At 37.2% G+C, this 57,671-nt stretch carries 61 protein-coding genes and 1 pseudogene (2 of these 62 running past the window's edge); 60 read left to right on the top strand and 2 right to left on the bottom strand.

The genetic code is table 11. The features are described 5' to 3' along the window. The 19 genes from QUE18_RS09770 to QUE18_RS09680 all read left to right on the top strand — a co-directional run. On the top strand, positions 1 to 2,654 hold the 3' portion of the coding sequence (locus tag QUE18_RS09770; protein WP_009203000.1) for a penicillin-binding transpeptidase domain-containing protein. It extends 259 nt beyond the left edge of the window; the window shows 2,654 of its 2,913 coding nt (coding positions 260-2,913); its start codon lies beyond the left edge, outside the window; it ends in the stop codon at positions 2,652 to 2,654. 20 nt (positions 2,655 to 2,674) lie between these two features. After that, positions 2,675 to 3,415, top strand: coding sequence for a septum site-determining protein MinC (gene minC / locus QUE18_RS09765; RefSeq protein ID WP_009202999.1), 741 nt, complete (start codon positions 2,675 to 2,677; stop codon positions 3,413 to 3,415). An 18-nt stretch (positions 3,416 to 3,433) separates the two neighbouring features. Beyond that, a complete protein-coding gene (minD, locus tag QUE18_RS09760) occupies positions 3,434 to 4,219 on the top strand; it encodes a septum site-determining protein MinD (RefSeq protein WP_015530321.1) in 786 nt (261 codons plus the stop codon). 14 nt (positions 4,220 to 4,233) lie between these two features. Next, entirely contained in the window at positions 4,234 to 4,494 is a 261-nt protein-coding gene (gene minE, locus QUE18_RS09755; protein ID WP_008391555.1) for a cell division topological specificity factor MinE, read from the top strand. Between the two features lie 15 nt (positions 4,495 to 4,509). Continuing rightward, positions 4,510 to 5,625: an FtsW/RodA/SpoVE family cell cycle protein gene (locus QUE18_RS09750; protein ID WP_008391554.1), complete on the top strand. Its 1,116-nt coding sequence runs from the start codon at positions 4,510 to 4,512 to the stop codon at positions 5,623 to 5,625. 12 nt (positions 5,626 to 5,637) lie between these two features. Then, positions 5,638 to 6,030, top strand: a complete 393-nt coding sequence (locus QUE18_RS09745; RefSeq protein ID WP_008391552.1) for a methylglyoxal synthase — start codon at positions 5,638 to 5,640, stop codon at positions 6,028 to 6,030. A gap of 38 nt (positions 6,031 to 6,068) precedes the next feature. Next, a complete protein-coding gene (locus QUE18_RS09740; protein WP_227054054.1) occupies positions 6,069 to 7,037 on the top strand; it encodes a D-alanyl-D-alanine carboxypeptidase family protein in 969 nt (322 codons plus the stop codon). A gap of 1 nt (position 7,038) precedes the next feature. Further along, complete coding sequence (mnmL, locus tag QUE18_RS09735; protein ID WP_009202997.1) at positions 7,039 to 7,980, top strand: tRNA modification radical SAM protein MnmL/YtqA; 942 nt, start codon at positions 7,039 to 7,041, stop codon at positions 7,978 to 7,980. Between the two features lie 3 nt (positions 7,981 to 7,983). Continuing rightward, the gene (locus tag QUE18_RS09730) at positions 7,984 to 9,363 is read left to right on the top strand and encodes a biotin/lipoyl attachment domain-containing protein (protein ID WP_009202996.1); all 1,380 of its coding nucleotides are present in this window, start codon (positions 7,984 to 7,986) and stop codon (positions 9,361 to 9,363) included. Between the two features lie 42 nt (positions 9,364 to 9,405). Next, positions 9,406 to 10,101, top strand: a complete 696-nt coding sequence (locus QUE18_RS09725) for a YggS family pyridoxal phosphate-dependent enzyme (RefSeq protein ID WP_008391546.1) — start codon at positions 9,406 to 9,408, stop codon at positions 10,099 to 10,101. 13 nt (positions 10,102 to 10,114) lie between these two features. After that, positions 10,115 to 10,675, top strand: coding sequence for a cell division protein SepF (locus tag QUE18_RS09720; RefSeq protein WP_022091648.1), 561 nt, complete (start codon positions 10,115 to 10,117; stop codon positions 10,673 to 10,675). A 6-nt stretch (positions 10,676 to 10,681) separates the two neighbouring features. Then, complete coding sequence (locus QUE18_RS09715; protein ID WP_009202994.1) at positions 10,682 to 11,437, top strand: YlmH/Sll1252 family protein; 756 nt, start codon at positions 10,682 to 10,684, stop codon at positions 11,435 to 11,437. Between the two features lie 8 nt (positions 11,438 to 11,445). Beyond that, positions 11,446 to 12,036, top strand: coding sequence for a DivIVA domain-containing protein (locus QUE18_RS09710; RefSeq protein WP_009202993.1), 591 nt, complete (start codon positions 11,446 to 11,448; stop codon positions 12,034 to 12,036). Then, complete coding sequence (gene aroB / locus QUE18_RS09705; protein ID WP_172622408.1) at positions 12,026 to 13,105, top strand: 3-dehydroquinate synthase; 1,080 nt, start codon at positions 12,026 to 12,028, stop codon at positions 13,103 to 13,105. Before QUE18_RS09710 ends, aroB begins: the two co-directional genes overlap by 11 nt. Positions 13,106 to 13,122: 17 nt before the next feature. Beyond that, a complete protein-coding gene (gene lspA, locus QUE18_RS09700) occupies positions 13,123 to 13,638 on the top strand; it encodes a signal peptidase II (protein ID WP_009202992.1) in 516 nt (171 codons plus the stop codon). Next, the gene (locus tag QUE18_RS09695) at positions 13,616 to 14,533 is read left to right on the top strand and encodes an RluA family pseudouridine synthase (RefSeq protein WP_008391540.1); all 918 of its coding nucleotides are present in this window, start codon (positions 13,616 to 13,618) and stop codon (positions 14,531 to 14,533) included. The genes lspA and QUE18_RS09695 overlap by 23 nt, the downstream gene beginning before the upstream one ends. 24 nt (positions 14,534 to 14,557) lie before the next feature. Next, the gene (proC, locus tag QUE18_RS09690; protein WP_008391538.1) at positions 14,558 to 15,370 is read left to right on the top strand and encodes a pyrroline-5-carboxylate reductase; all 813 of its coding nucleotides are present in this window, start codon (positions 14,558 to 14,560) and stop codon (positions 15,368 to 15,370) included. Between the two features lie 128 nt (positions 15,371 to 15,498). After that, a complete protein-coding gene (gene rpsO / locus QUE18_RS09685) occupies positions 15,499 to 15,765 on the top strand; it encodes a 30S ribosomal protein S15 (RefSeq protein WP_008391536.1) in 267 nt (88 codons plus the stop codon). A 254-nt stretch (positions 15,766 to 16,019) separates the two neighbouring features. Continuing rightward, the gene (locus tag QUE18_RS09680; protein ID WP_008392159.1) at positions 16,020 to 18,110 is read left to right on the top strand and encodes a polyribonucleotide nucleotidyltransferase; all 2,091 of its coding nucleotides are present in this window, start codon (positions 16,020 to 16,022) and stop codon (positions 18,108 to 18,110) included. 131 nt (positions 18,111 to 18,241) lie between these two features. Here QUE18_RS09680 and tnpA read toward each other — a convergent pair whose 3' ends face one another. Continuing rightward, the gene (gene tnpA / locus QUE18_RS09675) at positions 18,242 to 18,664 is read right to left on the bottom strand and encodes an IS200/IS605 family transposase (RefSeq protein WP_009203101.1); all 423 of its coding nucleotides are present in this window, start codon (positions 18,662 to 18,664) and stop codon (positions 18,242 to 18,244) included. 90 nt (positions 18,665 to 18,754) lie between these two features. Here tnpA and QUE18_RS09670 point away from each other — a divergent pair, with 90 nt between their 5' ends. From QUE18_RS09670 to QUE18_RS09500, 35 genes are all read left to right on the top strand, one after another. Then, entirely contained in the window at positions 18,755 to 20,128 is a 1,374-nt protein-coding gene (locus tag QUE18_RS09670) for an RNA-guided endonuclease InsQ/TnpB family protein (RefSeq protein ID WP_286257190.1), read from the top strand. A 161-nt stretch (positions 20,129 to 20,289) separates the two neighbouring features. After that, on the top strand, positions 20,290 to 20,841 hold the full coding sequence (locus tag QUE18_RS09665; RefSeq protein WP_009204337.1) for a Maf family protein: 552 nt from the start codon (positions 20,290 to 20,292) through the stop codon (positions 20,839 to 20,841). A gap of 124 nt (positions 20,842 to 20,965) precedes the next feature. Beyond that, the gene (locus tag QUE18_RS09660; RefSeq protein ID WP_008392565.1) at positions 20,966 to 21,835 is read left to right on the top strand and encodes a DegV family protein; all 870 of its coding nucleotides are present in this window, start codon (positions 20,966 to 20,968) and stop codon (positions 21,833 to 21,835) included. A gap of 144 nt (positions 21,836 to 21,979) precedes the next feature. Beyond that, positions 21,980 to 22,738 (top strand): threonine/serine exporter family protein, encoded by a 759-nt coding sequence (locus QUE18_RS09655; protein ID WP_008392564.1) that lies wholly within the window; start codon positions 21,980 to 21,982, stop codon positions 22,736 to 22,738. Further along, on the top strand, positions 22,739 to 23,191 hold the full coding sequence (locus tag QUE18_RS09650; RefSeq protein ID WP_009204338.1) for a threonine/serine exporter family protein: 453 nt from the start codon (positions 22,739 to 22,741) through the stop codon (positions 23,189 to 23,191). Between the two features lie 66 nt (positions 23,192 to 23,257). Next, positions 23,258 to 24,958 carry a S8 family peptidase gene (locus QUE18_RS09645; RefSeq protein ID WP_009204339.1) on the top strand — a complete coding sequence of 567 codons (1,701 nt, stop codon included), beginning with the start codon at positions 23,258 to 23,260 and terminating at the stop codon, positions 24,956 to 24,958. A gap of 111 nt (positions 24,959 to 25,069) precedes the next feature. Continuing rightward, positions 25,070 to 27,526 carry a glycogen/starch/alpha-glucan phosphorylase gene (locus QUE18_RS09640; RefSeq protein ID WP_009204340.1) on the top strand — a complete coding sequence of 819 codons (2,457 nt, stop codon included), beginning with the start codon at positions 25,070 to 25,072 and terminating at the stop codon, positions 27,524 to 27,526. 204 nt (positions 27,527 to 27,730) lie between these two features. Continuing rightward, on the top strand, positions 27,731 to 29,506 hold the full coding sequence (locus QUE18_RS09635; RefSeq protein ID WP_009204341.1) for a ComEC/Rec2 family competence protein: 1,776 nt from the start codon (positions 27,731 to 27,733) through the stop codon (positions 29,504 to 29,506). A 24-nt stretch (positions 29,507 to 29,530) separates the two neighbouring features. Beyond that, a complete protein-coding gene (locus QUE18_RS09630) occupies positions 29,531 to 31,294 on the top strand; it encodes a ComEC/Rec2 family competence protein (RefSeq protein ID WP_009204342.1) in 1,764 nt (587 codons plus the stop codon). A gap of 97 nt (positions 31,295 to 31,391) precedes the next feature. After that, the gene (locus QUE18_RS09625; protein WP_009265865.1) at positions 31,392 to 32,045 is read left to right on the top strand and encodes a tetratricopeptide repeat protein; all 654 of its coding nucleotides are present in this window, start codon (positions 31,392 to 31,394) and stop codon (positions 32,043 to 32,045) included. 252 nt (positions 32,046 to 32,297) lie between these two features. Further along, positions 32,298 to 33,554 (top strand): zinc-binding dehydrogenase, encoded by a 1,257-nt coding sequence (locus tag QUE18_RS09620; RefSeq protein ID WP_009204343.1) that lies wholly within the window; start codon positions 32,298 to 32,300, stop codon positions 33,552 to 33,554. A gap of 11 nt (positions 33,555 to 33,565) precedes the next feature. Next, positions 33,566 to 34,414, top strand: a complete 849-nt coding sequence (locus QUE18_RS09615; protein WP_008392548.1) for a MurR/RpiR family transcriptional regulator — start codon at positions 33,566 to 33,568, stop codon at positions 34,412 to 34,414. Positions 34,415 to 34,429: 15 nt separating this feature from the next. Beyond that, the gene (locus QUE18_RS09610) at positions 34,430 to 35,245 is read left to right on the top strand and encodes an SDR family oxidoreductase (RefSeq protein WP_008392547.1); all 816 of its coding nucleotides are present in this window, start codon (positions 34,430 to 34,432) and stop codon (positions 35,243 to 35,245) included. A 251-nt stretch (positions 35,246 to 35,496) separates the two neighbouring features. Beyond that, entirely contained in the window at positions 35,497 to 35,934 is a 438-nt protein-coding gene (locus QUE18_RS09605) for a hypothetical protein (RefSeq protein WP_009204344.1), read from the top strand. Between the two features lie 17 nt (positions 35,935 to 35,951). After that, positions 35,952 to 37,190 (top strand): GTPase HflX, encoded by a 1,239-nt coding sequence (gene hflX / locus QUE18_RS09600; protein WP_009204345.1) that lies wholly within the window; start codon positions 35,952 to 35,954, stop codon positions 37,188 to 37,190. 11 nt (positions 37,191 to 37,201) lie between these two features. Continuing rightward, a complete protein-coding gene (locus tag QUE18_RS09595) occupies positions 37,202 to 37,699 on the top strand; it encodes a CAT RNA binding domain-containing protein (RefSeq protein ID WP_008392541.1) in 498 nt (165 codons plus the stop codon). A gap of 223 nt (positions 37,700 to 37,922) precedes the next feature. Next, complete coding sequence (locus QUE18_RS09590; RefSeq protein ID WP_006568975.1) at positions 37,923 to 38,186, top strand: HPr family phosphocarrier protein; 264 nt, start codon at positions 37,923 to 37,925, stop codon at positions 38,184 to 38,186. Between the two features lie 52 nt (positions 38,187 to 38,238). Next, positions 38,239 to 39,951, top strand: a complete 1,713-nt coding sequence (gene ptsP, locus QUE18_RS09585) for a phosphoenolpyruvate--protein phosphotransferase (protein ID WP_009204346.1) — start codon at positions 38,239 to 38,241, stop codon at positions 39,949 to 39,951. 257 nt (positions 39,952 to 40,208) lie between these two features. Next, a complete protein-coding gene (locus QUE18_RS09580; protein WP_009204347.1) occupies positions 40,209 to 40,346 on the top strand; it encodes a hypothetical protein in 138 nt (45 codons plus the stop codon). Between the two features lie 9 nt (positions 40,347 to 40,355). After that, on the top strand, positions 40,356 to 40,910 hold the full coding sequence (locus tag QUE18_RS09575; RefSeq protein WP_008392537.1) for a hypothetical protein: 555 nt from the start codon (positions 40,356 to 40,358) through the stop codon (positions 40,908 to 40,910). 209 nt (positions 40,911 to 41,119) lie between these two features. Next, on the top strand, positions 41,120 to 41,593 hold the full coding sequence (locus QUE18_RS09570; protein WP_009204349.1) for a hypothetical protein: 474 nt from the start codon (positions 41,120 to 41,122) through the stop codon (positions 41,591 to 41,593). A 438-nt stretch (positions 41,594 to 42,031) separates the two neighbouring features. Beyond that, entirely contained in the window at positions 42,032 to 42,799 is a 768-nt protein-coding gene (locus QUE18_RS09565; RefSeq protein ID WP_009204351.1) for an ankyrin repeat domain-containing protein, read from the top strand. A 77-nt stretch (positions 42,800 to 42,876) separates the two neighbouring features. Continuing rightward, on the top strand, positions 42,877 to 43,074 hold the full coding sequence (locus QUE18_RS09560) for a hypothetical protein (RefSeq protein ID WP_009204352.1): 198 nt from the start codon (positions 42,877 to 42,879) through the stop codon (positions 43,072 to 43,074). A gap of 31 nt (positions 43,075 to 43,105) precedes the next feature. Continuing rightward, entirely contained in the window at positions 43,106 to 43,372 is a 267-nt protein-coding gene (locus QUE18_RS09555; RefSeq protein ID WP_009204353.1) for a hypothetical protein, read from the top strand. Positions 43,373 to 43,464: 92 nt separating this feature from the next. Further along, positions 43,465 to 43,833 carry a hypothetical protein gene (locus QUE18_RS09550; protein ID WP_465220249.1) on the top strand — a complete coding sequence of 123 codons (369 nt, stop codon included), beginning with the start codon at positions 43,465 to 43,467 and terminating at the stop codon, positions 43,831 to 43,833. Positions 43,834 to 43,916: 83 nt separating this feature from the next. Next, the gene (locus QUE18_RS09545) at positions 43,917 to 44,339 is read left to right on the top strand and encodes a hypothetical protein (protein WP_008392530.1); all 423 of its coding nucleotides are present in this window, start codon (positions 43,917 to 43,919) and stop codon (positions 44,337 to 44,339) included. A gap of 3 nt (positions 44,340 to 44,342) precedes the next feature. Further along, positions 44,343 to 44,735 carry an RHS repeat-associated core domain-containing protein gene (locus QUE18_RS09540; RefSeq protein WP_008392529.1) on the top strand — a complete coding sequence of 131 codons (393 nt, stop codon included), beginning with the start codon at positions 44,343 to 44,345 and terminating at the stop codon, positions 44,733 to 44,735. Between the two features lie 224 nt (positions 44,736 to 44,959). Beyond that, entirely contained in the window at positions 44,960 to 45,484 is a 525-nt protein-coding gene (locus QUE18_RS09535) for a hypothetical protein (protein ID WP_008392528.1), read from the top strand. 569 nt (positions 45,485 to 46,053) lie between these two features. Beyond that, on the top strand, positions 46,054 to 46,275 hold the full coding sequence (locus tag QUE18_RS09530; RefSeq protein WP_008392526.1) for a hypothetical protein: 222 nt from the start codon (positions 46,054 to 46,056) through the stop codon (positions 46,273 to 46,275). A 16-nt stretch (positions 46,276 to 46,291) separates the two neighbouring features. Next, positions 46,292 to 46,753 (top strand): hypothetical protein, encoded by a 462-nt coding sequence (locus QUE18_RS09525; protein ID WP_008392525.1) that lies wholly within the window; start codon positions 46,292 to 46,294, stop codon positions 46,751 to 46,753. Positions 46,754 to 47,037: 284 nt separating this feature from the next. After that, positions 47,038 to 47,529: an RHS repeat-associated core domain-containing protein gene (locus QUE18_RS09520; protein ID WP_009204354.1), complete on the top strand. Its 492-nt coding sequence runs from the start codon at positions 47,038 to 47,040 to the stop codon at positions 47,527 to 47,529. A gap of 187 nt (positions 47,530 to 47,716) precedes the next feature. Continuing rightward, positions 47,717 to 47,956, top strand: coding sequence for a polymorphic toxin type 35 domain-containing protein (locus QUE18_RS09515; protein ID WP_009204355.1), 240 nt, complete (start codon positions 47,717 to 47,719; stop codon positions 47,954 to 47,956). Continuing rightward, positions 47,928 to 48,479, top strand: coding sequence for a hypothetical protein (locus QUE18_RS09510; RefSeq protein ID WP_009204356.1), 552 nt, complete (start codon positions 47,928 to 47,930; stop codon positions 48,477 to 48,479). Before QUE18_RS09515 ends, QUE18_RS09510 begins: the two co-directional genes overlap by 29 nt. Before the next feature lie 23 nt (positions 48,480 to 48,502). Beyond that, complete coding sequence (locus tag QUE18_RS09505) at positions 48,503 to 49,057, top strand: hypothetical protein (RefSeq protein ID WP_008392520.1); 555 nt, start codon at positions 48,503 to 48,505, stop codon at positions 49,055 to 49,057. Then, complete coding sequence (locus QUE18_RS09500; RefSeq protein ID WP_009204357.1) at positions 49,047 to 49,898, top strand: hypothetical protein; 852 nt, start codon at positions 49,047 to 49,049, stop codon at positions 49,896 to 49,898. Before QUE18_RS09505 ends, QUE18_RS09500 begins: the two co-directional genes overlap by 11 nt. A gap of 11 nt (positions 49,899 to 49,909) precedes the next feature. On the opposite strand, the gene QUE18_RS09495 is transcribed toward QUE18_RS09500, so the two are convergent. Further along, complete coding sequence (locus QUE18_RS09495) at positions 49,910 to 50,170, bottom strand: Lrp/AsnC family transcriptional regulator (RefSeq protein WP_009204358.1); 261 nt, start codon at positions 50,168 to 50,170, stop codon at positions 49,910 to 49,912. A gap of 184 nt (positions 50,171 to 50,354) precedes the next feature. Between QUE18_RS09495 and QUE18_RS13855 the strand changes: the two are divergent. From QUE18_RS13855 to QUE18_RS09465, 6 genes and pseudogenes are all read left to right on the top strand, one after another. After that, a pseudogene (locus tag QUE18_RS13855) lies at positions 50,355 to 51,629 on the top strand (aspartate ammonia-lyase). Between the two features lie 136 nt (positions 51,630 to 51,765). Further along, on the top strand, positions 51,766 to 52,170 hold the full coding sequence (locus QUE18_RS09485; protein ID WP_015530351.1) for a hypothetical protein: 405 nt from the start codon (positions 51,766 to 51,768) through the stop codon (positions 52,168 to 52,170). A gap of 40 nt (positions 52,171 to 52,210) precedes the next feature. Then, on the top strand, positions 52,211 to 53,239 hold the full coding sequence (locus QUE18_RS09480; protein WP_009204362.1) for a DNA/RNA non-specific endonuclease: 1,029 nt from the start codon (positions 52,211 to 52,213) through the stop codon (positions 53,237 to 53,239). A gap of 44 nt (positions 53,240 to 53,283) precedes the next feature. Beyond that, entirely contained in the window at positions 53,284 to 54,492 is a 1,209-nt protein-coding gene (hydF, locus tag QUE18_RS09475; RefSeq protein ID WP_009204363.1) for a [FeFe] hydrogenase H-cluster maturation GTPase HydF, read from the top strand. A 119-nt stretch (positions 54,493 to 54,611) separates the two neighbouring features. Then, positions 54,612 to 56,072 carry a glutamate--tRNA ligase gene (gene gltX / locus QUE18_RS09470; protein WP_008392510.1) on the top strand — a complete coding sequence of 487 codons (1,461 nt, stop codon included), beginning with the start codon at positions 54,612 to 54,614 and terminating at the stop codon, positions 56,070 to 56,072. Beyond that, positions 56,065 to 57,671: the 5' portion of an ATP-dependent helicase gene (locus tag QUE18_RS09465; RefSeq protein WP_009204364.1), read on the top strand. It continues 256 nt past the right edge of the window; only the first 1,607 of its 1,863 coding nucleotides appear in the window; the start codon lies at positions 56,065 to 56,067; the stop codon falls past the right edge of the window. The genes gltX and QUE18_RS09465 overlap by 8 nt, the downstream gene beginning before the upstream one ends.

Below are 57,671 nucleotides of genomic sequence, written 5' to 3'. Positions count from 1 at the left end.
AGAATGACAATGCATTTCAGACGTTGGCATCAAAGAATGGTACATCAGAAAGTTATGAGAAGAATAAAGTCATTTATAAAGTGATCAAGATCCTGGAGCGAAATGGAGACTCTTTTATCAATGAGATTCCGATTGAATATACAGGAAGCGGAAAGTTTCGTTTTACAGAGACTGGGTCAAAATTAAAGAAGTTTAAGAGAGATGTTTTTGGAATTGGAAACAGCACAGACCTTTCAAAGTCCGAGAAAGAATTAAGAGATAAACAGCTGAATGCAACTGCAGAACAGGTTTTTGAATATTTGAGAAATGGAACTCTTGGCTCCGCAGGAACAGGAAAGATGTTTGATATTGATAAATCTTATTCCAAGAAAGATGCATTAAAGATCATGTCTGTCAGATACAGTGCATTTTTAAGTCGTTATTCTCAGTATATGAAGGTGACGATCGCAAATGAGATCAATAACAGAAGTATTGCTGAGATCAAAGAAAGAAGTTCAGAACTTCCGGGAATAGATATTGATACAAAGTCTATTCGTGTATATAATAAAAGTGAGGCGATGTCTCATGTGATCGGATATACAGGAACGGTCAATACGGATGAACTTGAAACATATAACAAAGGAAAGAAAGAAGAAGATAAAGATTACTATTCCAGTGATGAGACGGTTGGAAAGGCCGGTGTTGAGAAGCAGTTTGAGAATTATCTTCACGGAGACAGTGGAAGCAAGACTCTGGTTGTCAACAATGTTGGAAAGATCATCGACACGACCAAGACAGTCAAATCGGGAACAGGAAATAATATCACATTATCGATTGACAGCGAATTACAGGAATATGTATATAATCTGCTCGAGAAGAAGATCGCGGGAATTGTTCTGTCTAAGCTTACAAGTTCTGACAGCGCAGGAAATGACCGTGAGAATATTATGATCCCGATCAAGAAAGTATATTATTCATTTATTGGCAATAGTGTGATCGACCTTGAGAATCTCAATGGAGATAAGGCGACATCCTATGAGAAGAAGATGTATCGAAAGATTCAGAATTTAGAAGATCAGGCGATCAAGGTATCAAAGGATCTTGTTTTGAAAGATACCAAAGCGTACAAAGATCAGAGTGAAGAAAAACAAGCCTATGCATCTTATGTATACAGTCTGTTGTCTAGCAAGAAAGTATTGATCTCAAGTTCTATCGATACGACGGATAAGACATATCAGAAGTGGAAGAATGAGAAGATCAGTTTAAGTGAATTCTTAAGGTATGCCGTGAACAAGGAATGGATTGATATTTCCTCACTAAATATCAGCAGCAAATACAATGACACTGAAGAGATCATGAAAGCACTGGCTGCTTATGTAGAAGATGCTTTGGTTGATGCAGATGATTTTGATATGACAGTCTGCGAACAAAGCATCATGAAAGGAAAATTAAGCGGAAGAGAAGTATGTCTCCTTCTTTATGAACAGGGAGTTTTAAAGAAGAAAGGTGACAGTGATTATACGGCATTGAAATCTGGTTCCCTAAACAGCTATGATTTCATTCGAAGAAAGTTAAAGAGTTTACAGATCACACCAGGACAGATTGGTATGGATCCATGTTCCGGATCTGTTGTGATCACAGATTCCAAGACAGGAAAGGTAAAAGCATTGGTAAGTTATCCTGGATATGACAGCAACCGTTTATCAAACGGAACAGATTCCGGATACTACAGGCAGCTGGCAAACTCAGCATCTACACCATTATATAATCAGGCACTGAAACATAAGACAGCACCGGGATCTACATTTAAGCCATTGTCTGCTTTGGCAGGTCTTAATGAGAAAGCGATCACGACAAGTACAGTCATCAACTGTACAGGGTTATACGATAAGATCACACCACCGGCGAAGTGTTGGAAATATCCAGATCGCCATGGAGCAAGAACTGTGTCAACAGCGATCGAAGCATCTTGTAATTATTTCTTTTATGAAGTAGGATATAGATTAGGAGACAAATCAGGTTCCTACAGCAGTAAAGAAGGTCTTAAGTACTTGGAGAAATACGCAACACAGCTAGGGCTTAATAAGCAGTCAGGAATTGAACTGGATGAGTCATCTCCACAGGTTTCTGATGAAACATCCGTACGTTCTGCCATTGGACAGGGACGTAATAGTTTCACGCCAAGTCAGATTGCGAATTATGTGACAACATTATCCAACAGTGGAACCGTATATGATCTAAGTGTCATGGACAAGATCACTGACGATAATGGAAAGACAGTCAAGAAATATGGAGTTAAGAAAGTAAGACAACTTCATTATGACACAACATACTGGAATGCAGTGCATACTGGTATGAGAGGTGTAGTCAGCGGAAAGGACAGCTCCGTAAGCAGTATCTTCCAAGGCATGAAAGTAAAATTAGCAGGTAAGACGGGTACAGCACAGGAGAATAAGAAACGTCCGAATCATGCGTTGTTTATCTCTTATGGACCATATGAGAAGCCAGAGATCACAACAACGGTTGTTATTCCGTTTGGATATACCTCATCTAATGCAGCAGCGACTGCAAAGGATATTTATGAGTATTATTTTGCAAATGATAAGACAAAGAAGACATTAGAGAAGAATAATAAATCAGTCACAGAAACCAGTGTTGGTACTGCAGGAGATTAGAGAAAGAAGAGAGGAATTGTATGAATCAGCCGGTATTGCTCAAGGGAAACAGTCTGGGACTTACCATGGTGTTAGATCCAGGAATGAAGTTTGATCAACTGATCAAAGCGATCGAAGATAAATTTGTGCAGGCAAAAGATTTCTTTAATGGACAGACACAGATCGCACTAAAGATCGAAGGCAGAAAACTAGATGCCAAAGAACTTCAGAATGTATTGCAGATCATTGCAGAAAAAACAACTTTGACGATCGCATATGTGATAGAAGATGATAAGATCATGGAAACTTCTTTTAAGGATGTATTGAAAAAGATTCAGGAAAGAGAACAAAAAAGAAATCAGTCCATGGTTGATGAGAGAAGAAAGGGAGATGGACAGTTCTACCGTGGAACACTTCGCTCCGGACAGAGTCTGGAATCTGATGCAAGTGTTGTAGTGGTCGGGGATGTGAATCCTGGAGCTTCCGTATGTGCCAAAGGTAATGTAGTTGTTCTTGGATGTGCCAAAGGATATTTGAGTGCAGGATGTGATGGAGATGATCATGCTTTTGTCGCAGCACTTGATATGCAGCCGATGCAGATCCGTATCGGAAAACACATCGCAAGAAGTGCCGATGGAGAACCAGAGAAGAAGAAAAAGCTTTTCGGAAGATCAAAGAATAATGACAATCAGCCGATGGAAGCACAGATTGCATTTGTAGAAGATGAAAATATTTATATCGAGCCCATATCTAAAGCGCTCTTAAATGAAATCATAGTATAGTGAATGGAGGAAACAAAAATGAGTGAAGTTATCGTAATCACATCTGGAAAGGGTGGCGTTGGAAAGACAACAACCACTGCCAATGTGGGAACAGGATTAGCGAAGGAAGGAAAGAAAGTCGTATTGATCGATACGGATATCGGACTTCGTAATCTGGACGTTGTCATGGGGCTTGAGAATAGAATCGTTTATAATCTGGTTGACGTTGTGGAAGGAAACTGCAGAATCAAACAGGCAATGATCAAAGACAAGAAATATCCAAATCTTTTTTTACTGCCATCTGCACAGACAAGAGATAAGACATCCGTAACACCAGAACAGATGTCAAAACTGGTAGAAGAACTAAAAAGTGAATTTGACTATATCATTCTTGACTGCCCAGCAGGAATCGAACAAGGATTTAAGAATGCGATTGCAGCAGCAGACCGTGCACTGATCGTTACAACACCAGAGGTATCAGCAATCCGTGATGCAGACCGTATCATTGGACTATTAGAGGCAAATGATATACATAAGATCGATCTGGTGATCAACAGGATACGTATGGATATGGTAGAACGTGGAGATATGTTATCCAAAGATGATGTTCTTGATATTCTTGCGGTTGACCTGATCGGAATCGTACCAGATGATGAGAATATTGTCATTTCCACAAACCAGGGAGAACCATTGGTTGGAAGCAATACACCAGCAGGAAAAGCATACCAGAATATCTGTAATCGTGTGATGGGCAAAGACGTTCCATTCATGGAAATCACAGGACCAACTTTCTTCCAGAGACTTGCAAACGTATTTAAGAAGTAGAGGGGAGAGAAACGATGGGTTTTTTTGATAATTTTTTTAAGAAAAAAAGTTCAGGAGAAGTGGCAAAAGACCGATTAAAACTATTATTGGTATCTGACCGCTCAAATTGTTCTCCTGAGACAATGGAACTGATCAAAAACGACATCATTCAAGTAATCTCCAAATATATGGAGATCGATCCAGAGGGACTTGATATTCAGATCACACAAAGTAGCGAAGAATCCGAAGGACCTGCATTATATGCAAATATTCCGATCCGTGAGCTTAGAAAATAACATTGGAGAGATACTATGTTGCGAAATTATCGACTGCAGAATTACAATTTCAAACTTGTTTTTAACGTACTTGTACTGATGGCGATGAGCCTTTTGTTTATTCACAGTGCCAAAGCATCCTATGTGCCAAAGCAGGCATTGGGGATCATTATGGGACTTGGAATCATTGTGGTCGTATCACTGATCGATTATCAGGTCTTTACAAGAAATGCAGAAATATTGTATATTTTGAATGTGATCATGTTGATCGGCGTTAAATTATTTGGAAAAGATGTCAATGGTGCCAAACGATGGTTTTCATTAGGTCCATTGGGAACTTTCCAGCCATCAGAACTTAGTAAAGTGATCATGATCATTGTTGTTGCAGCATTTCTTGCGAAGCATCAGGATGATCTGAATGAACCGAAGGTATTAGGAAAACTTGCTGTAATCTGTGGGATTCCGCTGCTTTTGATCTTGAAACAGCCAAGTCTTTCTTCTACACTCGATATTTGTTTTATTATTCTTGGAATGATCTTTATGGCAGGATTATCCTCCAGATTGATCGTTCAGGTATTGATTGTAGGCGTACCACTTTTAGCAATCTTTTTGTGGTATGTCCAGACACCAGGACAGGTGTTGTTAGAGCCACATCAGGTAGCAAGGATCATGTCCTTTTTACATCCAGAGAATTACGCAGATTCCACTGCTTTACAGACAAGCAATTCGATCATGGCGATCGGTTCTGGCGGATTATTTGGCAAGGGATTTGGAAGTAATACGATCTCAAATGTATCTGCAAGTGATGTAAATTTGGTATCAGAAAATCAGACAGACTTTATTTTCTCTGTGATCGGAGAAGAATTTGGGTTTGTTGGATGTGTGGTATTGATCATTGTTTTTGCATGCCTTGTATATCAGTGCATGAATGTGGCGAAGAAATCAGGGAATCTGATCGGAACTTATGTGGCTGTAGGAGTTGCGTGTTATATGGGATTTCAGTCTTTTATCAACATTGCAGTTGCTACAGGAACCATGCCGAACACCGGACAGCCCCTGCCATTTATCAGTTATGGATTAAGTTCCTTAATGTCGGCGTCAATCGCGATAGGAATGGTACTTAATATATATTTACAAAGAAAAAGACACTAGGAGGTTCTATCTATGAATGTAGGATTAGTTGCCCATGATGGCAAAAAGAACCTGATGCAGAATTTATGTATCGCGTATCAGGATATTTTAAAAAAACATAAATTATATGCTACAAGTACGACTGGACAGATGATTGAAGATGTTGCAAACTTAAAGATCCACAAACTTCTTGCCGGCCATTTTGGCGGTATGCAGCAAATGGGATCTAAGATCTCCAATAATGAAATAGACCTCTTGATCTTTTTACAGGACCCGGCAAATAAGAAGAGAACACCAGATTTTTATAATGTTTTAAATCTCTGTGATCAGTATAATATTCCGTGTGCTACGAATCTGCCAACGGCAGAAGTATTGATCCTGGCACTGGACCGAGGAGATTTAGATTGGAGGAATATGTATAAATAGACTGTCACACGACGGTCTTTTTTTACAGAAAGCATAAAATGAAAAAATTAATTTGTATTTGTATGTCCGTCATGATGATCACATTATCTGGCTGCCAGACATCGGCGAAGACAGGTGGATTTATATCATATGATGAACATTATCAGAAGAATGAAACGGCATTAAAAGAAGATGCATTGAGTGACCGTTGGGAATCCAGAGGTTCTAAGGTAGCGGTTGTATCCAAAGAAAAGGCGGATAATAACGACTATCCAGAAGCCAAGGAAGTTCTGTTGGTTAATAATACAAAGAATAAAGTGATCGTTAGTCAGAAGGTTTTTGACCAGGCTTACCCGGCAAGTACAACAAAGATTATGACAGCATTGCTGACTTTGGAGAATTTAAATTTAAGTCAGGTTGTAACGATCAAACATGACATTACATTCCCTGATGGAGCAGCTGTGGCAATCCACCTAAAGAAAGGGGATAAGATCACAGTGGAAGCATTGTTAAATGCATTGATCATTATGTCAGCCAATGATGCAGCCGTTGCACTTGGAGAGGCAGTGGCTGGAAGTGAAGCAAATTTTGTAAAAATGATGAATAAGAGAGCCAAAGAACTTGGAGCAACCAATACACATTTTGCAAATCCGAATGGACTTCATTTAAGTGATCATTATTCTACAGCGTATGATCTTTATCTGATCTTTAAAGAAGTAGCTAAACATAATGAATTCTTTAATATTGCAGGAAGATCAAGCAGTAGGATTGAATATCTTGGTTCCAAGGGAGAACAAAAGATTTATGATATGGCTTCCACAAACCAGTATATTGCCGGAACATACACACTTCCAAGCCAGGTATATATGATTGGAGGCAAGACTGGTACAACAACACAGGCGGGTTCTTGTCTGATTCTTCTTACAAAGAATAAAGACGGTGAGGAATTCATTTCCGTGGTGTTAAAAGGCGTTACAAAATCAGCTCTTTACCATACAATGACAGATATATTATCAAAGGAAAACTAAGATGGAACGATACAAAGCTTACAGCACACATTTAAAGGAATTATATGGAGAAAAAGTATATAAATTACCAGTTAATCTTCCGGTGACTTGTCCAAACCGTATGGATGGAGATGGGTGCACTTTCTGTGGAGGTGTGGGAACCGGCTTTGAAGCTATGAACAGTGAGGTATCTGTAAGTGAACAGCTGAATGCGACAAAAGGAAAGATCACAAAACGCTATAAAGCAAAGAAATTTATCGCATATTTTCAGAATTATACGAACACATTCCTGCCGGTTGACAAGTTTGAAAAGTATCTGGTAGAAGCAGCACAGACGGAAGATATTGTAGGAATTTCGGTATCCACAAGACCTGACTGTATTACGAAGGAATATTTAGACTGTTTAAAGAAGATTTCTGAAGAATATCAGGTGAAGATCTCTATGGAATATGGACTTCAGACAGTCAATTATAAGACTTTAAACAAGATCGATCGAGGACATACACTAGCAGAATATCTAGATGCTGTGTTAATGACAGCACCATATGGATTTGAAATCTGCACTCATATTATTTTGAATCTGCCAGGAGATGACATGACGGATGTGATCGAGACAGCAAAGATTCTTTCTGCACTTCCAGTGCAGATCGTAAAATTACATTCTCTTTATATTCCTAAAGGATCAAAAATGTATGAGGAGTATAAAGAAGGAAAAATAACTCTTTGTGATCCAGAAGAATATCTGGACAGACTGGTAAACTTTATCTGTTATGTACGAAAAGATATGGTGATCGAGCGTCTATTCAGCAGAGTGCCCAAGGAAGATGCATCATTTTCTAACTGGGGCATCAGTTGGTGGAAATTAAAAGATCGATTTGACGAGATCATGGAAACAAATGACTATATGCAAGGATGTAAATTTGACTATTTAAATGGAGCAGCGCTCAGGCGATGGGAGATTTAAGAGATGGCAGCAAAACGAAGACGAACAACAAAAATACATTGGAATATTGGAATGATCATTTTTGTAGTCATATTGGTCTACATCCTGATTAATGTCATCCTGTTTCTAGGCAAGAAAAAGCTGACTGTCTACAAGGTGACGGAAGATAAGATCACCAATACCTTATCGTTTACAGGAATTGCGATCCGTGATGAAGAACTTCTAAAGGCTTCACAAAGCGGTTATATTACCTATTATGTAGAAGAAGGAAAACGGATCAAGAAATCAGGAACGGTCTTTACGGTTGACAAAGATCAGAAGGTTCAGGATGCATTTGTAAGTCAGGTGCAGCAGCTTGAGAAAAATAAAAAAGTGATCGATGATGAAGAGATTCAGCATAAGATCACAGATTATCAGTCTGTATATAGTGATAATAAGTTCAGCACGGTTTATGATCTGAAATATGATCTCAAGAATGCAATCCTCAACTTAAGTGAAGATTCTATGAAAACAGTTATAGAAGCAGTCAAACAAAAGCTTGGGGATACAAGTTTTGAGACACAGAAAAGTACAAGCAGTGGGGTAACACAATTTTATTCTGATGACTTTGACGGTAAGAGCGCAAAAGATATCACAAGCAAGGATTTTGACCAAAGTCAGTATCGTGTTCAGAGGTATAATACGTCCGATAAAGTAAAGAAAGGCAAAGTTGTAGCTAGGATCAACAAAAGCGAAAAATGGCAGATCGTAATTCCACTAGAAGCAGATCAGTATCGGATGTTGAAGGATAAAAGTGAAGTGTCGGTTCGTTTCCTGCAAGATCAGACAACAGCCACAGCAACGGTGGAAGTCGCCAAAAAGGGAAGTTCGTATTTTGGATATCTTAAGTTTAATGATTACGCGGTACGTTATATCAATGAGCGCTACTTAGAAATCGATGTGACGCTTGATTCCTACAAGGGATTAAAGATTCCAAACACATCCATTGTAAAGAAGAAATTCTACCAGGTTCCAGTAAAATACCTTACAAAAGGAGATAACAGTGCGAAAGAACAGTTTACCGTACGTGATACAAGCAACAAAGGCGATGTGACGGTGGAACAAAAGAGCTTTACGATCTATGGAAGAACGAAGGATTACTGTTATCTTGATCCAGAAGAAGTTGGAGAGAACGTAGTGCTTCAGGCAATGGATTCCAAAGATACATTTTTGATTGAGAAAATGAAGACATTAAAAGGAGTTTATTGTACAAATCAGGGATATGCGGATTTCCGTCCAATCGATATTCTGATCGAGAAAGATGATTATTCGATCATTGCAAATGATACCAATCAGGGAGTTAGTCGGTATGATTTCATTGTTCTTGATGGAACAACGATCAAGGAAAACCAGATCATATATTAAGGCATATAAATTTATAAGAATTACAGAAAGAAGGAATTGGATATGTTGATCGAACGCTATAATGAAGTAAAGAAACATGTAGAAGAAGCTTGTAAACGTGTAGGACGTGATCCACGAGAAGTGACAGTGATCGCAGTCAGCAAGACCAAACCATTAGAAATGGTAGAAGAATTAAGAAAAGAAAAAGTACTTGATTTTGGAGAGAATAAGGTACAGGAGATCAGAGATAAGTATGCAAATATCAGTTGGCCGGTAAGATGGCATCTGATCGGACATCTTCAGACCAATAAAATTAAATATATCGTGGATAAAGTAGCATTGATCCATTCTGTAGATTCCATAAAACTTGCACAGGCGATCGACAAAGAAGCTGCAAAGCATGATGTCAAAGAAGTTCCAATTCTGATCCAGGTGAATTTTGCACACGAAGATACCAAATTTGGATTGAATCCAGAAGATGTTTTTGATGTGGTGAAAGAGATTTCTGCCTTAGAACATGTAAAGATCAAAGGGTTAATGCAGATTGCACCATTTGTTGACGATCCAGAAGACAATCGTAAGTATTTCCGTGCGATGAAGCAATTATCTGTTGACATCAACAACAAAAACTTCGATAATGTAGATATGAGTATACTTTCCATGGGAATGACCAATGATTATGAGATCGCAGTAGAAGAAGGTGCGACAATGGTAAGAGTTGGAACGGCAATCTTTGGAGAGAGAAACTATAATATTTAGTGGAGGAAGATCTATGAAAGGTACAGTTGACAAACTGCTGAACTTTATGAAACTATCAGACGATGAAGAGTACGATGAAGAATATGAAGAGTACGAAGACGATGAGGAAGAAGAGGAAGAACCAAGAAGTACTTTCTCCTTCTTTAAGAAGAAAGAGCCTGAAGTAGAAGAAGAAAGCAGTAACAGCAAGATAAGTCAGCCGTTTGATAATACAATTACAGCAAGCAGAGAAGCAAAGAAACGAAGATTTACAAGTACAGGAAGCAAGGTCGTATCTATGAATGGAAGAGGCGTGGAAGTTTATGTAATAAAGCCACAGGATTTTGCAGAAGCACAGACGGCAGCTGATCTTTTAAAAGAAGGAAGAACAGTTGTGATCAATCTGGAAGGTGTGGAACTTACAGTTGCACAGAGAAGTATTGATTTTGTGGGCGGAGCAACTTATGCGATCAATGGATCCTTACAGGCAGTATCAAACAATATTTTTATTGCAGCACCAGACAGTATTGAAGTCAGTGGAGATTTAAAAAGCGAGATCATGAATGAGAATACGATCTCACCACAGTTAAAATAAAAGGTCATGAAGGAAGAAGAGTTATTAAAGAAACGTCTGATGGAATTATGTGAGAAAGCATATAATCAGAATATCTATACATATACACACTTTCTGAATGAATATGAACAGAGTATCTATCAGGATATGAAGCAAGAACTTGCTTATGCACATCCAATACTTGTTGGAGGGCATAAGTATTTTACAAGGGCAGTGGTGATGTTTGGCTCAGAAGAATTATTTGGTTATCAGGGTGAGGTTCCAGTGGTTTGTGCCAGGATCTCACCTGTTTTTGATAAATTCGCAGAAGAATTAAGCCACAGAGATTATCTTGGAGCATTGATGAACCTTGGGATCGAGAGACATTTGATCGGTGATATCCTGATCGATGGGAGATATGCCTATATTTTCTGTATGGAACATATCATAGGTGTGATCAAAGAACAGCTTGATCAGGTAAGACATACACGAGTTTTTGTGGAAGAAGTTTCATGGGAAGAGACCGGATATGTCCAAAAATACAAGAAAAAAGAAGGATTTGTTGCGTCCATGAGGCTGGATGTTCTGGTTTCACAGGCTTTTTCTTTATCCAGGAATATCAGTGAGAAGCTGCTAAAGAGCCAGAAAGTATTTCATAATGGAAAGATGTGTTTATCAGGTGGACAAAAGATCAAACAGGGCGATATCATATCCGTGCGCGGATATGGGAAGTTTCTGGTGGAAGATTTAGGAAAAACATCAAAAAAAGGCCGTCAGTTTATTACGTTGGCGATCTTTCAATAGGAGGATATATGATTACACCAGTTGAAGTATTAGGAAAAGAACTAAAAAGAGGCTTTGGATATAAAGCAGTCGAAGTTGATGAATTCTTAGAAGAATTAGCGAAAGACTATGAGAAAGTCTATAAAGAAAACAACGAACTGCGAGAGAAAGTATCTGCATTGACAGAGAACTTAAGCCATTACCGCACGATCGAAGAATCCTTAAAGAGAGCATTGGTTCTTGCGGAAGAGACATCCAAAGAGACAATTGAGAATGCAAACAATAAAGCACAGGCATTAGAAGCAGAAGCATCCCGTAATGCAAAACAGTTGGTATCAGAGGCAGAGGATCAGGCAGAGAAGATCTTAACAAGTGCGAAAGAAGACTTTAAAGAAGAGAAAGAACAGCATGAAAAGACGATTGAGAATTATCAGAAGCTAATCCGTAAACTGGAAAGTGATTATCAGAGCTACAAAGCCAGAATGAAGCAGTTTATCAATGGGCAGATGGATATTTTAGATAATCCCGTTTATGAGATGGAATTCGAAATTGCAGGATGTGAGCAGACAGATGGAGATGAAGAAGATGAACAGCAAAAACAATTTGGAAATGAACAATAAGATTGAAATCTGCAATGAAGGAAAGAAAGCATATGATATCGTATTAAGAGATTCCTTTGCAGACCTCCTGGACCAGATGGAATTCCTTGAAATTGAGAAGAAAAAAGTCTGCATTGTGACAGAAAGCAATGTTGCACCAATCTATTTAAAAGAAGTTTGTGAACTGATCTCATCCAAGGCTTCCAAAACGATTACATTCAGTTTTGAAGCCGGGGAAAAACATAAGCAGTTAAAGACAATCGAAGCATTATATGAAGAACTGATCATCAATCATTTTGACCGACAGGATCTGTTGATCGCTCTAGGTGGAGGAGTTGTCGGGGATATGACAGGATATGCTGCTGCAACATATCTTCGAGGCATTGATTTTGTACAGGTTCCAACAACACTTCTATCTCAGGTTGACAGCAGTATCGGTGGAAAGACTGGTGTTGATTTCTTACAGTATAAGAACATGGTTGGGGCTTTCCATCAGCCAAAGCTTGTATACATCAATACAACAACCTTAAAATCGCTGCCAGAGAGAGAATATTTCTCTGGAATGGGAGAAGTGATCAAACACGGATTGATCAAAGATGCCGATTATTATGAATGGATCAAAGAAAATATAGATGCGATCAAGGCAAGAGAGCATGAAGCAGTGAAAGAAATGATCTATCAAAGCTGTCTGATCAAAGGTGGTGTGGTAGAACGTGATCCAAAGGAAAAGGGTGAGAGAGCGCTATTAAACTTTGGACATACTTTAGGGCATGCGATCGAGAAATTAAAGGATTTTACATGGCTTCATGGAGAGTGTGTGGCAGCTGGGTGCTGTCTGGCAGCAGAGATTTCTTGTATAAAAGGGAATATCAGTAAAGAAGAAGTTGATGATATCAAAGGTGTTTTTGAAGCATTTGATATGAATGGAGATATCAGTGAACTTTCAGCGGATGATATTGTAAAAACAACCAAATCCGATAAGAAGATGGTCGGAGATAAGATCAAGTTTGTATTGTTAAGATCTGTCGGAGATGCATATATTGATATGAGCGTGACGGATGATGAAATGAAACAAGTATTACAGGGATAAGTTTTTAAGGACGAGACATGAAGAAACAGATTCGTATTTATATATATATCATAGGGCTGATCTTGATCGATCAGTTAAGTAAAGTCTGGGCATTATCTGCACTTCGAGGTACAGAAGGGATCGCTGTGATCCCCAATGTATTTGAACTTTCTTATCTGGAGAATCGAGGGGCGGCTTTTGGAATCCTTCAGGATCATCAGATTTTCTTTGTATTGATCACAGTAGCTGCTGCAGTGATCTTAACATGGATCTATCGGAGAATACCACAGACGAAGAAATATATACCACTTCGTATCAGTTATGCATTGATCATGGCAGGAGCGTTTGGAAATCTGATTGACAGAGTATTCAGGGGATATGTGGTTGATTTCTTTTATTTTAAATGGATTGATTTTCCAGTCTTTAATGTTGCAGATATTTATGTGACCGTAACAATGATATTACTTTTGATCTTGATCTTATTTTTCTATAAGGAAGAAGATCTTGATTTTCTTAATAGGAAAGGAAAACATGGACGAGACAATAGAAATTAAAGTGACAAGTGAAATGGCAGGCAAGCGTCTGGATGTGGTGCTTTCGGAGCAGTGCAGCGATCTTACGAGAAGTTATATCAATAAATTGTGTAAGGAAGAACGTGCAGCATTAAATGGCAAGACTTCCAAAGGCAATAAAAAATGTAAAGAAGGAGATGTGATCACCTTACAGGTTCCAGAACCGACAGAACTTGAGATTTTGCCAGAGGAGATGAATCTTGATATTGTCTATGAAGATCAGGATGTTATTTTGATCAATAAGCCCAAAGGCATGGTAGTGCATCCGGCAGCAGGACATTACAGTGGTACGTTGGTCAATGGATTGATGGCACATTGTAAGGATGATCTGTCAGGAATTAACGGAGTGTTAAGGCCTGGAATCGTGCATCGTATTGATAAAGACACAACAGGGATCCTGATCGTCTGTAAGAACGATATGGCACACCAAAGTATTGCCAAGCAGTTGTATGATCATTCGATCACAAGAAAATATCATGCGATCGTTTATGGAAATATCAAGGAAGAAGAAGGAACAGTCAATGCACCGATCGGAAGAAGCTTAAAAGACCGCAAGAAGATGGGAATCGTCATGGATGGAAAACATGCAGTGACGCATTATAAGGTATTAAAACGTCTAAAGAAAGGTTTTACTTATATCGAATGTCAATTAGAGACAGGAAGGACCCATCAGATCCGTGTGCATATGGCATCGATCAAGCATCCATTGCTAGGAGATGATGTCTATGGACCAAAGAAGTCAAAGTATACACTGGAAGGGCAGTGCCTTCATGCGAAGGTCCTTGGATTCGTACATCCAAGAACTGGAGAATATATGGAGTTTGAAGTGCCTTTGCCAGAGTATTTTGAAAAATTACTGAACAAGCTGGATAATTAGAACAATCATAGGAGGAAAAACGGAATGAAACTTGGATTTATCGGATGTGGAAATATGGCACAAGCAATGATCACTGGAATTTTGACACAGAAAGTCGTAAGTCCACAGGAATTGATCGTATCCAATCCACGAGAAGAAAAAACAGCGAAACTAAAAGATGAATTTGGAATCATTACAACAACAGACAACAAAGAAGTGGCAAAACAATCAGATATTTTGGTGTTATCTGTAAAGCCACAGGTATACCCAGCTGTGATCAAAGAGATCAGAGATGAAGTAAGCTCAGAACAGATCATTGTAACGATTGCAGCAGGTGTTTCTATGGAAGCAGCAGAGCGTCAATTTGGAAAAGAAGTTAAGATCGTACGTGTGATGCCAAATACGCCAGCTCTGGTAGGAGAAGGAATGTCAGGACTATGCTGTAATGAATATGTAACGGAAGAAGAGTTTGACCTGGTACATAAGATTTTTGAAAGTTTTGGAAAAGCGGAAAAGATCACAGAGAATCTAATGGATGCCGTTGTTGGAGTCAGTGGAAGTGGTCCAGCTTATGTTTATATGTTTATTGAGGCAATGGCGGATGCAGCAGTTGCACAGGGACTGCCAAGAAAGCAGGCATATACATTCGCTGCACAGACATTGCTAGGAAGTGCAAAGATGGTTCTTGAGACAGGACAGCATCCAGGAGAATTAAAAGATGCTGTATGTTCTCCAGCAGGAACAACAATCGAAGCGGTTAACGTTCTTGAGAAAAAAGGAATGAGAAGTGCAGTGATCGAAGCTGTGACTGCAGCAGCAAAGAAAAACCATCAATTAGGAAAAAAGAAAGAAAAATAAAAAAGTTCTTTACAAATCATAGAAACCTATGATATTCTATAAAAGTTAGTGAAACCGATACTCAGATTTGGGCACTCCAACCCTTTCCTGGTATCAGGCGATATAAGAATTTTAAGGAGGAAAACACAATGATTTCATCAGAAAAGAAAGCAGAAATCGTAGCTAAATACGGTAAAGACGCAAAAGATACAGGTTCACCAGAGGTTCAGGTAGCAATCTTAACAGCTAGAATCAACGAACTTCAGGATCACTTCAATCAGCATCCAAAAGATCATCATTCAAGAAGAGGACTTCTTAAGATGGTTGGTAAGAGACGTAACTTATTAGCTTACTTAAAGAGCAAAGATGTTGAAAGATATCGTTCATTAATCGAAAAATTAGGATTAAGAAAATAATCTTATCAATGAAGATATTGAAACTGCCGCATGGAATGTCATGCGGCAGTTTTTTATTGCATAGGAAATTTCGATGAAATCGCCAATAAAATAAAAATCATCTGGTTTTTTTAAACAAACCATGCTATACTAACTAAGTTACTGAGGCGTTTTCCGAGACTGCTGAAAAGCTTATTACAACATGAAGGAAGACAAGTAGTCGGTTTTTCAGTTGTTTCGGCGCCTTAAGACAAAAAATATAAAGGAGACGAACTATGACAAAACAGTTTAGTATGGAACTTGCAGGACGTACACTGATGGTAGAAGTTGGACGTGTTGCAGCACAGGCAAACGGTGCAGCATTTATGCACTACGGTGATACTGTTGTATTATCTACAGCAACAGCATCTGAAAAGCCAAGAGATGGAATTGATTTCTTCCCATTAAGTGTAGAATATGAAGAGAAATTATATGCAGTAGGTAAGATCCCAGGTGGATATTTAAAGAGAGAAGGAAAACCTTCTGAGAATGCAATTCTTACAGACCGTGTGATTGATCGCCCAATGAGACCACTGTTTCCAAAAGACTACAGAAATGACGTTGCATTAAACAACTTAGTTATGTCTGTAGATCCAGATTGCAGCCCAGAACTTACAGCAATGCTTGGTTCTGCAATCGCAACAGCAATTTCAGATATCCCATTTGACGGGCCTACAGCATCTACAATGGTAGGACTGATCGATGGAGAATTCGTGATCAACCCAACTTCTGCACAGAAAGAAGTTTCTGATCTTGCATTAACTGTTGCATCTACAAGAGAAAAAGTTATCATGATCGAAGCTGGTGCGAATGAAGTACCAGAAGATGTGATGTTAGAAGCAATCTTCAAAGCTCACGAAGTGAATCAGGAGATCATCAAATTTATTGATACAATTGTAGCTGAATGTGGAAAAGAAAAACATGACTACGAGCATCATATCGTAGATCCAGAGATGTATGATGATATGGTAGCTTTCATTACTCCAGAAGCAATGGAAGAAGCTGTATTTACAGATGACAAACAGACAAGAGAAGCAAATATCCGTGCGATCGAAGAAAAATTAGAAGAAAGATATGCTGAGAATGAAGAATGGTTAGCACAGATCGGTGAAGCTGTTTATGCATTCCAGAAGAAGACTGTCCGTAAGATGATCTTAAAAGATCACAAACGTCCAGATGGTCGTGATATCAAACAGATCCGTCCACTTCACGCAGAAGTTGACTGCCTGCCAAGAGTTCACGGATCTGCATTATTCCAGAGAGGACAGACTCAGGTTATGACAGTGACAACACTTGGATCATTATCTGAAGCACAGCGTCTTGATGGAATCGATGTAACAGAAACAACAAAACGTTATATGCATCACTATAACTTCCCTTCTTACTCTGTAGGAGAAACAAGACCAAGCAGAGGACCAGGACGTCGTGAGATCGGACATGGTGCATTAGCAGAGCGTGCGTTAGTTCCAGTATTACCAAGTGAAGAAGAATTCCCATATGCGATCCGTACAGTATCAGAGATCATGGAATCTAATGGATCTACATCTCAGGGAAGTATCTGTGCTTCATCTCTGTCATTAATGGCAGCAGGTGTTCCAGTGAAAGCTCCAGTTGCAGGTATCTCTGTTGGACTTGTAACAGGAGAAGGAGATGACGATTACATCATCTTAACAGATATTCAGGGACTAGAAGACTTCTTTGGAGATATGGACTTTAAAGTAGCAGGTACAGACAAAGGTATCACAGCGATCCAGATGGATATCAAGATTCATGGATTGACAGAACAGATCATCCGAGAAGCGATTGCAAGAACAAAAGAAGCAAGAACACATATCCTTCATGATGTTATGAATCCAGTGATCCCAGCTGCAAGAGACCACGTCGGAGAATTTGCTCCAAAGATCTCTCAGTATACGATCGATCCTGAGAAGATTTCAGAAGTTATCGGTAAACAGGGTAAAACGATCAATGGAATCATTGATGAAACAGGTGTTAAGATCGATATTGACGAAAGTGGACGTATTGATATCTTAAGCGAAGATCAGGCAATGATCGATAAAGCGATCAGCATCATCAAATCCATCGTAGAACCATTGAATGTTGGAGATATTTACGAAGGTGAAGTTGTAAGGATCATGAACTTCGGTGCATTTGTACAGCTTTCTCCAAACAAAGACGGAATGATCCACATTTCAAAACTTTCTAATGAAAGAGTTGAGAAAGTAGAAGATGTCGTGAATATCGGAGACAAAGTAGCTGTCAAAGTATTAGAGATCGACAAGATGGGAAGAATCAATCTGAAATTAGAAGAAAAGATTGAAGATTAATTAAGAATGACAAAACAGCTTTTTGTATGCGAAAGTGTATGAAAAGCTGCTTTTTTGTTCTATAAAATCTAAGCAGAGTACCACGTCCATATTTTAATATGGGCGTGGGTGAATGCGTCCTGACGGACACATTATCGTTTCCTCTGATTCTGAATATACTGTTTTATTGTGTGCAGACTGTTTTCACTAACAGATGAAATAAAATAACTATCCGACCAAAAATAAGGTTTCCAGTAATATTTTTTTAAAATGGTTTCGCCATACAACTTTCGTGCTTTTCGTGCTGTTTGTGTTTTTAAAACATTTGCAAGTTCCGCCGGTGAAGTTGTTGTATCAGCTTCCATCAGGATATGGACATGATCCGATTCGCCATTGATCTCTAGGATGTGAAACCCTCTTTGATCTGCTACATAGTGGATACGTTCATAAACAACATCTTTTACTTTGCCTGTTAAGACGGGATGTCTGTATTTTGTAACAAACACGATATGGTATTGCAATAAAAAGCAACTATGCCGGTTTATATAATAATCTGTATTATCTTTCTTTCGCATGATGTATCTCCTTTACATCTAAACATATGTTTGGTATAATTATACTATAAAAGTACGATATTTTCAACATATCAGAAAGGAGACAACCATATGGCATACCGTGTGACACAAAGAATCATTTCTTCGGATGATCTGTTATATCCATATTTTGACGATCTGTGCAGAAAGTCCAAGCTGTTGTACAATGCAGCTCTTTTTCGTGTGCGGAATATCTTTACCGGTTATGACAAAGAACATCGGACAGAGAACGAAGTCGAAGTCTTTCAAGAAGTTGCGTTATTACAACGATCTTATCCAAACATGCACGTCCGCAGAGTGATCTCTTATACACAGCTTGAAAAGATGATGCGTGTCACAGAGAATGCAGATTTCTTTTCCGGACTTCCAAGACAGACAGCACAGCAGATGGTCAAACAGTCAGTCACAGATTTCAAAAACTGGCTTGCTTCTTTAAGAGAATATAAAAAGCATCCAGAAAAGTATCTGGGTAAGCCTAAGATGCCTCGCTATAAGAAAAGTGACCTGACGACTGTGATCATCACAAACCAGGATGCTGTCTTGTATCGGGACGATATCGGGATGTCCTTAAAACTGCCTTTGCAAAAGCAACGCTTGTACTTTTCAAATCTTTCTTCGGATCCTGTATTAAAAGAAGTCAAGATCAAACCGTATTATGGTCGTTTTTTACTCTGTCTGACACTGGAAGAACCAGATGTTGCATTTGATCCTTCCGGATCTCATGTATGTGCCATTGATCTTGGAACAGATAATTTCGCAGCGATCGTATGTGATGATTACTCATCCGCAATATACAAAGGCGGAGCTGTCTTATCCAAGATCCAATGGTTCCATAAACAGAGAGCAAAGTATGTCTCCATCATCACAAAAGGTCATGAAAAGAAACACGCTGTTTCCAAGCGGTTAAGAGACCTTTCTTTCCATTATGCCAATTTTGTGAAAGATCAGTGCCACAAGATCAGTCGTAGTATCATTGACTTCTGTATGGAACACCAGTGTGGAACACTGATCCTTGGTGTGAATCTGCTCTGGAAGCAGAGATCCAATATGAATAAGATCAACAACCAGAATTTTGTCTCCATGCCGATCACTCTCCTGCGGACAATGATCACATATAAAGCTCTGAATGCCGGTATCAGAATCATAGAGCAGGAAGAAAGTTATACTTCCAAAGCGGATCTGATCGCAAATGACAGGATCCCAACCTATGGTGTCGATGATAAGGATGCTTCGTTTTCTGGAAAGAGGATCAAACGTGGTTTATACCGTTGCTCTAACGGAATGATCTTAAATGCGGATTGTCACGCAGCAGCAAATATCATGCGGAAAGCGATCCCTGATATCTGGAAAGATACCAGAGATTATACGTTTCTTTCTGCTCCTGATGTGTATGGATTCCACAAACTGAATCTGAAAGGTATTCCCGTCAAAGGGATAGCGGCATAAGTGAATATGCCTTGATTGGTACGGACAGCCAATCTTTTGGTCAGGAATGGGTAACTGTCACGACTGTTAGAAGCCACTTCCATAGGAACTACTGTACCGCATGGGAGGGGTAATTCACAGGAGAATTTGATAACTTAAGTAAAATAAGAGGTATAAAACAAATGAAACATATTATATTAGCATCTGCTTCCCCAAGAAGAAAAGAAATCCTGGAACTTGCCGATCTGAAATTTGATGTTATGCCAAGCGATGCACAAGAGATCACAACAAAAACAGCGCCAAATGAAGTAGTTATGGAATTAGCATCGATCAAAGCAAAAGACATATATAAGAAGTCAGAGAAACAAAGTATGATCGTGGGAGCAGATACCGTTGTAGCATATCAGGGACAGATTCTTGGGAAACCGACAGACGAAGCGGACGCAAAAAGAATGCTTACGATGTTAAGTGGACAGACACATGAAGTGTATACAGGAGTTTGCGTCATCGAAGATGGAAAAACAAAAACATTTTATGAAGAAACAAAAGTTACATTTTATGAGATCAGTGATGAGCAGATCGATCATTATATCAAGACTGGAGAACCTATGGATAAGGCTGGGTCTTATGGAATTCAAGGAAAAGCAGCTGTCTTTATCAAAGGAATCGAAGGAGATTACTACAATGTTGTAGGATTTCCAATTGCAAGATTTTTGCAGGAAATCACAAAATAGTTATGTATTTTTTCAAAATATGAGGGGAAAACCTTTGACGATATCTATGAATCTCTGTTATGATGTGAGGTAAAGGCAAAAAATAGATATATTGATAGGAAATTTAAAGAAAGGGATTAGAAGAATGGGCAAGATTGCGATCGTAACAGATAGTAACAGCGGAATTACTCAAAAAGAAGGTAAAGAATTAGGAATCTCAGTGATTCCAATGCCATTTTATATTAACGAAGAATTATATTTTGAAGATATTACATTAACACAGGATGAATTTTATCAGAAACTAAACGAAGATGAAGATATCAAAACATCTCAGCCTGCACCTGGAGATGTGTTGGATCTGTGGGAGAAGTTATTAGAAGACCATGATGAGATCGTGCACATCGCGATGTCTAGTGGATTAAGCAGTTCCTGTGCGACAGCGGCAATGTTAGCAGATGATTACGATGGAAAAGTTCAGGTTGTAGATAACCAGAGGATTTCTGTCACACAGAGACAGTCTGTCTTAGATGCGGCCAAATTAGCGGAAGAAGGAAAGTCAGCCAAAGAGATCAAAGACATCTTAGAAGCAGACAAATTAGATTCTGGAATCTATATCATGGTAGATACGTTAAAGTATCTGAAGAAAGGCGGACGTGTTACAGCAGCAGGAGCAGCCATCGGTACAGTGCTTGGAATCAAACCAGTTTTACAGATCCATGGCGAGAAGCTGGATGCATTTGCGAAGACAAGAGGTGTCAAACAGGCAAAGAAAAAGATGATCGCAGCAGTAAGAAAAGAGTTAGAAGAGCGTTTCCCAGATGGAGATTTTGGTAAACACGCATATCTTCAGTCTGCATATACAAAAGATGAAGAGGCAGCGCTCAAATGGAAAGAAGAACTGATGGCAGAATTTCCAGGAATGGAATTCCAGCAAGATCCGTTATCTTTAAGTGTTGCATGTCATATTGGTGCAGGTGCATTGGCGGTTGCTTGGACACATAAGATTGATGATTAATAGCATTAATCTTCTTTTCATCTCGAAGAAATGTAAACAAAACATGAATTTTACATGAAATCCTTGTGTGATCATAGCACAAGGGTTTCTTTTGTGTTACAATACAGTCAATTTCGATACAATAGATAGCAGGAGATAGATGTTATGGAAATGAAAAAAGTATTAAAATACGCAATGGAGATCGGAGAATGCATGCTAGTGTCAGGAGCAGGTGTTTCAAGGGTAGAAGATACGATTTCAAGAATCTGCAAGGCGTATGGAGCAAAAGAAGCCAATGTATTTTCTATCACATCAAGTATTGTAACAACGATCGAAGATGAAAAAGGAGAAATCTTAACGCAGACAAAGCGTATCAGGTCATATAAGACAGACTTTACCAAACTGGATGAGTTAAATCAGTTATCAAGATATATGTGCAAAGAACTTCCGGAAGAAGAGGAAGTAAAACGAAAGATTTCAGAGATTAAAAAGGGAAAAGTCGTCGTTTTTACAGAGGAAGTTCTTACATCAGCGGTCATTGCAGCAGCATGGACTTCATTTTATGGAGGTGGCATTACAGAAGGGATCATAGCAATGATCGCAGGGGCATTTGTCGCGGTTCTTGCAAGATATATTAAGATCTTAGCACCCAACGAAATGGTATTAAACTTTCTATTATCATTTTTTGTTGCAGCATTTGCATATATCAGTGCAAAATTCGGACTGACGGAGGATTATGGAAAGATCATCATCGGTAATATCATGCTGTTGGTTCCTGGAGTTGCATTTGTTAATGCACTTCGGGATATGATCGGTGGAGACATGATGTCAGGAATCTTAAGAGTCTGTGAATCGATATTGTTAGCTGTATTCCTTGCAGCAGGTTCTTTTATGGCATTGATGTTCTTAGGAGGTGTGTTATAAATGAAAGCAGAGATCATACAGGTACTGGCAAGTTTTGTTGGAAGTTTTGGATTTGCAGTACTTTATAACCTTCGAGGGAAGAAACTTTGTATGGCTGGGATTTCTGGGATGGTATCATGGATCGCCTACCTTATCGTGTGGAATGAGATGCCAAGTACATTTGTGGCGAACCTGGCAGCGGCCGCAGTTGCGACGATCTATGCAGAAACAATGGCAAGGATCTTAAAGACTCCTGTAACAGTATTTTTGATCACGGGAATCATTCCATTAGTACCAGGTGGAAATTTATACTATACGATGAATTATGTATTAGCAAAACAGTGGCATTTATTTTACTTATATGGGCAAAAAACATTGCTGATCGCAGTGGCGGTTGCGGCAGGAATCATGACAGCATCTTCTGTTTACGGAATTTGTGCATCCGTATGGAAATACTGCAAAAAAGAGATATGAGCAATCTGAGAATAAACCCCACAGATTTTGCATAAGATAAGAAAAACAAAAGTGTGCAGGTATCGTATGGAACAGGATGAAAAGTTTGAAAATCAATTAAATCTTGCTCTGGATCTTAGCGAAGAAGAACGGGAGAGGTCCAAGGATTTAGATGCAGGATACGATAAAGAAACGGATCAGTGGGAGATCATATTTCGCTACGCAGGCACACTTGATACGATCAGATGGTCAGACACAACGAGGATCGAACCGTTGAGTATGGGTTATGCGATCGCCTATATAAAAGAAGACGAGTTGGAAGCATTTGGGGCAAATGAACAAGTTATTTATATAGAAAAACCGAAAAATCTATTATTAAGTCGACAGCCATCGATAGCCGCATCTTGTATGTTGTCGGTCAAGAATCCACCTCTTTCATTGACTGGAAGAGGTGTTTTTGTCGCTGTGATCGATACAGGGATTGATATTTTTCACCCGGATTTTATAGATGAAAATGGAGATACTAAGATTTATGCACTATGGGATCAAACGGTCAAAGGAAGTCCGCCTAAACCATTTCTTAACGGAAATCTCTATACAAAAGAAGAAATTAATAAAGTATTGCACTCAGAAAGTGGAAGATACGATTTTCGGAGCAGAGATCGATCTGGGCATGGAACACATGTAGCTTCAATCTGTGCCGGGATAAACGGGGTTGCACCAGAGGCAGAACTGATCGTTGTGAAATTGGGAGATACGAGAGAAAAAGGTTTCCCAAGGACGACACAATTGATGACAGCATTACAATATGTGATCAATGAAGCATCACAGGCAGGACGGCCGGTTGCGGTCAATATCAGTTATGGACATAATTATGGAGATCACAGAGGAAATTCCTTGTTAGAAAGATTTATATCACAGATCGCACAGCAATGGAAATGTACGATCTGCATTGGAACAGGAAATGAGGGAAATAGTGGAAAGCATAAACAAGGAAAGCTGATCAAAGAAGAACAAAAAATCTTATTGGATATTGCACCATTTGAGCAGAATCTAAATCTCCAGATATGGAAAGATTTCGTGGATGAGTTAAGAATACAGCTGGAATCTCCATCGGGAATATCTTATGAGATCACAGATCAACAGGGAAAGTCACAATATTCATATGAAAATACGATCGTGTTTGTATACAATGGTTATCCAACACCGTACAATGTAAGGCAGGAAATATTCCTTAGTTTTATTGTGCAGGAAGGGAATCATATAGAGAGTGGACAATGGAATCTTACATTGATTCCACGAAATATCAGAAATGGGGAATATCAGATGTGGCTTCCGGTATCCTTAGGAAGTAATCAGGAAACTAGATTTTTAGAGCCAGATAAAGAGTTTACTTTAACAATCCCATCAACTGCAGAAAATGTGATCTCAGCAGGTGCGTATGATGTCAGATATCAGTCCTATGCAGATTTTTCGGGGCGGGGTGATCAAAGATATGGTGTAAAGAAACCAGATCTTGTGGCACCTGGAGTTGGAATTTTGGCAGCAGCACCGGGAGGCGGTGAAAACAGTTTGTCCGGGACGTCAATGGCAACGCCATTTGTCACAGGAGCGGCAGCTCTTTTGATGGAATGGGGGATCATAAGAAAAAATGATCCTTATTTGTATGGAGAGCGGATCAAAGCTTATTTTCATAAAGGTGCAAGGAAAATGAATGGATTTTTGGACTATCCAAACAATGAAATTGGATATGGAAAATTATGCGTGGCAGCTAGTTTGTATAAATAGAAGAACTTACGAAAAAAAATACAAATGATATTTGTAATTTTTGTATCATATTTCCAATTTATATGATAAAATTAATAACACACTGGGAATACGAAAGGGGAAGAGACAATCATGAAAACAGAAAGATTTGATAAGAAACTGTTTAAACAGGAAGTACTCAATAATCTAAAGACTCAGTTCAGAGTTGAGCTTAATAATGCATCCCAGCAGCAGATTTATCAGGCTGTGGCTTATGCCCTAAAAGAGTGGATCATTGAGGACTGGATGGATACTCAGAAGACCTACGAAGAGAAAGACCCAAAGATTTTATATTATATGTCCATGGAATTCCTGATGGGAAGAGCACTTGGAAATAACCTCATTAATATGAGTATGTATGGAGAAGTGAAAGAAGCACTCGATGAATTAGGCGTAGATCTGAATGCCGTTGAAGACCAGGAACCAGACCCAGCACTTGGTAATGGTGGTCTTGGAAGATTAGCAGCATGTTTCCTTGATTCATTGGCAACACTTGGATATGCAGCCTATGGATGTGGAATCCGCTATCAATACGGAATGTTCAAACAGAAGATCAAAGACGGATATCAGATAGAAGTACCAGATGAATGGTTAAAGAATGGAAATCCATTTGAATTAAAACGTCCGGAATATGCCAAAGAAGTACGTTTCGGTGGAAATATCCGTACAGAATATGATGAAGCAACTGGAAGAACCAACTTCATTCAGGAGAACTATCAGTCAGTTATGGCAGTTCCATTTGACTATCCGATCGTAGGATATGGAAATCATATCGTTAATACATTAAGGATCTGGGATGCAGAAGCGATCACTGACTTCCAGCTGGATTCTTTTGATAAAGGTGAATATGACAAAGCAGTAGAACAGAAGAACCTTGCAAAGAACATCGTAGAAGTATTATATCCAAACGATAATCACTACGAAGGAAAAGAGCTTCGTTTAAAACAGCAGTATTTCTTTGTATCTGCAAGTTTACAGGCAGCAGTAGCCAAATATAAGAAAAACCACGATGACATTACAAAACTTTACGAGAAGATGACGATCCAGATGAACGATACTCATCCAACAGTATCTGTTGCAGAACTTATGAGAATCTTAATGGATGAAGAAGGTCTTGGATGGGATGAAGCATGGGAAGTTACAACAAAGACTTGTGCATACACAAATCATACGATTATGGCAGAAGCGTTAGAGAAATGGCCAATCGACTTATTCTCAAAATTACTTCCTAGAGTATACCAGATCGTAGAAGAAATCGACCGTCGTTTCGTAAACAAGATCCGTGAGATGTATCCAGGAAACGAAGAGAAAGTCAAGAAGATGGCGATCCTTTGGGATGGACAGGTACGTATGGCACATATGGCGATCGCAGCAGGATATTCTGTCAATGGTGTTGCAAAACTTCATACAGAAATCTTAAAGAATCAGGAATTAAAAGATTTCTATCAGATGATGCCAGAGAAATTCAACAACAAGACAAATGGAATCACACAGAGACGTTTCTTAATGCATGGAAACCCATTACTTGCAAATTGGGTAACAAAGAAACTTGGAACAGACACATGGGCAACAGACCTTTCTTTAATGTCAGGACTGAAGAAATATGTGGATGATCCAAAAGCTCAGAAAGAATTTATGGATATCAAACTGCAGAATAAAAAACGTCTTGCAAAATATATCTTAGAACACAATGGCGTAGAAGTTGATCCAACATCCATCTTTGATGTACAGGTAAAACGACTTCATGAATACAAACGTCAGCTGATGAATATTTTACATGTGATGTATCTGTATAATCAGTTAAAGAAGAATCCAAATATGAAGTTCTATCCAAGAACATTTATTTTTGGTGCTAAGGCAGCAGCTGGATACCTTCGTGCAAAACAGACGATCAAACTGATCAACTCTGTAGCTGATAAAGTAAATAATGATGCATCCATTAAAGGTAAGTTAAAGGTTGTATTTATTGAAGATTATCGTGTATCTAATGCAGAATGGATCTTTGCGGCAGCAGATGTCAGCGAACAGATTTCAACAGCATCCAAAGAAGCATCAGGAACAGGTAACATGAAGTTCATGTTAAATGGTGCACCAACACTTGGAACAATGGATGGAGCGAATGTAGAGATCGTTGATGAAGTTGGAGCTGAGAATGCATTTATCTTCGGTATGAGCTCAGAAGAAGTTATCAATTATGAGAATAACGGTGGATATCATCCATATGAGATTTACCAGAATGATAAAGACATCCATGAAGTCTTAGATCAGTTAGTAGATGGAACATATGCAAATGGTGATCCAGAACTTTACAAAGATCTGTACCAGAGTCTGTTATTTGGTGATACAGGAAGCCAGGCAGATATGTACTTCATCTTAAAAGACTTCCGTTCATATGCAGAAGCTCAGAAGAAAGTAGAAGAAGCATATAGAGATACAAAAGGATGGGCTAAGATGGCGATGACCAACACAGCAGGATGTGGCAAGTTCTCATCTGACCGTACAATTCAGGAATATGTTGATGATATCTGGCACTTAGATAAGATCAGATAGTCTTATACAGAGTCTTGAAATATAATATTGAATATGATAAGTTAAGAGGAAGAGTTCCCAAAGAAGGAACTCTTCCTTTATTCATGTAAAAAGAGATGATAAAATATTTCAAAAAAATTGCAAAAATATTAAGAATGTGTTAAAATTCGGATATAAAAAGAAATATCAAGAATAAAGATGAAAAACAAAGAAAGGGAGTAACAAATGAGGAACATTATAAGGAAACTTGCAGTGTGCTTTCTGGCATGGATATTGGTCTGCACAACAGTTGTAACTGGGCATGGAATGCATACGGCAAAAGCAGCACAGACATTTAAGATTCATTTTATTGATGTCGGATGTGCAGATGCTGCGTTATTACAGTATGGAGAAGGAACAGAAGCAAAGTATGCATTGATCGATACAGGAGCAAACCAGTATCATAATACAAAGGATACGACGATTGATACCACAAAGACACCAGTCTATGAATATTTAAATAAGATGGGAGTAAAACATCTGGAATTTATACTTCTGACACATCCTCATCAGGATCATATTGGAGGTATGGAGAAGATTCTTTCTGATACAACGATCAAGATCGATAAGATTTATGGGAATGATCTGAATATTCAGTACTTGGAAAGCAGCGAGGATAAGAGCAAGCAGTCTTCAGATGAAACAAATTGGACAGAATTTGATACCAAAATATACAAGAATTTTAAAGCTGCTTTAGAAGCAAGAAATAAACTTGCCGAAGAAGCAGAAGACAAAACAGAGAAAGAAAATCTAAAAGTAGATTATGTAGTGCCAACTGCAGGAGAAACAATTAGTCTTGGAGAAGCAAAAATGACATTCTATGGTCCATTAGAGAATGATTATCAATATGGTAGAACGGTTGATTTGAATACAAGACAGGAAAATAAATATTCTATCGTTACAAAGATCGTTTACGGAAGCAACTCTTTCTTAATGACCGGAGATGCTCAGAAAGAAACGATCGAGAAGATCATCGCGAAGGGATATGATCTGACAGCACAGGTGCTCAAGGAGCCACATCATGGATTTCAGGATGTCACAGAAGAAGAGTTAGCCAATGGCTACCAGTATTCTGATCATAAAACAGTGATCGATGCATCACAGGCTAGTATTGCGATCATCAGTAATGGATACATGAATACAGGTGGTGTTCCATATACAAAAGTCTTAAGAGACTTATCAAAATTAGATGTCTATGAGACAGGAGACCGTGGAACGATCATTATAACATCAGATGGCTCACAGTTATCTATCCAGACAGAGAAAGGAGATAACCAGCCAAGTGTCAAAGGAAAAGAAAGTGATGATGAAACATCATCTCCAGTGATGAAATCCATGAATATCACAGCAAACACAACAAAGCCATTGACAGCAACGAGTGTGGGTGCTGCGAATACTTATGATCGTTATGAAAAGAAGAATATTACTGTAAGATTTTCAGGAGCAGCTCAAGGATTTACAAAATTGACAAGCATTGAATATAAGTTTGTGCCAAAAGGTGTGAATAATAAAACCATAGCATATAAGACAGGAAGTTCCTATACAGTCAAAAATGGAAATTGTGGAAGGTTTTATGTAAGATATAATACACCATTAGGATCAACAGAGATCAAACTTCCTGGATTTACAGTTGATACGAAAGCACCAACCAGTGTGAAGATCAAAGCGAATAAGTCAGGGATCAAAACACTGTCAACATCTGCAAAGAACACTTACAGTAAACGAATCAAGAAGTCTGTCAAATTTACGTTTAGTGCAAATTATGGAACCAGTGGAAAATCCATGACACAGTATAAGTTTGTACCAAGAGGAAAAAAAGCTTCCAAGTACAAATGGAAAACAGCAAATAGTGTAACTTATAAGAAAAGAAATAAAAAAGTTCGTTTATATGTAAGATATATTGATAAATCTGGAAATATCACAACAAAGAAGACAAACGGATTTTACGTAACTAAGAAATAACAAAGAAAACGCTAGGATGGAAGTATGAAATATTTTACAAAGAAGATCATAGCGGTACTGCTGACAGTGATGCTTACAGGCATCACTGTTTTGCACGTATCGGGAGGTCAAACGATCAAAGTTAATGCAGCACAGACATTTAAGGTTCATTTTATCGATGTGGGGGCCGCTGATGGAGCTTTGCTTCAATATGGAGAAGGAGAAAACGCGAAGTATGCTCTGATTGATTCTGGGGCTTATTCTTATGAGACAACAGATCACGATACGATCGATGTATCAGACCGTGTGCATCAGTATTTGCTGGATCATGGAGTAAAGCATCTGGAATTTGTTGTTCTAACTCATCCACACGGAGATCATATCGGTGGAATGAAGAAGATACTAGAAGATAAGAATATTACGATCGATACGATTTATGGGAATCCATTGGAGTTTGAATATCTGGAAAGCAGCGAAGATAAAGAAAAGCAAACAGAAGAAACAGCCCGATGGACAGCATTTGATACACAGACGTATCAGACATTCAAGAAGAAACTAGAGAAGAGGAATTCATACAAAGATGCATCATTGCATATCCAGTATGTTGTGCCACAGGCCGGAACATCCGTAAAATTAGGCGAAGCGGTAATGACCTTTTATGGTCCGTTAGATAATACCTATAGATATGGAAGAGCACAGGATGCCCCCAATTTAAATACAAGACAGGTAAATAAATATTCGATAGTGACGAGGATTGTTTATGGCAGTAATTCATTTTTAATGACAGGCGATGCACAGCAGGAAACGATCAAAAAGATTGTAGCCAGAGGTTACGATTTAAGTGCACAGGTATTAAAGCAGCCACATCATGGATATCAGGATGTTCGTTTGCAGGATAAACCGAAAGGTCGTTATGTATACGATTCGGATCATAAGTATCTGATCGATCGAACAGGTGCAAGTATTGCGATCATCAGTAATGGATATAAAAATGTAAATCAGACACCAGAGAGCAATGTACTTCGTGATCTGTCAGGAATGGATGTTTATCAGACATCAGATAAAGGAACGATCGTAGTATCGTCCGATGGTAAGAATCTAAGTGTGTCAGCACAAAAAGGTGGTAATGTACCAAGTCATGCGGGATATGTAGTGAAACAGAAGCGTACCCCTTTGATGCAGAAAGTTACAGTGCAGGCAAATACAAAGAAGAAAATGACACCACTTCGTTCCGATGCCTCAGCAGCATATCAGCATTATGAGAGAAAAAACATCAAGATCAGGATTTCAGCACAGGCAAAAAGCTTCACAAATCTAAAACAGATTCAGTACAAATTTGTGAAAAAAGGAACTTCCAAAGGAAGTGTACCATACAAAACCGGTACGACATTAACGCTCAAAGACGGCATGATAGGCAGGGTCTATGTGAGGTTTGTCACAGATGCAGGGATAGATGAGATGCAGCTTCCAGGAATCGCAGTAGATAAAAAAGCACCAACAAAGACGAAGATCAAGGTTAACAGATCAGGAATCAAGACATTGAAAACGTCAACAAAAACGTCTTACAATAAAAAAATCAAAAAGTCAGCCAAATTTGTATTTTCAGCATCCTATGGAATCAGCGGGAAATCAAAGACACAATATAAGATCGTGCCAAAAGGCAAAAAAGCATCCAAATATCGATGGAAAACGGCGAATAAGATAACCTATAAAAAGAAGAACAAAAAAGTGAGTATCTATGCAAGATTTATCGATAAATGTGGAAATATCACACAGCGAAAGAGTTCTGGATTCTATATTACAAAATAATGGAAGAAAGATATAGGAAGGCTTAGCTTGTATGCGAAAAGAGAATTTGTTATACTAAGAGGCAGAAGAATTAAAAATGCAAAGCAGGAGAAAGATTATGAACAGTAAAGGAAAAGGAATCATTACAGCAGTTATAGTTGTCCTGATCGCACTGGCTGCTTTTTGCGGATTTGGATATATCAGCCAAAGAATGACAGCAAGCGAAGGAATTACATATCTTGATAAGAAAGAATATCAGAAAGCATACGAACAATTTGACCATGCAGCAGGGAAATTCACTCTCATTTTCACAAAGCAAAAGAAAGATGTTTTATTCTACGAAGGAGAGGCTCTTTATCAGATGGGAGAGTATGGGAAAGCCATAGAGATCTATGATGAGCTGATCGATCATGGAGAAAGCAGGGCATATTCTTTGAAAGCATATTGCCTTGCCCAGCAGAAGAAGCTAAACAAAGCAATAGATGTATGTGATCAGGGAATAAAAGAGCATCCAGACGATGGAGAGATCTATTGTACAAAATATGCGGTGTTAGCAAAGCAGGAGAAGTATACACAAGGGCTAAAAGTGATCGAGAGAGCATTAAAACAGAAGGAGCTTGAGAATAAGAAGGAAGTTTTATTCGCTAGGATCAGTGCGTATGAATCCATGTTTGATTTTGATACAGCATATCGTTATGCAAAAGCTTATGTAAAAGCCTATCCAAAGGATGCAAATGGCAAGAAAGAGCTGACATTTTTGGAGACACGATAATTTCGTGACAATTTCATGATAAGAGTTAGGAAGGACGAAAGTCCTTCTTTTTTTTGTGCAGAAACAGAAAAGATCAATTGAAAATTGTGCAAAATATACAAAAATAGAAAGCAAAAATCATGACTTTATACAAAAAATAAAATTTTACGAAAAATAAGTTGACGAAATTTAGGTTTATGGCTATAATCAAATTACAAAATAAAATTTCATATAAGACAAAAGTGAAAAAATAAATTTTGTTAGGGGGGAGTTATGAAAACAAAGGCAGTAAGACTTTACGGAGAAATGGATTTAAGACTGGATGAATTTGAACTGCCAGAGATGCAAGATGATGAAATTATGGCAGAGGTTGTAACAGACAGTTTGTGTATGTCCAGTTACAAAGCGATCACCCAGGCACAAAAACACAAAAAAGTACCAGATGATATCAGTGAAAATCCAATCATTTTAGGACACGAATTTTGTGGAACGATCAAAAAGGTCGGTAAAAAATGGAAAGATCAGTATCAGGAAGGTGACAAATTTGTCATTCAGCCTAACATTGGAGATATCAGAGGCTATGCCCCAGGATATTCTTTCCATCATATGGGAGGAGATGCCACAACGATCATTTTTTCTGATCAGGTTATGGAAAATGGTTCACTATTAAAATACAACGGAGATTCCTTCTTTGAAGGATCTCTCGTTGAACCACTGTCATGTGTCGTAGGTGCATTTAATGCACAGTATCATATGAAGAAAATGTATTCATATGAACATGTGATGGGAATTAAAGAAGGTGGAGCGATCGCACTTCTCGGTGCAACAGGGCCAATGGGATTTTTAGCGATCGACTTTGCAATCCATGGACCAAAGAAACCAAAGACATTGGTTGTCACAGGAAGAACACAGAAGAAGATTGATATGGCAGCAAGATTATACACAGTAGAAGAAGCAAAGAAGAATGGTGTAAAGCTTGTATATGTCAATACGAGAGATATAGTAGATGTCAATAAAGAGCTACGTAAATATTCAGAAAAAGGATTTGATGATGTCTTTATTTTTGCACCAAATGAAGAAATGGTAACATACGGAGTGAAAATGTTAGCATTCGATGGATGTTTGAATTTCTTCTCAGGGCCTGCTGATCAAGAATTTTCATCCAGAGTAAATTTCTATAATATTCATTATAATTCTACACATTTTGTGGGAACAAGTGGTGGAAATACAGAAGATATGAAACAATCCATTGAACTGATCGAGAACAAGACAGTCAATGTTGCAAAGATCGCAACACATATATTAGGGCTTGACCATGCGGTTGAAACAACAAAGGCGTTACCAGAACTTGAAGGAAGTAAAAAAATTGTCTATACGCACAAAAAATTTCCATTAACAGAGGTTGACAAATTCGATGAAAACAGCGATGATAAGTATATCAGAGAATTAAAATCAATCGTAGAACGCAATGGTAATTTATGGAGCGGTGAGGCAGAAAGGTATTTCATACAGAATGCTCCTGAGATTTAGAAGGGAGTAGTATGAGTAGTGATATCTTAGTTAGAGACCAGATTTTTTCAACATATGATAGTTTATATGATGCAGAGAAGAAAGTAGCCGATTATCTGATCAGTCATCCATCCGAAGCGATCGAGATGTCTGTATCAGAACTTGCATCTCACTGTGATGCGAGCCAGGCAACGATCATCCGTTTTTGTAAGAAGATCGGGTGTAAGGGATTTCATCAGTTGAAGATCAAGCTGGCCGGAGAACAACGACAGCAGGAAGAACAGGTGATATCGAACGAGATCGATATCGATCAGATGGACAAATCACTCAATAATATCATGATCAGTAAAGTGGAAGAGATCAAAGCGACGTTTCACAATTTTAATCCAGAAGAATTAAGAGAGATCGTGGATCTGATCATACATGCCAATCTGATTGAATTCGCTGCGATGGGAGATACGATCCCGATCGCACTGGATGGATCTTACAAGTTCAATCAGTTAGGATTGAAAGCAGTTAGTTCAACAATTTGGGAGAGTCAGGAAGCATTTTCCAGAACTTTGAGAAAAGGTGATGTATTTTTTGCGATTTCTGCCTCTGGGGCATCCAAAAGACTTGTGAAGATGGTAGAGATCGTGAAAGATAATGGTGTAACAACAATTGCGATCACCAATCAATCCAAATCGCCACTTGCAGAGTTATGTGATCATGTTTTGCTGACAGCAACAAGAGAACACATTTTCCATGATCAGGTTAGTTTCACAAGAATGGCAGCGATGTCAGTGATCGACACACTGTTCTTATTACTGTTCTCCACAAAATGGGATTCATTTGAGAATGTGGCACAACACGAGCAGTCTGTTGCAGAAGAAAAATTATAAAAGGAGATCATAACGATGAATAACGATTGGTTAGAATTAGAAGGGAAGACAGTCATCGTCACAGGCGCAGCATCCGGAATCGGGAAGGCAGTTGCGCAGGAGTTTTTGAATATTGGGGCGAATGTAGTTATTTCTGATATGGCAGAGAATGCACCAGAGATGGATGCAAAAGAAGGCCAGTTATTATATGTAAGAACAGATGTAACAAAAGTTTCTGATGTTGAAGCTATGGTAGCAAAAACAATAGAAACATTCGGAACAATTGATGTACTAGTGAATAATGCAGGAATCAATATTCCACGTCTGTTAGTTGATCCAAAGGATCCAAAAGGACAATATGAATTAGATGAGGCAGTATGGGATAAAGTATGCAATGTAAATCTAAAAGGTGTTTTCTTCTGTGCGCAGGCAGTTGGAAGGATCTTGGTTGAAAAAGGTGAAGGTGTCATTATCAACATGTCTTCTGAAAGTGGTCTGGAAGGATCCGAAGGACAGAGTGTTTACGCAGCTACAAAGAATGCAGTAAACTCTTTAACAAGATCATGGGCAAAAGAATTAGGAAAGCAGGGAGTTCGCGTTGTCGGAGTAGCACCTGGAATCATGGAAGCTACAGGACTTCGTACGATCGGTTATGAAACAGCTCTGGCTTATACAAGAGGGATCACAGTAGAACAGTTAAGAGCAGGATATTCCAAAACATCCACAATTCCACTAGGACGTTCTGGAAAGCTTTCTGAAGTTGCAGATCTGTGTGTATATCTTGCAAGCAAGAGATCTTCTTACGTACATGGTGTGACGGTTAACGTTGCGGGTGGTAAGACAAGAGGATAGAATAATTTCTGATAGAAGATATAGAAGGTAAAGATATCAGCTGGTTTTAGGATCAGCTGATATCTTTTTTTAACATAATATAGCAGGAAATTCCGATGGAACTCTCTATGATATAAGAAAGTATGGCAAAGCCGGTTTCTTTCTGGTTGCTACAAAAAAAGAATCGTTGTATAATGATTCTTAGCATCACAAATTAAAAAGAAAGGAAATATGATGTTTTCGTTTCTATAAAAACATCATACAAGAATAAAATGTTAATTCTGGCTGTAGGAATCGGAATTGTATTTTGTATAATAGTATTTATTTGTTATTCTTATAAACAAAATCAACGGTCAAAATACACATCCGAAGTATACAAAGTATTTAAAGGACAATATGGGAGAGGATCAGTGATCTCTATGGGTTATGCACAGACGAATGCATTTACGGACCCCGTAACATTAATGTTGGCAGTCAGCAAGGATGATCACAGAGTTGTAGATGCATGGGAAGTTACGCAAGAGGAGATGGAGAATAGCTGTCGGTCATGTGAAGAATATATAGGAATGGACCTGATCAAATATTATAAAGAGAATCAGGAAAGAATTGAAAAAAGTCAAATGATGAATCAGACGGTGGGCAGGGATTCAGCGAAGAAGCAAGCATTTGACATGGCAGTCCAACAGATATTAGGGAAATTAGGAAAATAGATACAGGAACACATATTATGGAAGAAATCAAAAAAGAAATCATAGAGAAAGTGATCTTGGTTGCGGTTGCTGATCAAGACACAACAGAAGCAGAAGAATCTTTGGATGAGTTAGAAGAACTGGTTAAAACGGCAGGAGCCGAGGTTGCAGCAAGGGTGATCCAGGTAAGAGAAACACCACATCCAGGAACTTATATCGGAAAAGGTAAGATTGATGAAGTCAATGCTTTGTTATACGGAACTAATGCGACAGGGATCGTCTGTGATGACGAATTATCACCAGCACAGATCAGCAATTTAGAAGAAGCATTAGATACCAAAGTGATGGATCGAACACTGATCATTCTTGATATTTTTGCGAAGAGAGCATTTACAAGAGAAGGTAAGATCCAGGTCGAACTTGCCCAGTTAAAATACAGAGCATCCAAGCTTACCGGACAAGGAAGAGCTTTATCAAGATTAGGTGGAGGAATCGGAACCAGAGGTCCGGGAGAGAAGAAACTGGAGATGGACCGAAGACTGATCCGTACAAGAATCTCCAGATTAAAAGCAGAGTTAAGAGATGTTGTAAAGCACAGAGAAGTCCAGAGAAAACAACGCCAGAAGAATCACCTGCCAGTGGTTTGTATCGTTGGATATACCAATGCAGGAAAGTCAACACTATTAAACCATTTTACCAATGCAGGAGTTTATGAAGAAGATCAGTTGTTTGCAACCCTTGATCCAACGACAAAAAGTTTAGATTTAAGTGGCGGGCAGACAATTCTTATGACGGATACGGTCGGTTTTATCCGCAAACTTCCACATCATCTGGTCGAAGCATTTAAAAGTACATTAGAAGAAGCCAAATACAGTGATCTGATCCTGCATGTAGTTGATGCATCCAATCCGCAGAAAGAGAAACAGATGGAAGCAGTCTATGATACATTAAAGCAGTTAGGAGCTAACGAATCACCGATCATTACAGCATTCAATAAGATCGATCTGTTAAATGGTGATGAAATCTTAAAAGATCCAAATGCAGAAGCGGTGGTAAGGATTTCTGGGAAAAATGGTGAAGGAACCGATCAGTTGTTAGAGCAGATTGAGAAAATACTGCAAAAACAGAAATTATATTTAGAAAAGCTGTATGGATATCAGGAAGCAGGAAAGATCCAGCTGATCCGAAGTCACGGACAGCTTTTGAAAGAAGAATACAGAGATGATGGAATTTACGTAGAAGCATACATTCCAAAAGAGATTCTTGGAAGTATCTAGGAGGCGAGAAAGTGATCATACAAAAAGTAATCAACAATAACGTGGTCAGTACATTTGATTCAAACGGAAAAGAAGTTATTTTGATGGGAAAAGGAATTGGATTTCGCAAGAAAACCGGGGACGAATTAGATAAGACGAAGATTGAGAAGATTTTTACCTTGGACCTCAGTGGCAAATCATCTTTTGTACAGGAAGTCATGGCGATCATTCAGGAGTTTTATGAAATCGTGCTAGATACGGAACATCCAGCATATCAGAGATTTGCAACACATTTACAATATCTTGAGACGGAAATCTTATCAAAGAAACGGCCGATAGAAGAAGACGAAGAAGATGATGTTGAATTTTATGAACGTAATCAGAAGAAGTATCCAGAAGCCTATGTGTGCAGTCAGAAGATCGTGGAACATATCGAGCAGCATTACAACTGCAAACTTTCAGCAGATGAGAAGATGTATCTGATCATTTATGTCAAAAGACTGATCTTAGAAATGGGGCATCAGTCATAAAACCAGGTTGACTTATAAGGCAAAATTTGATATTATAATATTATCGAATTTTGGATTGTGACTGGTGAGGCAGGCAAGACCTATTTAATAAGTGTGAACATTTGTTAAAGTAGGTCTTTTTTTATGCTTTTTTAAGAAATTGCACTTAGATGAGTACAAAGATAAGCCAGTTAAAGATCCAGATAAATTAAAATTATTTTATATGTGAGAAGGAGAAACAATTATGGTATCAAAGAAATTTGTCATTGAAAACGAACAGGGATTACACATGAGACCAGCTGGAGTTTTAGCGAAAGCTGTAACTAAATTCGAATCTGACGTAACTATCGTATTCGAAGATAAAAAAATCAACGCTAAAAGCTTATTAAACATCATCGGAGCTTGCATCAAATGTGGTTCTGAAATCGAATTAGTATGTGAAGGTCCAGACGAAGAAGCAGCTCTTGCACATGCAACAGAACTGATTGAATCTGGGTTAGGTGAATAATCACTGCTCATAACGAGTGTAACATATAATTTGATAAAGGACGGGTGGCAACATGTATAAAGGTATAGGAGCATCTGCTGGTATCGGTATCGGTAAGATCGTTAAGATTAAGGAAGAAGAACTTAATTACACAAAACAGTCTATCGAAGATACAGAAGCAGAGAAAAAACGTTTAAGCGATGCAATTGAAGTTTTCATTGAGAAGACTCAGAAGATGGTTGAATCCATGAAAGTAACTGCTGGTGAGCAGGAAGCAGAGATCTTAGAAGGTCATATCATGATGATCCAGGATCCAGCGATCTCAGAACAGATCGAAGCTAAGATCGATGGAGAGAAGATCAACGCAGAAGCTGCTGTAGAAGAAGCTTGCGATTTCTTCGCACAGATCTTCGCTATGGCAGACGATGAACTGACACAGCAGAGAGCATCTGACTTAGGCGACATCAAAACTCGTTTAATTAAGATCTTACTTGGAATTGAAGAAGTAGATATCAGTGCAGTTCCAGAAGGAACAATCTTAGTAGCAGAAGATTTAACACCATCTATGACAGCAGGAATCAATCCTGCAAACGTTCAGGGTGTATTAACAGAGATTGGTGGTAAGACATCTCACTCTGCGATCATCTGCAGATCTATGGAAATTCCAGCAGTTCTTAGTATCGAAAACATCGTTTCTATCGTTAATGATGGAGATGAAGTTGTTCTTGACGGATCAACAGGAGAAGCATTCATCAATCCTGAAGCATCTGTTGTAGAAGAATATAAAGCTAAGAAAGCAAAATTCTTAGAAGAGAAAGCTGCCCTTCAGAAGTTTGTTGGACAGAAATCCCAGACAGCAGACGGACACGTTGTGGAACTGGTTGCTAACATCGGTGGACCAGACGAAGCAGAAGGTGTCTTAGAGCGTGATGGAGAAGGTGTTGGATTATTCAGATCTGAGTTCTTATTCATGGAAAGCGATGCGATTCCATCAGAAGAAGCTCAGTTTGAAGCATACAAGAAAGTAGCTGAAACTCTTGACGGTAAACCAGTGATCATCCGTACACTGGATATCGGTGGGGATAAAGCACTTCCATATCTTGGACTTCCAACAGAAGAGAATCCATTCTTAGGATTCAGAGCAGTACGTTTCTGCTTACAGAGAAAAGAAGATATTTACAAACCACAGCTTCGTGCATTATTACGTGCAAGTGCCTTCGGTAAAGTTCGTATCATGGTACCATTAGTAACATGTGTAGACGAGCTTCGTGCAGTCAAAGCGATCATCGAAGAACTGAAACAGGAATTAGATGCAGAAGGTATCGCATACGACAAAGATATCCAGGTTGGTGTTATGATGGAAACTGCAGCAGCAAGCTTAATTGCTGACATTCTTGCAAAAGAAGCAGACTTCTTCAGTATCGGTACAAACGATTTAACTGGATACACAATGGCAGCCGACAGAGGTAACCCAGATGTTGCATATCTGTACTCTGCATACAATCCAGCTGTACTTCGTTCTATCAGAAATATCATCTCAGCTGCAAACAAAGAAGACATCATGGCAGGTATGTGTGGAGAAGCAGCAAGCGATCCATTATTAGTACCAGTATTATTAGGATTCGGATTAAACGAATTCTCAGTAAGTGCTACAGCAATCCTTGCTACAAGAAAAGTAATGTCTCTGTGGACAATGGATGAATGTAAAGCATTAGTTGATGAAGTAATGCAGTTAGAAACAGAAGCAGAAGTAAAAGCTTTATTAGAAGAAAGAGCAAGAAGCTAAGATTATATGATTTAGTTTTTTGCGGGAATATGGAAAGGACCTTGGTAATTTAGTTATCAGGGTTCTTTTTTTGTATAGTAATGGAACAATATATTAAGTAGGTATACTTATTAAAAAAGTCAACCATAATATTTCACAAAAATAAAAAAGTTTTTTGTATTAAACGACGAAAAAACTAAATCTGATTGCCTGTAAAATGGTGAAATGTTACAATCCAAGCATAAGGGGAGAATGAAAACGACATATCAGGATACTGTATGAACTTAAGTTCCCTGAGACCTTACGAAGTCACGGATTTCGGAGAGACAACAATCCATGGAGATGATCAGGCGAAAAATGAAGAGTGTTATACTGGTGGAATGTATCTTATTCTACATGGAAAGATCATAGTCTGAAGACAAGATATGATGGAAGAAGGAGTAAATATGATTAAAGAATTGATAAAGATAAAAGAAAATAATAATATAGTTAGTATATTTTGCGATGAAGATGATACTTCGATGTTTTTGGAAGGATATATTTACGCAATTGGAAGACAAGATTTTTTAATTAAACATATAACACCTCATGGATTAGCAGATGGGTATATTCTGAAAAAAATAGATAGTGTTATGCATTTAGAGATAAGTGGGCAGTATGAAAAAAAAATAGAAAAATTATATTCTAAAAAGAATCAAAGACATATTGATTTAAAACTACAAGATAAAGTTAGTTTAAAGAATAACATATTTCAAATTTGTATGAATAATAAGTATATAGTATCAATTGAAATGATACAAGATGATGAATGCCCAATTAAAGGAGTTATAAATAAAATTGATGATAATAAAGTAATCGTTTCAAAATTAACAGAATACGGAGAGGATGATGGAGAGGCAATATTAAAAAAAGAAAATATAGACACTATTTCATTTTTGGGAGTAGATGAAGAAGATATACAATTATTAAAAAGAAAGTAAATAGTTTCTTAATATATTTTCTGGGAAACATGTTTGTAAAAATTGCTGTATCAAAAAACAAAAAAATAAGAATGTATAGAAGTAAATAATTTTACAAAATCTCGGAATCTTGATTTTTAGTCACAAATGATGAATTGTAAATATATTAAAAATAGGGATGGTTAATTAATAAAAGATTCCGAGATTTATTTCTTTATAAGGAGCAAACTATGTATAAAATAGATAAAGAAATAAAAACTAAACTAACTGAAAAAGAAATAAAAAAGAAATTGTATAATATAAGTAGTAAAAAAAGACGTTCTTCTATCTTTTTCATACCAAATCAAGAAAAGTTTTTTATTAAAGAAATGGAAGATTCTATAGTATTATATACTATTCCGTATTATAAAAATAGGGGATTTGTTCCAAAAATAAAAATTAAGATGTATTCTAATGGTGAAAATACTATAATGACAATGAGATATTCGTTATATTTTGAAGCTGAGCTTATAATAATAATAATAAATATACTACTGATTATTAGTTCGCTTCTTATACTTATGATTACTACAAATAATAGGTATTGGGGATTGTATATTATAATTTTTGTAATTTTTTGTGATTTTAGTTTTTATAAAACATTTAAAGATGAAACAGAAAAAATTATGCAATATTTTAATGAGAATGTATTTATAGAATCTTAAGCATTTCTGTAATTCATAAATAATGTCAATAGACAAAAACAGGAACCTCACAGTGCAAAAACTTAAGCTCCCTGAGACCTTACGGAAATCAGTCAGAGTACTCAGCCAACGGCAGATGATATCAAGGCACATCAGATCCAGTATACTTATAATGAGGATGGAAATCTCAGTAAGGTATCCTATCCGACAACCAAAGATGGAATCCAGTCATTATCTTATATTTATGATGAAAACGGATGGCTGCAGGAGATCGAAGGAGAACTGCATTCCAAGGGACAGACAACAGAGAAAGTCCTCAGAAGTTATACTTATGATGCGTATGGAAAAGTCAAAGAGATCAAGAATTACAGGAATAGATATGCAAAAAAGAATGGAAGAAGTGGCAAAGTTTGAGTAACTTGGATTAATCAGCTAATTATATCAGGTGTGTGGAGGTTAATGATTGTGAAAAATATTTTGAAATTGCTGATAGTAATAATATTTTTATTGATTGGTTATTATTTGTATTTTAATATGCCATGGATATTACAATATAAAGAACGAGAATCTAGTATGGTAACCGAGTATTATCGAAAAGGAAGTTTACAATATGATATAATAACAGGTAATTATGTTTTTGCTAGAATAAAAGTGTTATTTGGAGAAAATGTGAATGAGATAGATAAAAAAAATAATACAACACCATTAGAAACAGCATTAATGTCAATGTCGTATCCTGATCGGTTTATAAAAATGTTAGTAAAAAATGGAGCAAATTTAAATAAAGAGGGACATGAACTTCTATCAGAATATATTTATTATTTCGGGCAACAAGATTGTAATAAGATGATAAAATATTTATTAAATAAAGGTGCAGATCCAGATAAAAATGCATTAGTAGTAGCAGTAACAAAAAATAATTATGACTTAGTGCAAATACTCTTAAAAAACGGAGCGGATGTAAATCAAAAAAATGAGAAAGGTATAACAGCAATAATGGCAGCTTGTTACTCAGAAAATTATGAGGAAGAACCGGGAATAAATACAAGAAAACAATATAGAATCATAAGATTATTGATTGAAAAAGGGGCAGATATTAGTTTAAAAGATAATAAAGGAAATACAGTAGAAAAATATATACAACAATATAGAAAAAATATAGAAAATGGTAATCATGAGTATACGGAATCATTATACAAACTAATTAAATCTTATAAAATAAATTAAGTAGACCAATGTACCCGAAGGAATCGTAAGGTCCTTGGGACCTTACGAAGTTAAAATTTGTTAATTAGGATAATATTATGAAGATGCAAAAAATAGAAGTACATATAAAAAATACAGAAAAATGGATAAAATTAATACAAGAAGATTTAGAATTAATTAATGATAAAGAAGACTATTTACATGGACATTATATAACACCAGATATAGATGAATCAGAAATTACAGTGTTTAAAGGATTTGTTGAAGAAGATATAGTGAAAATAATATATATATGAAAAAAATCCATTTAATATAAATGAAGTTGTTATGTTTGATGGAAAACTTGAAAATAGTGAGTTAAAAGGTTGTACGAAGCTTGAAAAAATAGAATATATAAAGGAAATTCCAGCACCAGGCATATTGATTTTTGGAACGTTATATGTGTTGTTTTTATGCATGGGATGGATCAAAGTGACAGATTTTGTTCTGTTTATGATAAGTTTTGTAATAATAATAATGATAGATAGAAGATCAACATTAAGGAGAGGAACAAAGAAGATAAAAAAATATATACAAAAATTTAATCGAGAATAAAAAAGGAACTTAAGCTCCCTGGACATTACGAAGTCATTTGCAAGATCAGTCAGAATGCTCAGCCAACGACAGATGATATCAAATCTCATTAGATCCAGTATACTTATAATGAGGATGGAAATCTCAGTAAGGTATCCTATCCGACCACCCAAGATGGAATTCAGGCATTGTCTTATATTTATGATGAGAACGGATGGCTGCAGGAGATCAAAGGAGAACTGCATTCCAAGGGGCAGACAACAGAGAAAGTCCTCAGAAGTTATACCTATGATACGTTTGGAAGATTGGTCAAAACAGTGACAACCGATTATAAGAAAAATGACCAGACAAAAACAATCACATATACCTATGATAATGTTGGAAACCGGCTCAAAGAAGATGATGGAACAACGACAACATCGTATACTTATAACGGACTGGATCAGTTAAAGACATCCACGAAAAAAAAGGAACTGCGGTAGAAGAAGTCCGTCAGTATGATTACGATGCGAATGGAAATCAGACAGATGTAAAGAACACAAAGACTGGAGAAGATCAGACTTATGTGTATGATGCGGAAAACAGATTAAGTCAGGTGTCCGTGACGAAAGACGGAAAGACAGCGGTGATCCAGCAGAACATCTACAATGGAGAAGGACAGCGGATCCAGAAGGTCGATGGAGATGAGACGACTAACTATTATTATCAGAATGGAGTTGTGGCTTACACGACAGATGCGAATGGAGAGCAAAACTCACAGAATCTGATTGGAACCGATGGAAATGTCCTCGCAACAGAAAGATTTCAACAGAATGCAACACAATATTATCTTTACAACAAAGATATCCAGGAAAGTACAAGCAGTCTTGTAAAAGAAGATGGAAGTGCTGATGCAACATACCAGTATACGGATTTTGGAGAGACAACGATCCAGGGTAATGATCAGGCGAAAAATGAAGTATGTTATACTGGCGGAATTTATGATTAGAGTATGGGGTTGTACTATCTGAATGCACGGTATTATAATCCGGAAGATGGTAGGTTTATGACAGAGGATAGTTATCGCGGCGAGATAATGAACCCTGAGACTGGACATTTGTATGTGTATTGTGCGAATAATCCGGTGAATTATGTGGATCCTAGTGGGCATTTTGCGGCAGCAATGTATACAGTTATAAAATTAGTACTTGTTGGAGGTGCGGTAGCTTATGTGTCATATTCATCATGGAAAAATCATAGTTCAAAAACAAAATATGCAGGAAGAAAAATTATTTCTAAAACAAAAGTATCTGTATGGCTTACAGCAGGAGTAGTGGATAGGATAATATATAGTAAAAGTAAGAAAAAAGTAATACTAAAAAGAAGAAAGAATCAAAAAAAGTAAAAAAGAAAGAGCGACAGATATTCCAAGTTGGGCACATGGATCTAGACCAAAAAAAGGGGAAAGTGGAAATGAGTATGCAATTAGGAAAATGAATGAACATTATGGAAAAGGAAAATGGACAAGAAAAGGAAAGCAAGGAAAGGAATATAGTGAATTGAGAAAGTGGGGAGATAGAGGACGATAATTGATACAGTAAAAATATAAATGGAGGTGCAAATATATTCATGATTTATGAGTTGAAATTCTCGTATTATGAGGATAATTCAGAAAACAATGATGAAATAATTATTGCGGTATATTCATCATATAAAAAGGCAGAAATAGGAAAGAAAAAATTTTCACAACAACCAAGATTTAAAGGAAAAGAGGAATTTTTGGAAATTAATGAATATAAAATCAATGAAGCAGAGTGGAATGAAGGTTTTTGGAGAGCAACAAAATCATATTTTATAATAAAACTTTTAAATAATTATATGATCGAAAAAGAAGAAGAATATAATCCAGAAAATCATGATATAGAAGTAAAATATGGAGAAAATATAAAAGTGTATAATGGAAAAATGGATTATTATTATGATCATGAAAAATTTTTGTGTTTAAAAAATACTGAGAATGGACAAATGTATTGTTTAGATAAACAACAAAGAAAGATTCTATATAAAATAAATAAATATGAAGATATGTTGAAATTTTTAAACCAAAAATATGAAATTGAAAACTTTGGATGGAAAAATATTTTTAGGGAGTGAGGTGGTTAAATATGTATATATATCAACTGACATATGAAGATGAGGGTAGTTTACTTATGATTGGTTATTTTGGAAGTTGGAAAAAAGCACGAAGTGTAATGAAAAAATATAGATCAACACTTCCAGGATTTAAAGAATATCCGAATTGTTTTATTATAAAAAAAATGAAAGTAAATAAGGATAATTATTATTTTTTATAGGTATCACAGAATCTTAAAATTTCTTAAGGTCTACGGTATCAATGTCTTCGTTTTTTGTCGTTACAGACTATTCATTTCATTTTGACTACTGCTGGAATTATAGTATACGCATTTTGGAGTTTCATGTATTCTAAAAAATCTTGTCTGAATAGTAAAAATCCTTAAGGTCCCAGAGACCTTAAGAAAGACTTAGGAGGAGTTATTTTAAAGGCGCTTAAATATATTGTAATAGCTGGAATTACATATGTTGCTGCAACTGCAATTTCAACACTAAAGCGAAAACAACCTAAGATACATTATTATAAAGCAAAAAGGATAAATGCGAAAGTATATATATATGATGCTATAAAGACTAAATCTAAAGCAGCTATGAGATTGAAAGCAAATGGAAATGTTTTTGTGACATCTTCTGGATATGCTTATGATGCATGTAAAGCTGCAAGCCCAATTCATAAAGTATCTGCAATGCAAAAACACAAGAAGGAAAAAGATCAGGGAAAACAATATTATCATTATCATCCAATGTTAAAGTGGAGTAAAAATAAAAATGCGAGAAAACAAATGCATGTACATTGTTGGTTTTTAAAATAGGAGGATTTTAATAATTATGGTGTATGAAGATATTTGCAATTTTGGTATGGACCAATTAGTAATAACCCAATATAAAAAAATATTAAAAATACTTCAGGAAAATAGTAATATTTTAATATTAAAAATACCAATTGAGAAGGTAAAAAGTAAGGAGGAAAAAGAAAGGGAAGAATTACAAACTAAGAATTGTTTAATATTTAAAAAATTAGAAAAATTTTTCTTGGAAAGTAGATTATGTCGTAAAAATGGAACTATAATTAAAAGGGAAAAAGGAAAAAAGGGATATTATATGACGGATAATTGGTATTTATATAAATATAACAAGGATGTAAGAAAAGTTTTACAAGAATATCCTAATATTTATGCTTTTGCAGACTGGATAGATTTATGTTTTGTCTCAGAAAATAAAATTATTTTACAAACAATAGCACATGAAGGAATGTGTTTTGGATCAGCTGAATTGTTTAGAGATATATGATATCAACCAGCAGACATCGTAAGGTCTGAGGTACCTTAAATGCATTATATTATAAGTTACTTAAGTTCCCAGGGACATTAAGACAAAGTTTGAGTAACTTGAGATTTCATAACTTAAGTTCCCTGAGACCTTACGAAGTCACAGAAGTTACACTTATGATGCTTATGGAAAAGTCAAAGAGATTAAAGACCACAGAAATCTATTAAATAACAGTGATCAGGCAGTTTAAAAAGTCTATACCTATGACAGTTTTGACCGTGTAAAAGAGATGACTTACACAGAACTTGATTGGAACAGAAGGAAATGTCCTTGCAACTGAGAGATTCAAAGGGGATGATACGCAATATTATCTGTATAATGAAGATATTCAGGGAAGTACAACTAGCCTAGTGAAAGAAGATGGAAGTGCAGATGCAACCTATCAGTATACGGATTTTGGAGAGACAATTATTCATGGAGATGATCAGGCGAAAAATGAAGTGTGTTATACTGGTGGAATCTATGATCAGAGTACGGGATTGTATTATCTGAATGCACGGTATTATAATCCAGAAGATGGTAGATTTATGACAGAGGATACCTATCGTGGAGATACGACAAAATCGGAGACGGGACATTTATATGTGTATTGTGCGAATAATCCGGTGAATTATGTGGATCCTAGTGGGCATTTTTTAGTAAGTACAGCAGTTTTAGTAGGTGTCGGAGTAGGAGGAATTGTTGGTGCAATAGCTGGTTCATATAAAGGTAGATTAGTTGCTAAAAGATTAGGATAAAAAAAGAAATTTATTTATAGCAACATATGGAATTAAAGGAGCTGCAGTAGGAGCCATTATAGGAGCATTTGCAGGTTATGGTATCGGTGTTTGCTATGGAGCATCATCAAGTAGTGGATTAGCGGTAAAAGGAGTCAATAGTGCAATAAGAAGAGTAGCTTCTGATCAAAATAAAGTAAGGCACATTATGCAGAGTAAACATGCGTGGACAAAAGTAACAAAAAAGAATCAGTGGAAGTATGTAAAACCAATTGTAAAAAAGGCAATGAAAAGTGGAAAAATGGAAGCTATAGGAAAAACTAAAGGAAAAGAAATTGTATATAAATTTGTATACAATTATAAAGGGAAAATTATCGAAGGTACATGTATAGCTAAGAAAGGAGTTGTAAAATTAAGTGATGCATGGGTTAAAACAATTGGTTTATGATAATCAACCATTTTTTTCTTCAAATCAAACTGGAAAAACGAATCGAGAGTTATATATTTTGTGGAAACAAAATAAGAGAGATGATATTTTCTTACTTTTATATACACAGCTTTGGATGGTATTAGAAGAAGTTTATATGGAGAATGTTATAGATTATTATAAGAAAGATTGTTATGAAAAAAAACTTTTTTTTGAATTAGTAGAATATCAAAAAAGGTTTTTTAAAAAAAATATCAAAATACAATTACTTACAGGTTATTTTTATGCGACCACGGAATATTTATTTTTCTTAAATAAGGAAAATGATATTTATAATATAGTTGATGAAGGAAAAAATATAATAAAAAAACTATATGATAATAATCAAGAAAAATTCGAAGTATATATTTTTTATATTTGCATTTTACAAGGAAAGAGAAAAAAATGGATAAAAAAAAGAAAATGGTATTTACGAGAAATTAAAAAACTATTTCCAAGTAATTCGGAAATAGATCAATATTTTCGGGAAATATTTTTACTGTAAGTAATGTTAAAGACTTTGTAACAATGATAGTATGTAATATACAATTACAAAATAAAAAAGATTCTTTTATTAAAAAATCATATTCCATACCTGTTGGTATTTTTCCAGGGAATAAAGCAACCATTGACGACAAAGGGAATATATATGTTGCGACTGGAATGTTAGGTGTCGTTCAGAAATTTAACAAGAATGGCGACTTTATTAAGAGTATCTTAATTAAGGATGATATTGATATGATTAAGAATGAAAGAGATGGAATTCATGTATATGCAGGCAAGTTTGATTATACGGATTATCATATAACAGAGAAAAAAATAATAGAAAAAGAAATAAGTGAAACAGATTTAGATCATATAAAATCGGGACCCAATGAATTGGTGATTGGTAATTTCTGGATTTTCAAAGGTAAAATTACAATCTTGAAAAGTAGTTTATTTCCAATAGATCCTTTTATTATTATGTATACAGCTATATTGATGGAAATTATATTTTGGATAAAAGCAAAGATAAGTCGGTTTAGAGAAAACAAAAGCAGCAAAAGTGTAGTGATAACAGGAGGAGACGAAATTGGAAGTTAATGTAGAAATTGTATTAAGTTATAATGATGAAGAAACAGATTGGAAAGTAAAAAAAAATATTTCTAAATTCATATACAGATTAAAGAAATACAGAACAGGAAATCGATTTTCTGGAGAATATACATATAAGATTAATCAAGATTCAGAACTATATAAACAAATAATTGAATTTTATAAATCAAATAGGAAAGATGTAGAATTTATCTGTTTGGATTATGATGTTAAAGTTTCAGATGAAGAATTTGAAAAGGTAAAAGCATTCGTTTTATGTTTTCCAGAATATTACTGTGAAGAATACGAAGATATTGAAAATGAATATAGTGAATGTGAAAGTTGTCATAGTAAAGAAAAAACAAATAGCTTATTTTATGCACAACCGAAAGGATATATAAAAAAACATGAGAATGATTATGGGTTTGCAGGATTGGATGGAACAGGAGAGTTGTTGTTATTACCAAAACTGGTGGAGAAATTAAAAAAATCAGGAGTAGATAAAAAATATTTTCAGCCGATTATAAGCAAAAGTAAAAAGATATTAGGATATACTTTTATTACTGATAATATATTACCACAGAAAAGTTATATTGATGAAAATTATAAATTTGAAAATCAATGTGAAAAATGTGAAAGAATAAATATGACAGAAAATGAAAACATTTTCTATTTCATACCGAAAAGAATAACAGAAGAAGGAATAAAAAATTTAAAGGATGTAAATAAGACATATGAATTTTACGATGAGTATAGGGAAATTATAATAAGTAAAAAGGTTGCACAAATTATAAAAGAAAATGTTCCATATGCAAAATTTTACCCTGTTATTTTAGATAACAGAAATTAAAAACAAATCAACTATTCAGGAACCACCCCGCGATTCTCAACGATCGTAGAAAACACGATCATCGTACTAGAAAAAGCAACCTTCAGCAGCACAGAATAATTTCCAGTTACACAATCACATTCCAATACATTTGGGTGTGCTCGAAGAAAAGGATAAACTTCGGGTTTTTGTGCAGGGCTGATCTCAAGACTGATATATGCTTTAATATGATAACCAAGTTGGATCGGGTCAACAGAAGCATGAAATCCAGTCAGAATTCCTTCCGCTTCCAACCGCTTAATTATTTAAAGTAAATCAAGACTTTCATTAAAAAAAGAAAAGATGAAACACAAAATTTGAACTTTAAATTTGGAAAGACAGGATTAAGGTTTACGAACATTGCATACTGTGTTAAGCTCCAACACATAAAATCTTGAAACAAAACGACAGCATGAGTAATCAGAAAAGAGGAAGACAATGTTAAGCAGAATGGAACACGATTCAATTGGAGCATTAAACGTACCAGCGGAAGCATACTATGGAGTTCAGAGTATGCGTGCAGCCACAAACTTTCAGATCACACACCGTCCATTACATCCAGTATTGATCGACAGCATCGTAATGGTCAAAAAAGCAGCAGCGATCACGAATGAAAAGTCTGGAAAAACTTGACCAGCAAATCGCTCAGGCAATCATTCAGGCATGTGATGAGATTCTGGATGGAAATCTAAGAGATCAGTTTATCGTGGATGCGATCCAAGGAGGGGCTGGAACTTCTGCCAATATGAATGCAAACGAAGTGATTGCCAATCGTGCGATAGAAATCCTTGGTGGAACCAAAGGAGATTACAGCATTGTACATCCAAACGATCATGTCAATATGTCACAGTCTACGAACGATGTAATCCCAACGGCAGGAAAGATCACCGTCTTAAAATTACTTCCACAAACGATCAAAGAACTTGAGAAATTAGAAAAAGCCATGGAAGAAAAAGAAGCAGAGTTTGATGATATCCTCAAAATGGGAAGAACACAGCTTCAGGATGCCGTTCCAATGAGACTTGGACAAAGTTTTGGAGCATTTGCGCATGTCTTAAAAAGGGATATCAAAAGACTAAAAAAAAAATGTTATGGACGAGATGAAAGTCTTAAACATCGGAGCAACAGCCATTGGAACAGCGATCAATGTAGACCCTTACTATCTTGCAAACATTTCTTATGAATTAAGCAAAGTTGCAGGAATTTCATTAAAACAGGCAGATGATTCCAGCAAGACAGAATGGTTCATCCATCATGTCAGGAAAGATCAACCCAGTGATTCCAGAAGTTGTATCACAGGTTGCATACCTGATCATTGGACATGACTATACGATCACGATGGCAGCCGAAGCCGGACAGTTAGAATTAAATGCATTTGAACCAGTCTTATTCCATCATTTATTTGAATCCATCGATACCTTAAAAGAAGCAGCAGCCACACTTACAAAACACTGCATTACAGGGATCACCGCAAATAAAGGACAGTGCGAAGAATATATTGAAAAAAGTGTTGGAATCTCAACAGCGTTATGTCCATATATCGGATATGCAAAGTCTGATGAGATTGCAAAAAAATCACTAAAAACAGGAATTTCTGTAAAAGAGCTGGTATTAGAAGAAGGTCTGTTAAAGGAAGAAGAATTAAAAGAGATCTTAAAACCAGAGAAAATGACACAGCCTATGAGAGAAAAAGTGATGAAAGCAGTATCATAAATACAATTAGAATACAAAAAAGAATGAAAAGTAAGAAGAGGCTTTGGAGAAATTCAGAGCTTCTTTTATTGCAATATCCTCTCGCACAAGATATAATACATAAATAGAACATAAGTACGATTGGAGGATGGAAAGAATGATAATAATTCTATGCTTAGACAACAACAACGGTATGATGTTTAATGATCGAAGGCAGAGTCAGGATCGAGGCTTGCGAGAGTATATTGCGGAGATGACCAAAGGGGAGAAGGTCTATATGAATGCATATACAGAGAAGTTGTATGAAGAGATCAACGATCCGGTTGTTTGTGAAGATTTCTTACACAAGGCAGGAAAAGGGGAGACTTGTATTGTAGAGAATCTTCCATTAAAACCAGTGATAGATCAGATCGAAGAGATCGTGATCTTCCGCTGGAATAAAGTTTATCCGTCCGATCAGGTATTGGATGTGGATCTTGAGGAATGGAAACTTGCAGAAGAAGAACAGATCGAAGGTTCCACTCACGAGATCACAAAACAGATCTATCTTCCAAAACAATAAGCTAGATCAGAAAAGAATATAACAAGAGGAGAAACAGTTGATGATGAGAGTAACAAAGAAATTATATGCCCTGCTGATCGCAGGAATGATGGCGGTATCACTGGCAGGATGTCAGAGTACAGGCAATAGCAGTAATCACGAAAGCACACAGAACGAACAAAGCAGCAAAGGAAGTACAAATTCTTCCACCAAATCTGTATCATCTGACAATATTCCGGATTTTTCAGGGAATATGACGGTTGCTGTTGACAATAATAATCCAGATTTTACATCCAAGGATCTGACAACAAAATCCTACGAGTCTTACAGCAGACTTGACTCTGAAGGAAGATGTCAGGTGGCGGAAGCGTGTGTTGGAAAAGATATCATGCCAAAAGGAAAACGTGGAGCGATCGGTATGGTAAAACCAACCGGATGGCATACAGCAAAATACGATAACGTTGATGGGAAATATCTATATAACCGCTGTCATTTGATCGCTTACCAGCTGACCGGTGAGAATGCCAATAACAAGAACCTGATCACAGGAACAAGATCTTTTAACGTGGATGGAATGTTACCATATGAAGAGATGGTCGGTGACTATGTCCGTGAGACAGGCAATCATGTATTATACAGAGTTACACCAGTCTTTGACGGAGATGACCTGGTAGCTAAAGGGGTACAGATGGAAGCGATGTCTGTGGAAGATAAGGGTGAAGATATCAAGTTTAATGTCTTTGTATATAATGTACAGGATGGGGTGAAGATTGATTACGAGTCAGGAGACAGTGAAGCAGACAGCAGCGTGCAGGTAACAACAGAGAATTCAAAAGCAAGCCAGAAATATCACACAAACCAGAATTCATCTAATAACAGCAAAAACTACAACAGTAACAAAAATACAACAGCAGCAAAAACAAATACAAAAACAACTGCTTCACAGAAGATCCGTGGAAACAGCAGATCAAAGGTATACCACTGCCCAGGTCAAAGAGATTATGACCGTATGGGAACATCAAAATATTTAGTCACATTTAAGAGTGAGAAAGAAGCAAAGGCAGCGGGATATCATAAGGCACAAAGATAAAAGAAAGAGTTAACGATCCATAAAGACAGACAGGAGGAAATCATATGAGTTTAAATGCAACACCAAGAGGAGACAGAATTCACATCGCATTATTCGGGAAACGAAATGCCGGGAAGTCAAGTGTTATCAATGCTATGACGAATCAGGAATTAGCGATCGTATCCGATGTCAAAGGAACAACGACAGATCCTGTATACAAGGCAATGGAACTTCTGCCATTAGGACCAGTAGTTATGATCGATACACCGGGACTTGATGATGAAGGAGAATTAGGAGAAAAGCGAGTCAAGAAAGCAAAAGAAGTCTTGGCGAAGGCAGATATCGCTCTTGTGATCATGGATGCTACAGCTGGTATGACAGAGTTTGAAGAAGATATGATACGTTTGATCGAAGACCGGAAGATTCCTTATCTGAAAGTCTACAATAAGATGGATATTGCCAATGCCCAAGAATGGAAAGAAGACAAATCCTGCTTTGTCAGTGCAAAGGATAAAAAAGGGATCTGGGAGTTAAAAGAAGAGATTGGGAAACTGGTTCCAACGGATGATGACACGCTAAAGATCGTTGGAGATTTGGTCTGTCCGAATGATTTTGTGATCTTAGTCGTACCGATCGACAGTGCAGCACCGAAAGGCAGACTGATCCTTCCACAGCAGCAGACGATCCGTGACCTTTTAGAAGCAGGAGCAGCCTCTATTGTTGTAAGAGAAACGGAATTAGAAAAGACATTAGAAGAGATCGGCAAGAAACCAGCATTGGTCATTACAGACTCTCAGGCATTTGGCAAAGTCTCAAAGATTGTGCCAGAAGATATCAAACTGACTTCATTTTCGATTCTGTTTGCAAGATATAAAGGTGATCTGGAAGAAGAAGTCAGAGGAGTGAAAGCCTTGGAACATTTAGAAGAAGGGGCGAAGATCTTGATCGCGGAAGGATGCACTCATCACAGACAGTGCGATGACATCGGAACGGTGAAGATCCCAAGATGGTTAAAACAATATACAGGTAAGGATTTTGATATCCATACAAGCAGTGGAAACTCTTTCCCTGAAGATCTGGATACTTATGATCTGGTCATTCATTGTGGCGGATGTACTTTAAATAGAAGAGAGATGAAAAACCGTATCGCAAGAGTCAAAGATGCAGGTGTTCCGATCGTGAACTATGGAATCTTTATCGCGGCAACGCAGGGAATCTTAAAGAGAACCTTAGAGCCATTTGAGGAAGCTAGCAGGATCTTAAATGAGATTTAAGACGGATTGTTTCAAAAAATCAACATAAATTAACGAAAATCAATAAGACTGCTTCTTTACAAAGAAAGATAAGTTTTGTAGAATAGAAAGATAGAATTAAAACCAAATGGGAGGAAATCATGAGCAAAGTAAGAACAAGATTTGCACCAAGCCCTACAGGGCGTATGCATGTAGGTAACTTAAGAACAGCCCTTTATGCATATCTGATCGCACGTCATGCAGGCGGAGATTTTATTTTAAGAATTGAAGATACAGACCAGGAAAGACAGGTAGAAGGGGCAGAAGAGATTATCTACAATACCCTTAAGAAAGCCGGAATGAACCACGATGAAGGACCAGACATCGATGGTGGAGTCGGACCATATGTTCAGAGTGAGAGACAGGCACAGGGGCTTTATTTAAAATATGCAAAAGAACTGATCGACAAGGGAGAAGCATATTACTGTTTCTGTGATCAGGAGAGATTAGACACACTGAAAGTAAAATCAGGAGATGTTGTGATCAGTCATTATGACAAACATTGCTTAAACTTATCCAAAGAAGAAGTTCAGGCGAAATTAGACGCAGGAGTACCATATGTTATCCGTCAGAATAACCCAACAGAAGGAACAACATCTTTCGTTGATGAGATTTACGGAGAGATCACAGTGGATAATATCGAATTAGATGATATGATCCTGATCAAATCGGATGGATATCCAACATACAACTTCGCAAACGTAGTTGATGACCATTTAATGGGAATCACACATGTAGTTCGTGGTAATGAATACTTATCATCTACACCAAAGTACAATCGTTTATATGATGCATTCGGATGGGAAAAACCAGTATACATTCATTGTCCACTGATCACAGACGAAGAACATCACAAATTAAGTAAGAGAAAAGGTCATTCTTCCTTCGAAGATCTGATCGAGCAGGGATTCTTGCCAGAGACGATCGTAAACTTCGTTGCATTACTTGGATGGAGCCCAGGAGGAGAACAGGAAATCTTCTCATTAAAAGAATTAGAAGAGATCTTTGATTACAAACATATGTCTAAGACACCAGCGGTCTTTGATATGAACAAGATCAAATGGATGAATGGTGAATATATCAAAGCCATGGACTTCGACCGTTTCAAAGAACTTGCTATGCCATATGTAACAGAGACAATTCACAGAGAGATGGATTTTGATAAGATCCTTTCTATGGTGAAGACAAGAATTGAGTTATTCACAGAGATTCCGGGACACATTGACTTCTTCGAAGCAGTTCCAGAATATGATGTAGAGATGTACAAACATAAGAAGATGAAGACAACACCTGAGACTTCATTAACCGTATTAAAAGAGATCTATCCAGTGATCGAAGCACAGGAAGATTTTACAAATGATGCATTATATGAGATGTTAGTATCTTTTGCAAAAGGACATGAGTACAAGAATGGTTATGTAATGTGGCCAGTTCGTACAGCAGTCTCTGGAAAGCAGATGACACCAGGTGGAGCAACAGAATTAATGGAACTTCTGGGAAAAGAAGAATCATTAAAGAGAATCAATGATGCGATCGCGAAACTGGAGGCAGCACTTGCATAGCCAGCTGAGCAAGGCACAGAAAGAAGCAGTGATGCACAAAGATGGACCGATGATGGTACTTGCAGGACCAGGTTCAGGGAAGACACTTGTGATCACAAAGAGAATTCAATATTTGATATCGCACTATCAGATCCCACCGCAGCGGATTCTGGTCATTACATTTACCAGAGCAGCAGCGAATGAGATGAAAGAGCGGTTTTGGCGGCTGGCAGGGGAAACCCTGCCGGTTTCTTTTGGAACCTTTCATTCTGTGTTTTTTACGATTTTAAAATATGCCTATCACTATAGTGCAGATAATATTCTGCCGGAACATAAAAAATATGACTTTATCCGTGAGATCATCACAGATCATGAGTTGGAGATTGATGATGAAGCAGATTTTATGCGTCAGATCATACAAGAGATCAGCTTAGTCAAAGGGCAGATGATCCCTCTTGCCTATTATCACAGTGGATGCTGTGGGGATGAAGTGTTTAAAGAAATTTATCGTGCATATGAAGAAAAACTGCATGAGAACCGTTGGATCGATTTTGATGATATTTTGGTTTATACGTATGAGTTGTTAAAAGAGCGTGAGGATATCAGGAAAGCATGGCAGCAGAAGTTTCCATATATTTTGATCGATGAGTTTCAGGATATCAATAAGATTCAGTATGAGATCGTCAAGATGTTAGCAGGAGAGACAAAGAACCTCTTTATCGTAGGAGATGATGATCAGTCTATTTATAAGTTTCGAGGTGCAAGACCAGAACTGATGTTAAATTTTCCAAAGGATTTTGAGAATACCAGACAGGTGATCTTAAACCGAAACTATCGTTGCGGGGAAGAGATCGTACAGGTTGCGGAAGATATCATTTCTTATAATACAAAACGTTTTGAAAAGAAGATGCAGGCAAGAGAAGATGCTGCAAGTATGGTTGAGGTCCGTACATTTAAAGATCACTATGAGGAGAATAAGCATATCATTTACACGATCAAGGAAGAGATGGCAAAGAAGACACCGTTATCCCAGATCGCGATCCTTTATCGGACCAATCAGGGACCAAGACAGCTGATTGCTGCATTGATGGCATACAATATCCCATTTTATATGCAGGATGCAGTGCCGAATCTGTTTGATCACTGGATTTCCAAAAATATCATAGATTATATGCACCTTGCGATGGGAGATCGCAAAAGAAGCACATTTTTAAGAGTCATGAACCGCCCCAAGCGTTATATCAGCAGGGAATATCTGACCGAATCACAAGTGTCATTTGATGATCTGTTAGACAAGGTCAAAGATAAACCATGGCTTTATGAATATGTAGAAGATTTTAAGGAAGATCTTCGGATCATGAAGAATATGACTCCGTTGATGGCGATCAATTATATCCGGAAATCCGTGGGATACAATGCGTATTTAGCAGAATATGCAAGATTTCGCAAAATTCAGGAAGAAGAATTTACGCAAGTATTAGAAGAACTTCAGGAGAGCGCAAAAGGCTATGATACATATGAGGCATGGTTTGATCATATCAAAGAATACACCGAAGAATTAAACCGCCAGTCAAAAGAGAATCAGAAAGAAAAAGAAGGGGTTGTGGTCAGCACGATGCA

Source organism: Anaerostipes hadrus ATCC 29173 = JCM 17467 (assembly GCF_030296915.1).
Classification (GTDB): domain Bacteria; phylum Bacillota; class Clostridia; order Lachnospirales; family Lachnospiraceae; genus Anaerostipes; species Anaerostipes hadrus.
The sequence above is the reverse complement of the archived record's forward strand: the minus strand, read 5'-3'. Positions and strand labels throughout refer to the sequence as shown.

Coding starts and splice junctions, on each gene's coding strand:
- minC (WP_009202999.1), top strand. CDS start 2,675: ATGAATCAGCCGGTATTGCTCAAGGGAAACAGTCTGGGACTTACCATG.
- minD (WP_015530321.1), top strand. CDS start 3,434: ATGAGTGAAGTTATCGTAATCACATCTGGAAAGGGTGGCGTTGGAAAG.
- minE (WP_008391555.1), top strand. CDS start 4,234: ATGGGTTTTTTTGATAATTTTTTTAAGAAAAAAAGTTCAGGAGAAGTG.
- QUE18_RS09750 (WP_008391554.1), top strand. CDS start 4,510: ATGTTGCGAAATTATCGACTGCAGAATTACAATTTCAAACTTGTTTTT.
- QUE18_RS09745 (WP_008391552.1), top strand. CDS start 5,638: ATGAATGTAGGATTAGTTGCCCATGATGGCAAAAAGAACCTGATGCAG.
- QUE18_RS09740 (WP_227054054.1), top strand. CDS start 6,069: ATGAAAAAATTAATTTGTATTTGTATGTCCGTCATGATGATCACATTA.
- mnmL (WP_009202997.1), top strand. CDS start 7,039: ATGGAACGATACAAAGCTTACAGCACACATTTAAAGGAATTATATGGA.
- QUE18_RS09730 (WP_009202996.1), top strand. CDS start 7,984: ATGGCAGCAAAACGAAGACGAACAACAAAAATACATTGGAATATTGGA.
- QUE18_RS09725 (WP_008391546.1), top strand. CDS start 9,406: ATGTTGATCGAACGCTATAATGAAGTAAAGAAACATGTAGAAGAAGCT.
- QUE18_RS09720 (WP_022091648.1), top strand. CDS start 10,115: ATGAAAGGTACAGTTGACAAACTGCTGAACTTTATGAAACTATCAGAC.
- QUE18_RS09715 (WP_009202994.1), top strand. CDS start 10,682: ATGAAGGAAGAAGAGTTATTAAAGAAACGTCTGATGGAATTATGTGAG.
- QUE18_RS09710 (WP_009202993.1), top strand. CDS start 11,446: ATGATTACACCAGTTGAAGTATTAGGAAAAGAACTAAAAAGAGGCTTT.
- aroB (WP_172622408.1), top strand. CDS start 12,026: ATGAACAATAAGATTGAAATCTGCAATGAAGGAAAGAAAGCATATGAT.
- lspA (WP_009202992.1), top strand. CDS start 13,123: ATGAAGAAACAGATTCGTATTTATATATATATCATAGGGCTGATCTTG.
- QUE18_RS09695 (WP_008391540.1), top strand. CDS start 13,616: ATGGACGAGACAATAGAAATTAAAGTGACAAGTGAAATGGCAGGCAAG.
- proC (WP_008391538.1), top strand. CDS start 14,558: ATGAAACTTGGATTTATCGGATGTGGAAATATGGCACAAGCAATGATC.
- rpsO (WP_008391536.1), top strand. CDS start 15,499: ATGATTTCATCAGAAAAGAAAGCAGAAATCGTAGCTAAATACGGTAAA.
- QUE18_RS09680 (WP_008392159.1), top strand. CDS start 16,020: ATGACAAAACAGTTTAGTATGGAACTTGCAGGACGTACACTGATGGTA.
- tnpA (WP_009203101.1), bottom strand. CDS start 18,664: ATGCGAAAGAAAGATAATACAGATTATTATATAAACCGGCATAGTTGC.
- QUE18_RS09670 (WP_286257190.1), top strand. CDS start 18,755: ATGGCATACCGTGTGACACAAAGAATCATTTCTTCGGATGATCTGTTA.
- QUE18_RS09665 (WP_009204337.1), top strand. CDS start 20,290: ATGAAACATATTATATTAGCATCTGCTTCCCCAAGAAGAAAAGAAATC.
- QUE18_RS09660 (WP_008392565.1), top strand. CDS start 20,966: ATGGGCAAGATTGCGATCGTAACAGATAGTAACAGCGGAATTACTCAA.
- QUE18_RS09655 (WP_008392564.1), top strand. CDS start 21,980: ATGGAAATGAAAAAAGTATTAAAATACGCAATGGAGATCGGAGAATGC.
- QUE18_RS09650 (WP_009204338.1), top strand. CDS start 22,739: ATGAAAGCAGAGATCATACAGGTACTGGCAAGTTTTGTTGGAAGTTTT.
- QUE18_RS09645 (WP_009204339.1), top strand. CDS start 23,258: ATGGAACAGGATGAAAAGTTTGAAAATCAATTAAATCTTGCTCTGGAT.
- QUE18_RS09640 (WP_009204340.1), top strand. CDS start 25,070: ATGAAAACAGAAAGATTTGATAAGAAACTGTTTAAACAGGAAGTACTC.
- QUE18_RS09635 (WP_009204341.1), top strand. CDS start 27,731: ATGAGGAACATTATAAGGAAACTTGCAGTGTGCTTTCTGGCATGGATA.
- QUE18_RS09630 (WP_009204342.1), top strand. CDS start 29,531: ATGAAATATTTTACAAAGAAGATCATAGCGGTACTGCTGACAGTGATG.
- QUE18_RS09625 (WP_009265865.1), top strand. CDS start 31,392: ATGAACAGTAAAGGAAAAGGAATCATTACAGCAGTTATAGTTGTCCTG.
- QUE18_RS09620 (WP_009204343.1), top strand. CDS start 32,298: ATGAAAACAAAGGCAGTAAGACTTTACGGAGAAATGGATTTAAGACTG.
- QUE18_RS09615 (WP_008392548.1), top strand. CDS start 33,566: ATGAGTAGTGATATCTTAGTTAGAGACCAGATTTTTTCAACATATGAT.
- QUE18_RS09610 (WP_008392547.1), top strand. CDS start 34,430: ATGAATAACGATTGGTTAGAATTAGAAGGGAAGACAGTCATCGTCACA.
- QUE18_RS09605 (WP_009204344.1), top strand. CDS start 35,497: ATGTTAATTCTGGCTGTAGGAATCGGAATTGTATTTTGTATAATAGTA.
- hflX (WP_009204345.1), top strand. CDS start 35,952: ATGGAAGAAATCAAAAAAGAAATCATAGAGAAAGTGATCTTGGTTGCG.
- QUE18_RS09590 (WP_006568975.1), top strand. CDS start 37,923: ATGGTATCAAAGAAATTTGTCATTGAAAACGAACAGGGATTACACATG.
- ptsP (WP_009204346.1), top strand. CDS start 38,239: ATGTATAAAGGTATAGGAGCATCTGCTGGTATCGGTATCGGTAAGATC.
- QUE18_RS09580 (WP_009204347.1), top strand. CDS start 40,209: ATGAACTTAAGTTCCCTGAGACCTTACGAAGTCACGGATTTCGGAGAG.
- QUE18_RS09575 (WP_008392537.1), top strand. CDS start 40,356: ATGATGGAAGAAGGAGTAAATATGATTAAAGAATTGATAAAGATAAAA.
- QUE18_RS09570 (WP_009204349.1), top strand. CDS start 41,120: ATGTATAAAATAGATAAAGAAATAAAAACTAAACTAACTGAAAAAGAA.
- QUE18_RS09565 (WP_009204351.1), top strand. CDS start 42,032: ATGATTGTGAAAAATATTTTGAAATTGCTGATAGTAATAATATTTTTA.
- QUE18_RS09560 (WP_009204352.1), top strand. CDS start 42,877: ATGAAGATGCAAAAAATAGAAGTACATATAAAAAATACAGAAAAATGG.
- QUE18_RS09555 (WP_009204353.1), top strand. CDS start 43,106: ATGTTTGATGGAAAACTTGAAAATAGTGAGTTAAAAGGTTGTACGAAG.
- QUE18_RS09540 (WP_008392529.1), top strand. CDS start 44,343: ATGGGGTTGTACTATCTGAATGCACGGTATTATAATCCGGAAGATGGT.
- QUE18_RS09535 (WP_008392528.1), top strand. CDS start 44,960: ATGATTTATGAGTTGAAATTCTCGTATTATGAGGATAATTCAGAAAAC.
- QUE18_RS09530 (WP_008392526.1), top strand. CDS start 46,054: ATGAGATTGAAAGCAAATGGAAATGTTTTTGTGACATCTTCTGGATAT.
- QUE18_RS09525 (WP_008392525.1), top strand. CDS start 46,292: ATGGTGTATGAAGATATTTGCAATTTTGGTATGGACCAATTAGTAATA.
- QUE18_RS09515 (WP_009204355.1), top strand. CDS start 47,717: ATGCAGAGTAAACATGCGTGGACAAAAGTAACAAAAAAGAATCAGTGG.
- QUE18_RS09510 (WP_009204356.1), top strand. CDS start 47,928: ATGCATGGGTTAAAACAATTGGTTTATGATAATCAACCATTTTTTTCT.
- QUE18_RS09505 (WP_008392520.1), top strand. CDS start 48,503: ATGATAGTATGTAATATACAATTACAAAATAAAAAAGATTCTTTTATT.
- QUE18_RS09485 (WP_015530351.1), top strand. CDS start 51,766: ATGATAATAATTCTATGCTTAGACAACAACAACGGTATGATGTTTAAT.
- QUE18_RS09480 (WP_009204362.1), top strand. CDS start 52,211: ATGATGAGAGTAACAAAGAAATTATATGCCCTGCTGATCGCAGGAATG.
- hydF (WP_009204363.1), top strand. CDS start 53,284: ATGAGTTTAAATGCAACACCAAGAGGAGACAGAATTCACATCGCATTA.
- gltX (WP_008392510.1), top strand. CDS start 54,612: ATGAGCAAAGTAAGAACAAGATTTGCACCAAGCCCTACAGGGCGTATG.